The following is a 55,866-nucleotide window of genomic DNA, read 5'->3' as shown; positions in this document are numbered from 1 at the left end:
CCCTTGCAGACGAAGGGCTTCTTCGTGTTCCACGATGCCTATGGCCATTTTGTTGAGCATTATGGGTTGAATCAACTGGGTTACTTCACTGTTGATCCTGCGCGTCAGCCTGGTGCGCGTCATCTGGCACAGATTCGCCAGCAACTCGATGATGGCAAGGCTGTGTGTGTCTTTAGCGAACCCCAGTTTACCAGTGCGGTGGTGAATACCATTACCCGTGGGCTGGATGTCCGCCAGGGTGTGCTGGATCCGCTGGCGCGTGATATTGAGCTTTCTTCGACAGGTTATCTCGCCTATTTGCAACAGTTGGCCGATTCTTTCGCAGGTTGTTTGCAGGAATAAATCTTTTTTTGATACAGGGGCTTCACAAGCCCCTGTAGGGTCGATATAATGCGGCCCACTTTTGACGCAGATGTGGTGGAATTGGTAGACACGCTAGCTTCAGGTGCTAGTGCCTTCACGGGCGTGGGAGTTCGAGTCTCCCCATCTGCACCATCTTAAGATGGTGTTGGATTTGAGCGTTAAAAGTGTCATATGCAGATGTGGTGGAATTGGTAGACACGCTAGCTTCAGGTGCTAGTGCCTTCACGGGCGTGGGAGTTCGAGTCTCCCCATCTGCACCAATCCGGTTTTATTTCCCAGACAGAATTCTTCTCGTTATCGCTTCTTCAGGCGTTTGATGAGCCTTTTTCGATCCTCGCTATTCCTTAATGCTTACTCCCTAATGCTATTGCCGTTCAACGCTTTGTCACAAAACCCATAATATAACCAAAAAAAAGCCCACTCAGGGAGTCTGAGCAGGCTGCTGCATAAACTGATGGGTGAGTGAGGTGCTTGCCAACCGGGAGATGGATTGGCTACTGCAGCGCAAGAAAGCTGTGCATCCTTAGAGTGCCAGTACTCCAATCTGAAAGGCCAGTGGCAGGATCGCTACAAGAAAGGCAGCGACAATCAGTACAACTGAAGGCACCAGCCCAAAGGTTTCATAACTTTCATCGGATGTATGACTCATGACAGACTCCAGTATCCTGTTGATAGGTTACTGGAGTTATAGCAATTCAGGTGCCAATTGGCTTTATAAGGTGAATTTCATTCTTAACCAATTGATATAAAATAAATTATATTTTTTGTTTCTGGCGTGCGGCGCTAGGGCCGAGTACGCTCTGTTGGTGTTCACATGTCATTATTGACACCTGGCTTTCAGGTGTCATGACGCCGGTGTCAGCCTAGTTCAGCTCAGGGAAATCCTGCTGACGCAGGGCTTCATAGACCATCACAGCAACCGTATTGGAGAGGTTCAGGCTCCGGCTCCCGGCACGCATCGGCAGTCGCAGTACCTGTTCAGCAGGCAAGTTTTGTAACAGTTCTGTAGGAAGGCCCCGTGTTTCCGGACCAAACATCAGGCAGTCATTATCCTGAAATCGAACCTTGTGGTAATGCTCTCTGCCTCGGGTGGAGAGCGCAAACAGCCGGCCTGGATTGACCTGCTGCTGAAAGGTTTCCAGATCAGGCCAGACCTGTACCTGGGCGAACTCATGGTAGTCCAGCCCTGCGCGGCGCAATGACTTTTCTTCCATCGAGAAACCGAGCGGTTCAATCAAGTGCAACTGACAGCCGGTATTGGCGGCCAAGCGAATAATATTGCCGGTATTGGGCGGAATTTCGGGTTGAAACAGCAGTATATGTATCATAAAAATTGCTGGGTAAAGGCTTCCAGAGTGATAGGACGGCTAAACAGATAGCCCTGGTAGGCGAAGCAGCCAAAGTGTTCCAGCATGCGTCGCTGTTCTTCTGTTTCCACACCTTCAGCGATGACCGCCAGTTCCATGCTACGTGCCAATGAGACGATTGTGCGCGCGATATCGGCGTGGTGTTTGTCATGCAGCATGTCGGAAACAAACGATTTATCGATCTTCAGTTGATCCAGAGGCAGGCGTTTCAGGTAGGACAAAGAGGAGTAGCCGGTGCCAAAGTCATCCAGTGAGAAGCTGATGCCACGTGCTTTCAATTGATCCATCTTGGCGATGGTGTCGTCAATATCTTCCAGCAGCATGCTTTCGGTAATTTCCAGCTTCAGCCCAGAAGGCAGACACTGGTGTTTGTCGATACAGGCCAGTACCTGCTCAACAAAGTTCGGTTGCTGAAACTGTTTGGGGCTGATATTCACTGCCAGCACCAGATGGCGGTGTTGCGTTGTCTGTTGCCAGCGAGCAAGCTGCTGACAGGCCTCTTCCAGTACCCATTGACCAATAGGCAGAATTAGCCCGGTTTCCTCGGCCACAGGAATAAACTCGACCGGAGAAACCTGCCCGCGTTCGGGATGCTGCCAGCGCAACAGTACTTCAGCCCCAAACACCTGCCCTTGATGGGTAATCTGGGGCTGATATACCAGGTGAAAGGCGCGCTGCTGAATGCCCTGGCGTATATCTCTGGCCAGGGTGGCATGTTCGGTCACCTTGATCTGCATGGCAGGATCAAAGAAGCGGAAGGTATTGCGTCCGGCAGCTTTTGCCTGATACATGGCCAGGTCTGCCTGTTTGAGTAACTCATCAACACTCTCATTGGTTCCCCTGAAAAGTGCAACACCGATACTGAGAGTGCTGAAGTGTTCCAGTGAATCAAATTGATAAGGTTGGCAGAGGCTGTGAAGAATTTTCTGGCAGAGGTTTTCTACCAGTACAGCGGCATGTTGGCGCTCATTGCCCAGGTCTTCCAGCAGGATAATAAACTCATCGCCTCCCAGGCGGGCAACCGTATCAACGCGCCGTACGCAAGCTGACAGGCGTTCGGCCACTTTTTTCAGCAGCTGATCTCCGGCATGATGCCCGCGGGTATCATTCAGAGTTTTAAAATCATCCAGATCCAGATACAGAATGGCCCCTATATTCTGGTGACGTGCGCTGTTCTCGAGGGCATGATCCAGGCGCTCCATCAGCAGCTGCCGGTTAGGCAGGAGGGTGAGCTGATCATAAAATGCCAGCTGCCGTATGCGGATCTCGGCTTCTTTACGGTCAGTGACGTCCAGCAGTGTGACGACATAGTTGATGATTGAGCCGTCATAATCGTTGAATACTGCAGAGATGCTGGTCCACTGCAGGAAACCATCCCCGCACTTGCGCATACTCCACAGCTCATCCTGCCAGACGCCTTGTTTGGCCAGAGCTTCGTTAATCGCATCAAACTCGATGCTGTCGTCCTTGATCTTGATGTAGTTGAGACTTTTTCCGGTAACTTCTTCAGGCTCATAGCCGGTAATGCGGGTAAAAGCCTGATTAACGCGAAGGATGGTGCGATGTTGGTCAGTGACAATCATCCCCTCTCCTGACTCAAATACGGTTGCAGCGATATTCAGGTCATCGACCATGTGTTGCATGGCCTGGCCGACACGGTTGTACTCGTCGATACCGGTAATTTCAAACTGGCTGCCCTTAATGCCCTTCTGTGTGGCATCAATAAACGCAAGTAAGCGGGAAATTGCACGGCTGTGGCTAAGGTGCAACAGCCAGCCTGCCAGAATCAGCAAGCCCAGAAAGCCAACGGATAACAGAATAAATGAACGGGCAAAGTGTTCGGCACGACCCAAAAACCGGTCAGAGGACAGGGCAACTGAAATATACAGTTCGGTTGGCTCACCAAACAGTATTAATGGACGCACAGCAACATGTGCATTAGGATCTTCAAGCTGTGAAAAATCCAGCAAGGCCGCATCCTGAAATTGGCGAGTTTGTGTGGCACTGACCAGCACATTGTCCTGAGAGTCCTGTATCGCAATATGGTCGAGGTCAGCACTTTGTAACAGGTGTTGAATGAAGTAGCGATTTTGCCCCAGTGCCAAACCGGTCACCATGTATCCTCGAAGTTGAATGGTAGAGGGGTCGAAGATGGGAGTGGATCGGATCAGGGCAGCCCGATTGTCTGCTCCTACCTGTCGCCATTGTGTGCTGTATACGATAGGAGAGTCCATGCGCTGGATAATACGTGGCGTATTGTAAAGCGGCATGCCTGCATCAAAAATCAGTTGTCCGTCGGGAGAGAGCAGGAAGAACAGATCCAGAATAACGGCGCGTTCCGAGTCCTGGAACATCAGAATCATGTCATCTGCCAGGTTATCAAAGCCGGCATCCTGATTGAGCAGTGCAGAAAAAATATGATTGGATGACGCAACATCCAGGTAGGCGTTCAGTACATCAAGGCGATTCTCAATCAGGGTTTGGACTGCGCGGTGGCGCTGGTCAAGTGTGCTGCTGATCTCTGCATGCAACTGTGCGTTGCTTGAGCGAACCGCATAAATGGATGCTACCAGGAGTGCGGTGAGTCCCAACAGGCCGAATATCAGCGAAATTCGGGTGGTAAAGGTGAGCGCCCAAGGCTTGACTGTCTTCATATACGACCTGACATCTGCATAACTGGAAACTGCTCACTGCTGTATGGCCTTAAGTCTAATGTCTTCATTATAGGCAGAAAAAAGACCTGACGTCACTCCGTATGCGTGTGTTCCAGCAGCTGTAGTTGGCGTTGGCGTTGCTGGTACAAAAACTGGTTTAGCTCTTCACCGTCTATAAACCGGATAGGCTGACGTATGACCTCCTGCGTGACTTGGATAAAACGTGGATCTTCAAGGGCTCGCCGGGTTGCCTGGATCAGCACCTCAACCTGGTATTCAGGTGTGTCTTTAGGCACAGCCAGCAGTCTGACTGACTGCATAATCAGCGGGTAACCCAGCTCTTCCAGCGTAGGTATGTCCGGGTAGTGTTCCAGACGCCGTTGTCCCGTCGCTGCCAGGACGCGCATTTCTCCTGTGTCAGAGTAACGGCTGTGGGTTCCGCCACTGAATGCCAGATCGACGTCTCCAGACAGTACCAGCGGTGCCATACCGGCTCCACCGGATACCGGAATGATTCGGACTTCAAAACCTTCCTTTTCCGCAATCGTTTGTATCAGATGACGATCTGTCATGTTTTGTGAAACATAACTGATCTCACCCTGTTGGCGGGCATACTGCAAAAACTCCGCCCAGGTGTTAAAGGGTGCAAAACGACTGGTAACCAGCGCGTGCTGATCTTCGGATACAGCACCTATGTAACGGAAATCGTCGATGCTGTAGGAAGCCTGAACATTTGGTGGATAGTCGGTAATCGGAAACGAAGGTGTAAACAGCACAATGTAGCCTTCGCTCTTGCTGCTTGCCAGCATGGCCGCGGCGATACCGCCGCCAAGACCGGATTTACGCTGCAGACTGACGGGTTGACCCAGATTATCTGCCAGCACCTCGGCCAGGACTTCCGCTTGTGTATAGGCTGTACCGCCACGTTCAAAGCCGATCAGCAGGGTCACAGGACGGTTGGGATAATCCGCTGCATTCAGCGACAGAGCGCTGCACATCAGTAGCATCAGGATGCTGTACTTGAGCCATTTCATCGGACATGCCTCGTCAAGGGTGAACATCTATATGATTGATCAATACATTCAGTTGACCAGTCCATAACCCTTTGGACGGGTAAAGCTCAGTCTAGTCCTGTTTCAGGCATTTCGCTAACCAGCTGCCAATTTGCCGGATTTGCTCCAGGCAAACGGCGTGAGGCATGGCAAAGCGAGCATACTCGACAGTATAGCCATGGTTTTGTAGCTTCTCCTGTGCCTTGAGGCCGAGGCTTTCCGGAACAATATCATCTTCACTGCCATGCATGATCAGAATGGGTAAGGACTGATTGGCCGGATGATGGTTGAGCGTATCTGCAGTCGCAAAGTAGGTCGAAAGCGCCAACAGGCCGCCCAGTCGCTGTGGATAACTCAGGGCAGCCTGGTACGCAACGGCACCACCCTGAGAAAAGCCTGCAATAATGATACGTTCAGCGGGAATGCCCTGTGCAATCTGTTGTTCTACCAACTCGATCACCTGTTCAGCCGATGTTTGTAGCTGCCGGGTATCGATTTTTCGTTCCAGTTGCATTTCCAGTATGTCATACCAGGCAGGCATGACCATACCACCATTAATGGTGACGGGGATTGCCGGTGCATGGGGGAAAATAAACCGGGTAGCCAGACTTTCGGGTAATCCCAGTTCTGGCACGATTGGTGCGAAGTCGTGACCGTCTGCTCCCAGTCCGTGTAACCAGATCACGCAGCTGTCGGCGGTACGTTTTGGATCAAGGGTCAGGCAGGGTAACATATCGAACAGCTCCATTACGTTAAGTGGCAGCACAGCTTAGCAGGTTGATCTGGTCGGGCAAGTCTGTACCGGTTGGCAATTTTATTTGTTTCTGAATAGGTCAAACACCTCCTGCCCGGTCATTTTGTGGGTTTTATTCTTCAGCTCGTAGTAGTCTGGCTTCTCATCGATAAAGATTTCGCTGGCCAGATGAAATGCCTGATCCTGAAACAGCCCAGCCGGTAAAATGTACTCATTGTTGGGTAACAGATGGTAGAACAAATGGGTACCGCAGCTCGGACAAAAGCCCCGCTCGGCCCAATCTGATGAACGATAGGTCGAAGGCGTTACGCCGCTGAACTGTACATCTGACCCGCAGTGAACCGCAAACATCGGCCCACCCGACCAGCGTCTGCAGATGGAACAGTGGCAGAGACTCACTTCTTCGTGCTTCGGTGCGATCACTTCGATTGAGCCGCAAAGACATTTGGCTTTCATCGTGCTTCTCCTTGTGTATCGGTCATGTAGCTGACGTTTAGTGTAGTTGGAATGCTGCCCTCTGGCGAAAACTATCGGCTATGAGGCGATGTTGATGGGTGTTATTGTAACGGTTCAGGATTTTTCAATCAGGAGGGTGGTTTATGACCTTGGAAGTCGTTGTTGCTTTTTCTGTTGTGGCGGGGCTTGCCATTCTCAGTCCGGGCCCTGCAATCCTATTGGCGATTCGAAATGGCATTTCATTGGGTGTTGCGGCTGTGATTTGGTCATCACTGGGCAATATAGCCGGTATCTTTTGCTTATCCGCAGCCGCCATGCTGGGATTAGGATTACTGCTGAAGTCCTCAGCGTTGCTGTTTGGTATAGTCAAAATACTGGGTGCTTTATACCTGTTCTATGTGGGGCTTCGGCATGTGTTTGGCCGGACGAAAATCGAAATCAGTCCAAGTGTTAATATCAGCGCCTACAAACCGTATCGACTGTGTCGTGAAGGCTTTTTCATGGCGACTATCAATCCGAAGCCTATTCTGTTTTTCACTGCACTCTTTCCTCAGTTCATCAATGCGGAAGTTTCCTTATTGCCGCAGTTTTTGATGCTGACCAGTATTTTCATGCTGCTATCCTTCGTTACCCTGATTTGCTACGCGATGCTTGCTACACGAGCACGAGCGGCATTGTTGCAACCCCGTATCGCGAAGTGGATCAACCGTATGGTTGGAACCGTGTTTATTTCATTCGGGGCCGCATTGCTCGCACTGCGCCGCCCGGTGGCTTGATATCACGACTTCTGGTCGCCAACAGGATTTAATCCATTCAGTCGTTTGCTTAGATCTGACCACCAGCGGTTATTTGTGCTCATGCTCCGGTGCTTCATCGGATGTCCCATCTCGTTCAGCTTCAGCATGCTCCACAGCCCACACACCTGCAGCCTCCACTGCCACGGGTGAGGCGGTGGGAAGGACACCCAGATAGCTCTCGGTTTCTGCCAGTGGAATGCTGGCGCGTTGTGTCATGCGATACACCGCAAAGAGTGCTATCGCAATAAAGGTGGCCCCTAAGACCGGCCAGAAGGCAAACGCGCCAAAGTGCTGCATCCCCCAGCCGGTGATTAACGGGCCGGTGATAGCGCCAAGACCGAAGGTGAAAACCAGCCCGCCTGATGCCGCGGGCATGTCTTCGACTGACAGCGCATCGTTCGTGTAGGCGAGAAATAAAGCGTAGAGTGGTGTTGTCATGCCGCCAGCTAAAAAGGCTGCGATCATTAACTGTTGCAGATTGCCTTCGGAGAGCCATCCTAGTGTGCAGGAGCTGGTGCCCATCAGGGCGATAAGGAATATCAGCTTGCGTCGATCCATCCTGTCAGACAGCCAGCCGATGGGGTATTGCAACACCAGTGCTCCGGCAAATAGCATGGCGATGAAGAGCGCAATCTGCCCTGTGGTGAGTTCTGCTTGAGTGCCAAACACTGCTCCCATACCGGCTTGCGTTGCGTAGATGCTACCCAGCAGAAAAATACCGACAGTACCGAGCGGCGATGTTGCAAGAAGTTCTCGCAAGCGCATGGGGCGTGCCATTTCGACGACGGGGGCCGGGGTTACTGACAGCAGAATCGGTGCAAAGGAAACGGAGACGAGAATGGATGCGACAATGAACAGCGCCGATGTACCTGCATCCCCCAGCGTCAGCAGCCCTTGAGCGCCGATAATCCCCAGTGTTTGGGCAATCATGTAAGCCGACAGGACTTTGCCGCGCGTATTGTTGGTTGCAGAATAGTTGAGCCAGCTTTCTGCGGTGACATAGATGCCTGACATGCAGAAGCCGATCAGAATTCGCAAGAGGGTCCAGACCCAGGGATCGGTCAGCAGCGGAAAGGTGATCAGCCCTGCCGACATAAAACTGCCCAGCGCGGCAAAAACACGTACGTGCCCTACCCGTTTGATCATGATCGGTGTCAGGCGTGCACCTGACAGAAAGCCGACAAAGTATCCGGAGGTGACGATGGCCAGTGATGCTGCGGAAAAACCTTCGATGCCGCCACGCAAGCCGATCAGGGTGAAATGCATGCCATTGCCCAGCATGATGAGCAGGATACCGAGCAATAAGGGCCACACCCCGGACAGGACTTTTGTCATTAAGTGTATCTCGCAATCAGGCGCTTGAATAAACCTGAGCGTCGCATGGGCAGGCGGATGGCATCATCGCCGCAGCGTCGAAAAGATATGTATTTACGACAGTGCTGAAACTCAGTGTTCAGACTAAGAGAAATATGCTGCGTGTATAGGTGTTTAGCAGGATTTTTGTAACACGAAGAGAGTTTTACAGTTGAAGCAGGCACACATTTGAAAATGGTGCCCGGAGGCTAACCCTTTCCGCCGTCTCATGGCGTCCTAATAAATCGCTCAAGCCCTTATTATTAATGGCTTTCAGGGTTTTTGCTTGTTTTATCCTGTCTCATGCTCTATCATCCAATTAAGTCATTTATGTTGGGTTGGATGTGGGATGCCTAAGAAAGCCAAAGAATTAAGCGCGGTCGAAGTCAAACGCTTGGACGCTCCCGGCCTTCATGCCGTTGGTGGAGTTGCTGGGCTTCAAATGCAGATCAGCCCGACAGGATCTAAAAGCTGGGTGCTGAGAACAAAGGTCGGAGAGAGACGCCGTGATTTTGGATTGGGTGGATATCCAGATGTAAGTCTTGCTCAGGCCAGAGATCGAGCGCGGGAATATAAAGACAAGATCCTGAACGGTATCGACCCGGTAGCAGAGCGACAGGCTAACCGATCCAAGTTGATATCAGATAAAGCCAAGTCTGTGACCTTTGAAGAGCTGGCGCAGGGGTATATCAAAAAACAGTCTGCCGAGTACAAGACAGCCAAACAAGCGCAAAAGCTAATCAGTCATCTGGAAACTTATGTGTTTCCGCATATCGGGAAGATGGCAGCCGCTGATATACAGATGCCGCATATTGTGGCGATGCTTGAACCTATTTGGGAAACCAAGACCGAGACAGCCACCCGTGTGCGTCAGCACGTTGAAAAGATCCTGAGCATTGCCATAGCCAACAAGATCCGCACAGATGAGAACCCGGCAAGATGGCGCGGAATGTTGGAGCATAGCACTTTGCCCAAAGCCACTAAGGTTTCAAAGGTTCAGCACCTGGCCGCTCTCCCGGTTGATGATATGCCGGAGTTTTGGACGCAGCTCAAAGCCTCACAAGGTATGGGCGCTATGGCGCTGCAATTCATCGTCCTGACCGCTTGCCGATCCGGTGAGGCCAGAGGTGCTAAGTGGGAAGAAATCGACCTACAGCGCAAAATCTGGACTATTCCCGCCGATAGAATGAAAGCAGGCAAGGTGCATGAAGTACCTTTGACCGATGAGGCACTAGCTTTGCTCGCAGAGGTGCCGAGGTTGAGTGAATATGTTTTCACCAACAGCCGAGGCGGTCAGCTCACAGATGTTGCTGTTCAGAAGGCAGCCAAGAAGATCAGGGAAGGTATAACTCCACACGGTTTTCGATCCACCTTCAAGGACTGGGCTAGAAAGCACACAGCTTATGCTGATGAGGTTTCAGAGCTTCAGCTTGCACACGTCAACAACGACAGCACCCGCGCCGCCTATGCCCGTGATGGGCTGATAGATAAGCGCCGCCAGCTAATGACCGAATGGACGCGGTTCTGTGAGCAAGGCCATACCGTACACAAGAGCGCAACTGTTACAGCCATTGGGGGTGTGCGATGAGTTTGGATGACTACATGAAAAAACATCCGCTGACAATTCAGGCTGAAAATGCAACAGGTTTGAGCTATTCCGAATTGTGTGGCGTGAAGCTGGAGCTGGTTTCAGATGGATGGGTGCTGACTTGGCCAACTGGTCTGATAGATCCTGAGCATTGCACCAGCGTTGAACCATTCGCCGTGTTGCGTTGGTCTATGTCGTCCGATGCAGATAATCACCCGGATATTAAAGATCGTGCCAGTGATTACTTGCTGTCAGAGAGTCGGGGTGTACTTGCTGGGCAGCATTTACGCAAAGCGAAAAAAACGTCTGAGAGTAACGCAACGCGGCGCAAAGGAAAAAAAGCACCTGTTACAAAGATTATTGAGCGCATAGCAAGAAAACCTGGGAAACCGGCTGATCTTTGGAGTGATTTTTACGGGGAGCTTGACGCCCATAATATGGAACCGAAAGAAGAGGTTATAAATGGGGGGCTTGCATATACCTACCGCCCGAATGAAGAGAAAGACGAAAGGAAACAAATCACACACAAGGCTTTTTCCAATAGTCTTACTATAGCTAGGGAAAAGTCTTAGATAAAGAGCCGTTCCCGAAAACCACGGTTACAAGGAAGCCGCCTCTAGCATGTAATTGTCCTAATCAATTACAAGGCGGTTACCTATGACTCATTCAGAATCATACCTTTCCGATAAAGATATAGCCCAACGGTACAGCATTGGCCGCGCCACGGTTTGGCGCTGGATCACAACCCGAAAATTCCCATCCCCTGTGAAACTCTCTCCCGGTTGCACTCGCTGGAAAAACAGCGACGTTACCAAGTGGGAAGCCGAGCAGGAGGCGAAGGCATGAACCAAAAAAAAGCCCCGGCGGCAACCGAGGCATTTCCAATTCCCCCCGTCGTGATGACGCAGGAGTAAAAATATGACTGACACCTATCATAGCACAGATCTGAGTTTGACTGCACAGCGCAGCCGACTACTAAAGCATTTCGTAATTATTGGACACGTTAGCACCATTGAAGCGCGTGACGAGTTGAACATTATGCACCCCGCTGGCCGTGTGATGGAGCTTAGAGACGCTGGCTTTATCATCCCGATGGTGTGGGAATGGCAGGATGACCACAACGGTAGGCCGCACAAAATTGGCCGCTATCACTACTTCGGGGCGCGTGCCTGCTTGCGTAAGCGTTTGGCGGAGGTGTTGGCATGATCTTTTCAATAATCACCAGCGACAAGCCCGCCACCCTAACCAAGACTTTCAACCTGCTGAACGGTGAGCTTCAAAAAGGCACAACAGCGAACCTATATGAAGGCAGCGTTAGTAAGGTTGAGCTTGAAAGCCTGCACCAGTTTGCAGAGCTTTTGAAAGGGCTTGAGCATAATCAGGCGCTATGTTTCGGGGTGCCGTTGGTCGATGGCAAGCTATACAGCAAAAAGCGTTTTGAAGAGCTGGGCAAACCTGCTGGCGCTATAACGCGAACCGCTGATAAATTCAGATGGCCTGCTGGTGCTGGTTTCATGCTGCTGGATTATGACCCGGCAAAACAGCAACAAGCCCTTAATCGTGATGAGTTGCTCGCACAGATCCGAAAGGCTGCGCCTGACATAGCGGCAGCCGGTAAGGTCTGGTTTCCGTCTAGCAGCAGCCATATTCACCACGGTGAAGAGGACTTGACCGGCCTCAAGGGGCAGCGCCTATACCTATCAGTCAAAGATGCCAACGATATTCCCCGCGCCGGTGCAGTGCTGGTGCAGCGTTTATGGTTGCAGGGCTTTGGTTGGTATGAAGTTGGCGCAGCAGGTCAGCTCCTTGAACGCTGCACTGTAGACGCCAGCGTTTGGCAGACGAACCGTTTAGACTTCGCCGCCGGTGCGAAATGCACCCCGCCGCTTGAACAGAAGCGGGGCTTCCCAATTGTCACTGATGGTGAACCACTCGACACCCTGGCTGCATTACCGGATCTGACCCCTGAAGAGCTTGCCGAGCTTGCCAGCATTAAAGCTGCTGCGCGACGTGAAGCCGAACCCGAAGCGCAGGCAGCCCAACAGCTCTACATTGATGAAAAAGCAGCAGCTATGGTGCCGGATGATCTGCAAGGGGAAGAGTTTGAACAGGCACTAAGGATGGCCGAGCGCATAGTGATGAGGGCGCTAGAGCAGCAGGTGCTGACCGGTGATTTTCCTTTGATCTTGGAAGGCGGCGAATCGGTGACCGTGGGGGAAGTGCTGGACGACCCGGCAGAGTACCACGGCAAGTTAACCCTTGATCCTATCGAACCGGATTACCAAGGCGGGAAGGTCACCGGCAAGCTGTACCTGATTGGTAGCCGCCCGAACCTGTATAGCTTTGCCCACGGTGGCCGCAACTTCAAACTACTACGCCAGCCGCGTGAAATCGAGCTGATACCGGGGCGCAGACATGATGCTATTCAAACTGTGCTTTCAACTATGCGCGTCTTGCCTGATGTGTTTGATATGGGGGCGCAGATGGTTACGGTGGATCAGGGCAAGGCCGAGCCGCTAGACGAGCAGCGTTTCCTGTTCTGGTTAGGTGGCAGCTTCCAGTTTTACACTTGGAAAAAGCGAGGGGACTTGTTGGTTAAAGAGCTGATAGACCCACCGGCTGCGCTCGCAAAACAGATCCTTGCGTTAGGTGCTGGCCGCCGCCTGAAAGCCTTGGACGCGGTGATAACTGCCCCAGTCATGCGCCCTGATGGTTCAATACTGAGCAAGCCCGGTTACGATAGCAAAACAAGGTTATTGTTAGACACCGCAGAGGTTTTGCCACACGTTCCGAATGATCCCGACCCGGAAGCAGTACGCAATGCGCTGGAGCGCCTGATGATGCCGTTTAACAGCTTTCCCTTTGCTGCCGCTCAAGATAAAGGGATTATGCTTGCTGCACTGCTAACCGCCGTCATGCGCCCGGTACTGCCCACCGCGCCGGGTTTTGGCTTTGACGCGCCGGTAATGGGATCAGGCAAGACACTGCTTGCTGAGTGCATGGGCATCTTGGCAACAGGTGACGCACCCACGGTATGGCCGCACACGTCCGGCAGGGATGATGAAGAAACGCGCAAACGAATCTTAACCGCCCTGAGATCCGGCAGCCGCGCTCTGATATGGGATAACGTAACCGGGATTTTTGACAGCGCAGCCCTTGCCGCCCTGCTGACAAGCTCCAGCTTTACCGACCGTGTGCTAGGTCAGAGCATGGAGATAACGGTGCCTAATCGTTCGGTGCTGGTGCTGACTGGTAATAACTTGACCCTTGCAGGCGATATGCCGCGCCGGGTGCTCAAGTGCCGCATTGATCCACAGACTGAACGCCCCTATGCACGGAAGTTTGATCTTGATCCTAAAGAGTACGTCAGAGCGAACCGGATGGACATGGTTTGTGCTGCGCTGACCATAATCAAAGGATGGTTGCAAAGCCCTGAGAGTATGTTCGGAGCTGGAGCACCGGGCAGAATGGCAAGTTTTGAAGTGTGGGACGACCTTGTTAGGCAGCCCGTGGCATGGGTTGCTCAGGCGATTGCGCCCGGTGAATATGCCGATCCTATGGACGTAGTAGACCAGAACCAGCAAAGTGACCCGGAACAAGAGGCGCTGTTTGATACCCTATCAGAGATTCATCAAGCGTTTGGTGCTGCTACGTTCACTTCAAAAGATCTGCACAAGAAGGCTTATGGCGGTGATGGTTTCAGCATGGGGGTTGATAGCTTGAAAGAGGCACTAGAGGATCTGGCAAGCAAAACGCACCTGACCACCAAAGGGATAGGCCGCGTTTTGACTTTCAGGGCTGATAGGATGGTTCAGGGTTTGGCGTTGGTCAAAGCTGGGCAGGATGGCCACACAAAACAGCAGCGTTGGAAAATCAGGCAGCACTGAGCAAACAGCCCCGTAACAGGGGCTTTTTTATGTCATTGATTTATATAGGTTTGCGGTATTTAGCGGTATTTAGCGGTATTTAATTCAAGTCGGGAGATTTTGAACTTTTACCTTTCTACAAATATTAAGGGCTGGGAATAAACCCCGCCAAACTCCGCCAAACTCCGCATTTTTATTTTTCCGGGTTCTGAAACCAAGATCTAACGCCTGAGCATTGCAGGGCAACACCAACACCATGAACAAATATACCGCCCTTCTACTGCCCCGCTGAGTCCTGACAGGGGCAGCGACACCCGTTGCCATGTGGGTTATGTAGTGGCTCTATTCCTTTCAACCCAACATTAGACCCAACAACTACACACCTGATAACCACGCCAATAGCACGTTTAGTTATAAATAGCTGTGTTTTTATGCAATAACAGGTTGCAATCCTCTTATAACAGGATAGAATAAGAATATAACAGGTTATAACTTTATGCAGGATGGGAATATGACAGCAACAGCACACCAGCGCCTTGAATCACTGACACAGCAGCTCAGTGATATTGCGCAGCGATATGATGAACTAACCGAGCAGCGCGACCATGCGGTTATGGTCGGTGACGATGCGCAGGCCGATCTGATTGCGGATCAGCTCGAACAGTTGGAGCGCGACCGTAAACGACTGGCGGCAAAAGTGGCACCTTTGACAGATGCGGCCGAGAAAGAGAGTCAGGCCGCTTTGACAAAGGAAGGGCAAAAGCTGGCGAAAAATGCAGATGCCATGCTTGCCGAGATCCAGAGTGTGTTTGATGAATGTCAGGGTTATGCGGAGAAACTGGCCGCCGCCGCTGACAAGCTGAATATGCACAGCGCGATTCATTGGATGATCGTTGCTAAAGATGCCCGTCAGAAAGGTGGCAAACCACAGTTTGCAACGCCTCGCTTCAACCCGGTGACGCTCGAAAGAATGGCTAATATCCGCAATCTGCTGGACTACCTGAATGGAGATCTTTCGGCAAAATCAGTACAGGCACGGAGTAACGACTAATGACAGCACCAAAGCGAGATCCGTCAGGCAAGTGGCTGCCGGGGCAGTCACCTAACCCGAAAGGCAGACCGACAACAGCCACGGCAGAACTGAAGCGCCAGCTATCAAAGCATGGTGAAGCGGTTGTGCAGACCGTTCTTGATGCCGCCCTTGCCGGTGATCTGACAGCCTGCAAGCTGGTATTGGATCGACTCAGCCCACCATTGAAAGCGGTAGCCGCGCTGGTATCGGTGTCACTGCCTGATGATGCAGGGCTGGCAGGTACGGCGCGTGCATTTGTCGATGCCGCCGCCAGTGGGAAGATACCGCCAGACGTTGCCGGTCAGCTTGTAACCGCCGTTGCCAGTCTTGCGCGTATCGTTGAAATAGACGAGTTGACGCGCCGCATTGAGGCGCTGGAGGCTGCTAAATGAATCGTTTAGCCCTAACCGCTCGAATTGAGGCGCTGGAGCTGCAAACGGGGTGCGGTGGTGGCGATGCCTTGCATATCTACAAGGCGTGTCAGGCGCTCGATCTGGCCGCCCCTGAGCCGTTGGCTTCCGAGTCGGTGGCGGATTACTTGAAACGTCTTTCAACGGAAACCCTGGCCGATCTGGTGAGCGCCCATGACTAAGCAGCTATGTGAGCGCATAGAGCGGCTGGAATCAATGGCACAGGCTGAGGACGTAACCATAACGCGTATCATCATTGAGGCAGACGGTACACCCGGCTTTGTGATGGAGCGCCAGCCGGATGGCAGTTGGTTGCAACTATCAGGAGGTGAAGATGCAGCTTTATAAACAGACAGGTTATCGAGCCAAAGAACGCGAGATCAACCAGCAGCGCAAATTTATGGCGCAGTATCACAAACGTAAGCAGCGAGATGCTGCGAAGCAACAGGAGTCAGGCAAATGATCGTTACACCAGAAAGCCAGCGCAAGCAGGTACAGCGTACACCAGAGCAGAAGCAGCGCGATGCTCAACTAGACCGGATGAGGGCGCAGAATGACCATGTTCGGGATGTGATGCGCGATGCGTGGAAACAGAAGAAATAACCAAAGGGGCGCAAGCCTCTTTTTTTCTGCCCTATTTTCAGAAAATGGGAAAATTCAGTGCAGCAGGAGATTTAAGCGTTTTTGCAATGTAGGGCAGTATGTTGGGTTGCTTTTTTAAAGCTCGCTAACTTACTGTTTTTTAAAGGCAAATGGTGCCCGGAGGCGGAATCGAACCACCGACACGAGGATTTTCAATCCTCTGCTCTACCGACTGAGCTATCCGGGCTAACCGAGGCGCGTATTAAAATAAATTTAAGCGCTTACGTCAATACCTTTATTAAAATTCTTCTGTTTTTTGTCAGCTAGCCTGGATCAGGCTGGCTGTTGTTGGGTGATGCAATGGATGTTGCCGCCTCCCAGCAAAATCTCGCGACCGGGAACCTGAATTACCCGATGTTGAGGGCAGAGTTCGGCCACCAGTTTGCGTGCAACCTCATCCATCGGGTCGTCAAAGGCGGGCATGACAATGCCGCCATTGCAGAACAGAAAGTTAATGTAGCTGGCCGCAAGCCGGTTACCTGCCTGGCGAGGCTGAGTGGCGTCAATGGGATCAACGCCTGCGGCTTCTTCGGCCGTCATATACAGGGGACCCGGAACAGGCAGTTTATGTATTGTCAGAGAGCGTCCTTTGGCATCCGTTTGCTGGCTCAGGTATTCCAGTGCGGCTTGTGAGTGAGCGTATTGCGGGTCCTGAGTATCATCGGTCCAGGCGAGCAGCACTTCAGCCGGGCCAATAAAGCAGGCCATGTTGTCGATGTGCTCATCGGTTTCATCGTCCACGATGCCACGTGGCAGCCAGAGAACCTTTTCAATGCCTAAATACTCACGCATGGCCATTTCGATGGCTTCACGGTCCATGTGAGGGTTGCGGTTCGGGTTAAGCAGACAGGCTTCCGTCGTTAGCAGTGTGCCCTCCCCATCCACATGAATAGCGCCGCCTTCCAGTACGAAACTGCTTCGATAGCGAGGCAGGTTCTCGATTTGCAGCACTTTACGTGCGACCTGATCATCCTTGTCCCAGGGGAAATAAAGCCCGCCCTGCAAGCCACCCCAGGCGTTGAATATCCAGTCAACGCCCCTGATTTCGCCCTGGGCGTTACGTACAAAGGTAGGGCCGGTATCTCGCATCCAGGCATCGTTGTTGCTCAGCTCGACAAGCCGAATGTCGGGCTCTCCAGCCAGTTGGGCGGCGGCATTGTCATACTGGGCAGCAGAGACGCCCAGGGTGACAGGTTCAAATTGGGCAATCGCACGTGCAACAGCAGCAAAGGCGTGCTGGGCCGGTTTGCCACCCAGGCGCCAGTTATCCGGGCGCTCTGGCCAGATCATCCAGGTTTGACGGTGTGGCTGCCATTCGGCAGGCATACTGAAGCCGTCTGCGAGTGGTGTGCTGGTGAGTGTGGGGCTGGCCATTACCAGGTTTCTCCATCTTTGCTAAGCAGTACGGGGAACAGATCGGTACGCCGATCACGGAAGACACCCCAGCTATGGCGTTTGTGTGCAATGCTATCCAGATCAAAAGTGTGCAGTATCACGCCTGTTGAGTCGCGGTCCAGTTCGGCAACTTTTTTGCCGGTTTCATCGGCGATAAAGGAGGAACCATAGAAGGTAATTGCCGATTCACCTTCTGTTTCCCGTCCGGTACGGTTGCTGGCAATCAGGGGGACTAGGTTGGCGCCTGCATGACCGCATTGAACCGTTTGCCAGTGGTCGCGGGAATCCAGCGATGTGTCCTGAGGCTCGCTGCCGATGGCAGTGGGGTAAAACAGCAGTTCAGCACCCATGAGTGCCATGGCGCGTGCGCATTCGGGATACCATTGATCCCAGCAGATACCGACACCGATACGTGCATAGGCGGTATCCCAGACTTCAAAGCCGGTATCACCCGGCGTGAAGTAGAATTTCTCTGAATAGCCCGGGCCATCGGGTATGTGGCTCTTCCGATAAATACCCAGCAGGCTGCCATCTGCATCGATGATAGCGATGCTGTTGTAGTAAGCGTTATTGCAGCGTTCATAAAAGCTGATCGGCAGTACGACCTTGAGTTCAGCTGCCAGGCGGCTGAAATGCGCAATGGCCGGGTTCTCGTCGATCGGGGTCGCAAACTTGAGGTAATCATAGATCTGTTTCTGGCAGAAATAGCAGCGCTCAAACAGCTCTTGCAACAGGATAATCTGAGCACCTTTGGCATGGGCTTCCCGGACCAGCGCTTCAGCCGCAGCGATGTTTTCATTCACATCCCAGCCACAGGGCATTTGGGTAGCAGCAACCGTCACATGACGCATAGTGAACTCCTCAGTTTAGATGCCCAAGCGGTCGCGCAGGCTGTAATACAAAGCACCCATCGCAGTGAAGGGCACACGGAACAGGCGACCACCGGGGAAGGGGTAATGTGGCAGACTGGCAAAGGCATCCAGGCGCTCAGCCTGACCCTGAATCGCCAGAGCCAGCGCTTTACCGGCGACATGGGTAAAGGTAACGCCGTGTCCGGAACATCCCTGCGAGTAATAGATATTGTCTCCGATGCGGCCCATCTGAGGCAGGCGTGACAAGGTCAGCAGGAAGTTGCCTGTCCAGGTATATTCGATTTTAACATCGGCCAGTTCGGGGAAAGTTTTCAGCATTTTGGGCCGGATAATCCGTTCAATATCCTCGGGATCGCGGGCACCGTAGATAACCCCGCCACCGTAGATCAGGCGTTTGTCGCCGGAGAGGCGGTAATAGTCCAGCAAATAATTGCAGTCCTCAACACAGTAGTCCTGAGGTAACAGGCGTTGTGCCAGTTCCGGGCTGAGAGGTTCGGTGGTAATCACCTGGGTGCCGCAAGGCATGGACTTGGACGCCAGTTGTGGCAGCAGGTCGCCCAGATAGGCATTACCGGCAACAACCGCAAAGCGGGCTTTCACCGAACCCTGTGCCGTGATCAGTTCGACCGGATCGCCCGGTATGACCTGGCTGACGGCGGAGTGTTCATGAATACGGCCACCGAGAGATTCCAGTGCTGCCGCTTCTCCGAGTGCCAGATTGAGCGGATGGATATGGCCGCCGCGATGGTCCAGCGCGCCACCGACATAACGCTCGGTATCGACCACTGAGCGTATGCCCTGGCTGTCCAGCAGTTCCAGTTGGTCATAGCCAAAGCGCCGCCACAAGGCTTGTTGAGACTCCAGGTGTTTCATCTGCTGCCCGGTAATGGCGGCAAACACACCACCGTCTTTCAGGTCACACTGAATGTCATACTGAGCGACTCGATCGCGAATAATCTGTCCGCCCTCAAATGCCATGCTGGCGAGATGTTGCAGATGGGTGGCCGAGGTTTGTTTTTCGATACTGTCCAGATCACGGCTATAGCTGTTGACGATCTGTCCGCCATTGCGTCCGGAAGCGCCCCAGCCAACCGTGGCGGCTTCCAGTACAACCACTTTGTAACCGGCTTCAGCAAGAAAGAGAGCTGTCGAGAGACCTGTGTAGCCTGCGCCAATCACACAGACATCCGCTTCAACAGGGTCTTGTAATGGCGGCCTTGCAGGCACGGCATTGGCCGAGGCGGCGTAGTAGGATGGAACCGGTTCGAATGTTGTCATCACAACCTCTCTGTCGGGAAATAGCTGTCAGTCTATGTCAGAAAAACCTATCTTTAAAGCAGGTTACAGCCAGAATTTACCTGCTATGATAGTTGCATATCTTCAGCTGACGAGGTTCTTATGTCCACTGTAAAAACGCGTGACGCCTGGGAAGCCATGGCGGCTTCGATGACTTTTAACGGGCAGGCATTTATTAACGGTCGTTACTGCCCGGCTGTTTCCGGGGAAACCTTTGCATCGATCAGTCCATTGGACGGTCAGGTACTGACACAGGTGGCTTCCTGCGACCAGGCTGATGTTGAACTGGCTGTGAGTGCAGCACGTGCCAGCTTTGAGTCCGGGGTATGGCGTGATGTTGCTCCGGCGAAACGCAAGAAAGTGCTGCTGCGCTTTGCCGAATTGGTACTGGAGCATCGTGAAGAGTTGGCGTTACTGGAAACGCTGGATATGGGAAAACCCATCAGTCATGCCCTGAAAGGTGATGTGCCAGCGACGGCGCGTGCATTGAGCTGGACGGCAGAAGCGATTGATAAGGTGTATGACGAGTTGGCGCCTACCCCTGTCAATCAGATAGGTATGGTTACTCGTGAACCGATAGGTGTAGTTGCCGCGATCGTGCCCTGGAATTTTCCGCTGATCATGGCGGCCTGGAAGCTGGCACCTGCGTTGGCAACCGGCAACTCGGTGATTCTCAAGCCCTCGGAAAAATCGCCGCTGAGTGCGATTCGTCTGGCTGGACTGGCTCAGCAAGCCGGTATCCCGGATGGTGTCTTTAACGTTCTGCCAGGCTATGGCCATACCGCGGGTAAAGCACTGTCCTTGCATATGGATGTCGACTGCCTGGTCTTTACGGGTTCAACCGGGGTCGCCAAGCAGCTGATGATCTATGCTGGTGAGTCCAATATGAAGCGCGTCTGGCTGGAAGCGGGCGGTAAAAGCCCGAATATCGTATTTGCCGATGCACCAGATCTGGATCGTGCAGCAGCTGAAGCCGCGTCTGCGATCGCCTACAATCAGGGTGAGGTATGTACTGCAGGCACACGTCTGCTGGTAGAAGCCAGCATCAAGGATGACTTTGTCGCCCGCGTGGTGGCAGCATTGAAGCAGTGGCAGCCAGGCCACCCGCTTGACCCGGCCACGACCTGTGGTGCGATTGTCGATCAGGCTCAACTGGAACGCATTATTGGCTATATCGAATCCGGTAAACAGGAAGGCGCGCGCCTTGCCACGGGCGGTCAACAGGTGTTCCAGGAGACTGGCGGCTGCTTTGTTGAGCCCACCGTGTTTGATGATGTCTCCAATCAGATGAAGATTGCGGCAGAAGAAATTTTTGGACCGGTGCTGTCTGTTATTCCCTTTACTACCGCAGAGGAAGCGATCCAGATTGCAAATGACACCATTTATGGGCTGGCGGCTGCGGTATGGACGGCAGATATTAACAAGGCACATAAAACTGCCAAGGCATTACGTGCCGGCAGCGTGTGGATCAATCATTACGATGGTGGTGATATGACCGCACCCTTTGGCGGCTTCAAGCAATCCGGCAATGGGCGAGACAAATCGCTGCACGCATTTGACAAGTACACTGAGTTGAAAGCCACCTGGATTGAGCTTTCTTGATAGTAGGTGTTCACTTCAGATGAGTAGCCAGATGCACTGTGACTGGAAAACCCAGCTCTATACCCTGCTGGCCGCGTTGCCTGCAGATCGAGTGGTCAGTTATGGTGGTCTGGCGCGTCAGCTGGATGGTGTGAATGCTCGCATGGTGGCGCGGGCTATGGCCAGCTTGCCGGAGGGTACGAGCCTCCCCTGGCATCGTGTGATCCGCAGTGATGGACATTTGCCAGATCATGCCGGTAGTGCTGAACAGCGGGCGCGCCTGCTGGCGGATGGTATTCTGTTAGAGGGTAATCGTGTGCCCCGGCAGTATTTTTTGTAACCGGGTGGCAGCAGAAATCAGGGGTGGCCGAAGCCACGCCCTGATTGATGCTGTGTCTTAACTCGCCTGACTGGGCAGCAGTGACGGCAGAATCAGTGTGTTCAGGCAGCGACTCTGCAACAGCTCAATTGCTGCCTGGATATCCGGAGCGAAGAAACGGTCCTGATCGTAATAGGTGACCTGCTGGCGCAGCCATTGGCGTGCCTGCTCCAGTGCCGCTGTACTTTTCAGTCCCTTACGGAAGTCCAGTCCCTGGCAGGCTGCCAGCCACTCAATGGCCAGTACACCACGGGTGTTCTCAGCCATCTCCCATAAGCGCTTACCGGCATTGGGTGCCATGGATACATGGTCTTCCTGATTGGCTGAAGTGGGCAGACTATCGACGCTGTGTGGATGTGCCAGCGCCTTGTTATCACTGGCCAGTGCAGCAGCCGTCACCTGGGCGATCATAAAGCCGGAATTGACACCGCCATTCTCAACCAGGAAGGGCGGCAGCTGTGACATGTGTTTGTCCATCATCAGTGAAATGCGTCGTTCAGTCAGTGAGCCGATCTCTGCAATGGCCAGTGCCAGATTGTCTGCTGCCATTGCCACGGGTTCTGCATGAAAGTTGCCGCCTGAAATAATGTCGCCGGAATCGGCAAATACCAGGGGGTTGTCTGACACCGCATTGGCTTCGGTCAACAGGACGGTGGCGGCCTGGCGTATCTGTGTCAGGCAGGCGCCCATGACCTGTGGCTGGCAACGCAGTGAGTAAGGGTCCTGAACCTTGTCACAATCACTATGTGAATCACTGACCTCGCTCCTGTCTTGCAACAAGTGACGATAAGCCGAGGCTGCGTCGATCTGCCCTTGCTGACCCCGGATCGCATGGATGCGGGCATCGAAGGGGCTGCGTGAGCTGAGGGTGGCTTCAACGGTCAGTGCGCCACACACAAGGGCTGCGGCAAACAGGTCTTCTGCTTCAAACAGGCCGCGTAATGCGTAGGCCGTGGAAACCTGGGTGCCGTTCAGTAGTGCCAGTCCTTCTTTAGGCGCCAGCGACAGGGGCGATAACCCGGCAATTTCCAGTGCCTGCCTGGCGCTGATCCATTCACCACGGTAACGCGCCTTTCCTTCGCCCAACAGTACGGCACTCATGTGTGCCAGCGGTGCCAGGTCGCCTGAGGCGCCAACAGAACCACGCAACGGAATCTGTGGATAGATCTCCAGGTTGATCAGTTGGATCAGGGCATCCAGCACCTGACGACGGATACCGGAATAGCCTCGTGCCAGACTGTTGACCTTGAGGACCATGATCAGGCGCACCAGATCGTCTGATATCGCCTCTCCAAGGCCTGTGGCATGTGACAGCACCAGTGAGCGCTGCAGGCTTTCCAGGTCTTCATGTTTGATGCGGGTCTGGGCCAGCAGGCCAAAGCCGGTGTTAATACCGTATACGGTGCGGTCTTCGGCAACCACCTGATTGACGCAGGCTACTGAGGCTTCAATCGCAGCGTTGGCAGTGTCTGGCAGTTCAATCTTGACCGCCTGACTATACACTTCACGCAGTTGCTGCAGCGTCATCTGCCCCGGTTGAATACTGAGTGATTTCATTGAGCATCTCCTGGTGTGGTGATCATCGGCAGATCCAGGCCATTTTCTTTGGCGCAATCGATCGCAATATCATAGCCTGCATCCGCATGGCGCATCACACCGGTACCCGGATCATTGCGTAACACCCGGCCCAGTCGTGCATGGGCGGCATCCGTTCCATCGGCGACAATAACGACACCTGAATGTTGCGAGAAGCCCATGCCGACACCGCCGCCATGGTGCAGCGAAACCCAGGTGGCGCCGCCTGCAGTGTTCAGCAGTGCGTTCAGCAACGGCCAGTCGGAGACCGCATCCGAGCCATCACGCATACTTTCGGTTTCACGGTTCGGGCTGGCGACTGAACCGGAGTCCAGATGATCACGGCCGATCACAATCGGTGCTTTCAACTCGCCATTTTTCACCATTTCGTTGAATGCCTGACCCAGACGCACACGATCTTTCAGGCCGACCCAGCAGATACGTGCGGGCAGTCCCTGGAAGCTGATGCGCTCACGTGCCATATCCAGCCAGTTGTGCAGGTGCGGGTTATCCGGGATCAATTCCTTGACCTTGGCATCGGTTTTGTAAATGTCTTCAGGATCTCCCGACAGGGCAGCCCAGCGGAAGGGACCGATTCCCTGGCAGAAGAGTGGACGGATATAGGCCGGTACAAAGCCAGGGAAGTCGAACGCATTACTCACACCTTCTTCCTTGGCCATCTGGCGGATATTGTTGCCATAGTCGAAGGTTGGAATCCCCTGCTGCTGGAATGCCAGCATCGCTTGCACATGCACTGCCATCGACTGTTTGGCTGCCTTGACCACAACGTCAGGTTCGTGTTTGCCACGTGCAACATACTCGTCCCAGCTCCAGCCTGCTGGCAGGTAGCCATGCAGTGGATCATGCGCGCTGGTCTGATCAGTGACCATGTCCGGACGTATGCCGCGGCGGACCAGTTCAGGCAGAATGTCGGCTGCGTTGCCACACAAGCCAATTGAGACGGCTTCACCGGCTTCGGTATAGCGCTGGATGCGTGCCAGAGCATCATCGAGATCCTGTGCCTGCTCATCCAGATAGCGGGTGCGCAAGCGGAAATCGATACTGCTCTGCTGACATTCAATATTCAGCGAGCAGGCACCCGCCAGTGTCGCAGCCAGTGGTTGAGCACCGCCCATGCCACCCAGACCGGCAGTCAGAATCCAGCGTCCCTTCAGACTGCCACCGTAATGCTGGCGTCCGGCTTCAACGAAGGTTTCATAGGTGCCCTGCACGATTCCCTGGGAACCGATATAGATCCAGGAACCGGCCGTCATCTGGCCGTACATCATCAGGCCTTTGCGATCCAGTTCGTTAAAATGCTCCCAGTTGGCCCAGTGAGGCACCAGGTTAGAGTTGGCGATCAGGACCCGTGGCGCATCAGCATGTGTTTTGAAAACACCCACCGGCTTGCCGGATTGCACCAGCAGCGTTTCATCCATCTCCAGGCGCTTGAGTACCTCAACAATTTTGTCGAAACACTGCCAGTCACGTGCAGCACGACCGATACCACCATAGACCACCAGGTCTTCTGGGCGCTCGGCAACATCCGGGTGCAGGTTGTTCATCAGCATGCGCATGGCGGCTTCAGTCAGCCAGTTTTTGCAGTTCAGTGCGCTGCCAGTGGGGGCGTGGATAACCCGGCTTGTATCGTGGCGCAGGTCAGGGTGTGCTTGAGGGGCGTTCATGGGTGATTCCTCTTTATTGTTGTGTCAGGGTCATTTGGTGAATAAGACGCGCCGCCAGACGGGCGGTATGTGCATCGATATCCAGTTCGGGATTCAGTTCGGCCAGATCCATCAGGCGCAGTTTTCCGCTGTTGCGGATCTGTATCAGCAGAGGCTCAATCACTTCCAGGCTGACACCGCGTGCAGCGGGTGCGCTGACCCCCGGTGCCTGACTGGCTGGAAAGACATCCAGATCGATGGTCAGGTAGAGGTGATCACAGGCCTGCATAAAGTGATCCAGGCGTTGTTGTAACAGGTTGAGTTGTGGCACTGTCATCTGCAGGTCTTCGGCATAGCAGACACCGAGTGCGTCAGCGCGGTTGAACAGTGCCGGCGTATTGCTCATGCGGCTGACGCCAAAACACGCATAGTGGAACATCCAGTGTTTGTGAGCACATACTTCGGCTATTTGTGCGAATGGGGTGCCGGATGAAGCGGCCTGGCATTGAGGGTCGCGCAGATCAAAGTGCGCATCGAAATTGATGATCCCGATGCGCGGCTGGGACTCTGCAGCCGCCAGGTGCTGTGCCAGGCCAGACCAGCTGGCAAAAGCGATTTCGTGACCGCCACCCAGTACAATGGGTTGATGACCCGCCTGGAGCTGCGCAGCGATATGAGAGGCCAATTGTTGTTGAGCCGTTTCCAGATCACCATCGTCACAGACAATATCGCCGCACTCATACAGGGGAGCGGTTTGCAGCCAGGGCAAATTGGCAAGCTGCTTGCGTAGCGCTTGAGGTCCGTGAATGGCGCCAGGGCGTCCGTGGTTGCGTTGTACGCCTGTATCACAGGCAAAACCGATCAAAGCCACGCCAGCCGGGCTACCTGCTTGCACGGGTTGGATTTTCTGGTGCCAGCGCCAGCTGTCAGTTTCCGGGTCGGTCCGGCCTGTCCAGTTCTGGATGAGCGCCTCGGCAGTGTTTATTTTCATTGGCTCACCTCGCCATTAAATACACGCTGTTTCAGCCGACCCGGCTGGATGGCATAGGCCAGTTCAGCCGGGCTGTGGATATCCCAGACACAAAAATCGGCCGCATAACCCGGTGCCAGTAAGCCGATCTGGTCCGCCATGCCCAGGGCTTTCGCAGCATGCCGTGTGACACCCTGTAATGCCTCGGTCGGCGTCAAACGAAACAGGGTGCAGGCCATATTCAGCATCAGGCTCAGCTGAAAAATGGGAGAAGTGCCGGGGTTGGCATCTGTCGCCAGTGCCATGGGAACCTGATACTGGCGCAGCAGCTCAATGGGCGGGACTTGCGTATCTCTCAGGGTGTAGAAGGCACCAGGCAAGAGGGTCGCAACAGTGCCAGCCGCCGCCATCGCCTGGATGCCAGCTTCATCAAGCCACTCAATATGGTCAGCCGAGAGCGCCTGATAGCGCGCTGCCAGCGCTGATCCACCCAGGTTGGACAGCTGCTCTGCATGGGCTTTGACCGGAATGCCTGCGGCCTGGGCTGCCTGGAACACACGTTCACACTGCGCAACACTGAAGCCAATGCCTTCACAGAACACATCTACCGCATCGGCCAGTTGTTCGGTCGCTGCAGCCGGGATGATCTCCCGGCAGATCAAATCAATGTAACCATCAGCATCCTGTGCATATTCCGGTGGCAAGGCGTGTGCGGCCAGTAACGTAGTTGTCACCCGTACCGGTAACTCACGGCCGATACGGCGTGCGACGCGTAACATTTTCAGTTCATCGGCCAGTGTCAGACCATAGCCGGACTTGATTTCCACACAGGTAACACCGTCCTGGATCAGCGCCTGAATGCGCGGCAGGCTCGCCTCGTACAGGGTCTGTTCGGATGCCTGGCGGGTTGCACGTACGGTGCTGAGTATCCCGCCACCCTGACGTGCAATCTCGGCATAGCTGGCCCCTTCCAGTCGCTGTTCAAATTCGTCTGCCCGCGACCCGGCGAAGACCAGGTGCGTATGGCAGTCAATCAGCCCCGGTGTAATGACACCGCCCTGGTGGATCAGTCTTGCATGGTTTTCAATATCTGCTGGCAGGGATGCCATCGGGTAGATACTGTCAATCCGGGTATCCCGGGTTACCACGGCGTAGAGCCCTTCAAGCAGGCGTTCACCGTCGAACAGCGTCGCATCGCGCCACAGAGACAGGTTGTTGTGATTGTCGGCCATAGAGGTTTTCCGTTAAGTTCTTATTTGTATATACAATTAACGACTCGCCTGTTTTTGTCAAGTCATACGGATAATTTTGTGAACCGGTTTGTGGGACTTAATTGGCTTGAAATAAGCGTTTCTGTTGGTTTTTCAGGCAGGTAACGGATGAATTTATGTTTCACGGCCCGGTGCCGCCTGATTGACTCTCTGATCCTGTTTATTGTATATACATTTATATAGCCCTGACCAGCGAGTCCTTGCCAGGGCAGATCATGTCAAAAAATAACAAGTAAGGATCTTCTGATGTCACACGACCCGAATGCCATGTCTGCTCATGGCTTGTCTGCACCGCGCTGGCGGCAGGCGTTCAAGATGCTGATACCCAGTGCCTTGGGTATTTTCATTTTCTTTATTCCCGTAACCCTGAACGGGCGTACCACCATCCCGCTGGATCACATGGTGAACCTGTTACGCGAAGCTCTTGGTAGCGCCAGCACAGCCTATGCGTTATGTCTGATCCTGGCGGGTGCTGCCTATCCGCTCCTGACCGGGAGCTGGCGCAACAGTCTGACAGACCGTATTTTCACGCTGCTAAAAGCCATGGGGCTGGTAGCAGCAATACTGGCGGTAACCGGTTGGGGACCCGGATGGCTGCATACCCCGAACATGTTGCCGTTTCTGTTCAATACTCTGGTCATTTCAGTGGGACTGATCGTGCCGATTGGCGCGATTTTTCTGGCACTGTTAATTGGTTATGGTTTATTGGAGTTTATCGGTGTGCTGTTCCAGCCGTTAATGCGACCCTTATTCAAGACACCGGGACGTTCGGCAATAGATGCAGTGGCTTCTTTTGTAGGCAGTTATTCAATCGGTCTGCTGATTACCAATCGTGTGTATCAGGCACGGCAGTATTCTGCAAAAGAGGCGGCGATCATTGCGACCGGGTTTTCCACAGTATCTGCGACCTTTATGCTGGTGGTAGCACGTACACTGGACCTAATGAGTCTGTGGAATCTCTATTTTTGGCTGACCTTGCTGATTACCTTTCTGGTGACTGCCATAACGGTCAGGCTGCCACCCCTGCGTTCAATGGATAATGACTGCGAGCGTGTGGATGAAGAGATGGCGATTCGCGAGCGCCTGCCTTCTGCCTGGAAAGCGGGCCTGCAGGCAGCAGCGATTGCGCCTCGACTGCACCAGGGTGTCTGGATGAACCTGCGTGATGGTCTGTTGATGGCGATCAGTATTCTGCCTTCGATCATGTCGGTAGGTTTGTTGGGATTGCTGGTGGCGAATCATACGCCGGTATTTGATTGGCTGGGATGGCTGTTCTACCCCTTCGTTGCAGTTTGGGGCTTACCTGAGGCCTTGGAAATATCCCGTGCGGCCGCGACCGGTCTGGCAGAAATGTTCCTGCCGGCACTGTTGATGCGAGAGGCTGAACTGGTCGCCCGATTTGTAATCGCGATTGTGTCAGTGTCTTCGATCCTGTTTTTTTCAGCATCGATTCCGTGCATCTTGTCGACCAGCATCCCCCTGTCCGTCTCCAGAATTGTCATGATCTGGTTTATCCGGGTGGCACTGAGCCTGTTCTTTGCGGTACCGGCAGCCTGGCTGGCGATCAGTTTAAGTAGCTGACTAGTGGCGCAGTGATGAGCGCAGCTTATAGCGATCACCTGGATGCAGCAGGCGGGCATAGCTGATCAGGTGATCTCCTGACCAGGTTCTGCGGATCATACTGAGGCAGGGCTGGTGGCTGGCGATATCCAGCCACTGAGCTGATTCAGGGTCTGGAAGCACGGCCTCGACCACATGTTCAAGGTCTGTAATCGGACAGGCCGCCACCAGCACCTCGTTGGGAGTCTGGTGGCTGAAATCCGAACTCAGGTAATTGGGTACCCAGCGTGGATTGACGTAGCGGTTTTCCAGTTGAATCGGAATAGCGTTTTCACGGTGTACAATGATGCTGTGGAACACCCTGCTGCCGACCCGAACACCAAGACGCAATGCGATTTCATCATCTGCGCTCACCTCTTCACACAGCAGTACCCGGCTGCTGTACTGGTGGCCGCGCAAGCGTACTTCCTCAGCAATGTTATTGACTTCTGCCAGAGGGGATTCGGATTTTCTGTCGGTAACAAACGTGCCCAGGCCCGCCTGGCGGACCAGATAGCCCTCCTGAACCAGATCGCGAATGGCTTTGTTGGCGGTCATGCGGCTCACGCCGAAGTCGCGTGCCAGCTGCTCTTCTGGCGGGATTTTATGATGCACGGCAAACTCACCCGTCTGGATAGCATCCAGCAGGTATTGCTTGATCTGTAAAAATCGCGGTGTCGGGTTACTCACGTCCGTTCCTGTTGTCAGAACAGTTCCTTAAAGCGATGCCAGAGCATGCCTGCCACCAGCAGGGGTGCACGCAGACGACGACCACCAGGGAAGGTCAGATGGCTGACCTGGGTGAACAGCTGGTAGCGCTCATCGGTTTCGCCGCTGATTGTTTCCGCCAGCAACTTCGCCGCCAGGTGGGTTGCATTGACTCCGTGTCCGGCATACGCCTGTGCATAATAAATTGACGGGCAGTCCGGCAGCTGGCCTATCTGCGGTAGTCGATTGGCACCAATACCCAGCATCCCTCCCCACTGATACTCAATATTGACCCTTCCCAGTTGCGGAAATACCTTGGCAATATTGGGACGCAAGGCAGCGGCAATGTCCTTGGGATCTTTACCATTATACGTGCACAAGCCACCAAAAATCAGCCGGTTATCCTGGCTGATGCGGTAGTAATCCAGAGCAGTACGCATATCGGCAACGGCTTTTCGTCCGGGCATCAACTGTTCACACTGCGCATCGGTGAGCGGCTCTGTTGCCACGATGTAGCTGCCCGCCGGGAGGATCTTTCCACCCAGCCAGGGATCCAGGTCCGGATTGAGGTAACCATTGCACCCCAGAACGAGCCGGTCGCAGTGCACCTGGCCCTGGGCGGTATATACAACCGGACGTTCGCCCTTGCTGACTCGAAGCACTTCGGTCTGTTCAAAAATCGTGACCCCCAGCTGCTCGGCAACCTGGGCTTCACCGAGCAGCAGGTTGAGTGGATGCAGGTGCCCGCTTCCTTCATCGACCAGTGCGCCGGTATAAAAATCCGAGTTGACGACTTGTTGCTTCAGTTCATCCGGTTCCAGCAGTCTGAGAGGATGTGGATAGTTGATGGCTTGCAGTGCCTGAAGCTCTTGCTCCAGTTGCGGGCGGTGCTTTTGCGTCGTACCGAGATCGGCATAGCCCAACACCAGATCACATGCAATCTGGTGGGTTTCAATACGCTGCTTCACCAGCTCCAGAGCTTCTGTACCCATCTGCTTTAACGCCAGTACACCGGCATCGCCAAGGGTGTTGCGAAACTGGTCGAGATCATGACCAATTCCGCGGATCAGTTCACCACCATTGCGACCCGATGCACCCCAGCCCACTCTCCTGGCCTCCAGCAGGGCAACACGAAAGCCCCTTTGTGCCAGTTCCAGTGCGGTGTTGACGCCGGTAAAGCCTGCGCCGACTACGCAGACATCAACATCCAGTGAACCCTGCAGGCTGGGCCAGACCGGCTGCTGGTTGCGGGTGGCGGCATACCAGGAATGGGTGTGTTCTGTGGCGCTCATCAAGCGATCCTTGTCCAGGTTTTTGTCAGACGGTATGGAGATACCAAAGATACTCCAGATCTGAAATGGTGTGCTCAAACTCCGTTAGTTCATGCTCTTTGCAGGCGACAAAGATTTTCAGGAACTTGTAGCCCAGGTATTCCAGCATGACGGGTGAGTCTTCCAGTTCTCTCAAGGCGTCACGGAGGTTGTTGATCAGCGTTGCTTCGTGCTGTTCATGGGCATTGCCCACGGTCATGTCAGGGGGTTCAATCTTGTGAGTGATACCAAAGTGAATGCCAGCCAGTACGGCGGCCATCAGCAGGTAGGGATTGGCATCCGCTCCGGCTATACGATGCTCAATACGCAGAGCCTCCGGATCGCCACCCGGAAGTCTTAATGCTGTGGTGCGGTTATCCAAACCCCAGGTCGGGGCGCTGGGTACATAGTACTCCGGGCTGAAACGACGGTAAGAGTTAATATTCGGGCAGAGCAGCGCCATGGCATCGTTCATGGTGGCCAGCAAACCACCCACGGCCCAGCGCAGCATGTCATTCGGCGCTTCCGGATCGCCAGCGAAAATGTTCTTGCCCTGCTCGTCAATCAGGCTGATATGCAGGTGCATACCGCTGCCAGACTGGTCATGATAGGGTTTGGCCATGAAAGTGGTGTCCATTTCATGGTCATAAGCCATATTTTTGATCAGTCGCTTCAGCAGTGTTGCGTGATCACAGGCCTTGATGGGGTCATCGACATGGTGCAGGTTGACTTCGAACTGACCGGGAGCGGACTCGGCGACCAATGCGTCTGCGGGAATGCCCTGCTCATGGGCAGCATCCAGCACATCGGCAAGGAAGTCTGCGTATTCATCCAGATCATCAATGGAGTAGACCTGTACACTGGCCGGGCGCTTGCCTGAAATCGGTGATTTGGGTGGCTGAGGCCGCCCGGAGATGTTTTCCTGATCAATCAGGTAAAACTCCAGCTCGAAGGCGGTAACGGGTTTAAGCCCCAGCTCGCTGAAGCGATCAACAACTTTCTGTAATACCACACGAGGATCGGCAAAGAACGGCGTTTCACGATCCAGCTCATACATGCTCATCAGCAGCTGGGCGGTCGGACGCTTTTGCCAGGGTTCCATACTCAGTGTGTCTGGCACAGGCAGACAGATGCGGTCGGCTTCCCCGATATCGAGACCGAGTCCGGTTTCTTCAACAGTGGTGCCCTGAATGTTGAGGGCAAAGATAGAGGCAGGCAATGCCACGCCTTTTTCGTAGACTTTCAGTAGTGCGCCAGGATCAACACGTTTGCCTCGCACGATGCCGTTCATATCGGCGATCAGTAGATCGATGAATTGCAGCTCTGGATGTTCCTGCAGGAATTGACTGGCGTGATCTGTACCCGAACCCATAAGGGAAACCTTTTGTTTAACTATTCTCGTTATATTGTGACGTAGTAGCGTCATCAGGGGGAAATGGAAGCCTGAACTCACTGGCAAATAAGCCGCGGTAATCAGTCTCCCTGAGTGAGTTAATTCTAATAATCAAACGCTGTCAATAACTGAATCGGTTGCTCTGACCTGCATTTGAGTTCAGCTGGCTGGTTAGAAAAAATAATCAGTCTTTCACCCTCATCCCCCTTGATAAGCGCCCGGAGTCGCGCTACAAGGTTAATGCAGAGGGCTGATTCAGCCTTGTTAATTATCTTGTCTTACAGGAATTTTATGTCATCCGATTTACCCCTCAGCTGTGCCACTTTACCGCTGATTGGCGTCAATGCCTGCAGTCAGCGTCTACCTGAGAAACATCCTTTCTTCATTGTCGGCGAAAAGTATGTGCGTGCCGTCTCTGAAGGCGCTGGCGGTATGCCGCTGGTGATTCCTGCACTGGGCGATCAGATCCCCCTGCCCCAGCTGGTCGCTCAACTGGATGGTCTGTTACTGACAGGTTCACCATCAAATATTGAACCCCATCATTACGATGGAGAGCCCAGTGCGCCTGATTCCGAGCATGATCCCAGCCGTGATGCCACAACCTTGCCACTGGTCCGTGCAGCCGTTGCGGCCGGTGTTCCGGTTCTGGGTATTTGCCGGGGATTTCAGGAAATGAATGTGGCGCTGGGCGGAACCCTGCACCAGAAAGTGCATGAGGTACCAGGGTATCGCGATCATCGGGAAGACAAAACCACATCCATCAATGATCAGTACAACACGCTGGCCCACCCTGTCACTTTGCAGCCAGGAGGCCTGTTAGCCAGTATCTGGCCGCATGAGGCTGATGTGATGGTGAATTCCCTGCATGGCCAGGGCGTACGTGATCTGGCACCCGGACTGCAGGTTGAGGCGATTGCGGATGATGGTCTGATTGAGGCCTTCTCGGTACAACAGGCAAAGCGGTTTGCTCTGGCAGTGCAATGGCATCCGGAGTGGCAGTGGCATCCAGACAAAGGGGTGGGTGAGTTCCCCTTTTATCGTGCAATTCTGAAAGCGTTTGGTGATGCGTGTCGTGAACGTCATGCCCAGCGCCTGGCAACTCAGCAATCCGGCAAACAGACAACAGTAGGCATGCTATGAAAAAGCTCGAAACCTGGATGAAAGAAAACCAGATCACCGAAATTGAATGTGTGGTCAGCGATATCAATGGTATTGCCCGTGGCAAGATTACCCCGGTATCCAAGTTCATTGCCGAAAAGGGTATGCGGTTGCCGGAAAGTATTCTGCTGCAGACCGTGACAGGGGATTATGTTGAAGATGATATTTACTATGATCTGCTCGATCCCGCTGATATCGATATGATTTGTCACCCGGACCCGGATGCGATTTTCCTGATTCCCTGGGCGCTGGAGCCAACAGCTCAGGTAATTCATGACTGCTATGATCGTAATGGCCTGCCGATCCATCTGTCGCCACGTAACCTGCTGAAGAAAGTGCTGCGCTTGTATGAGGAGCAGGGCTGGAAACCTATCGTATCGCCTGAAATGGAGTTCTATCTGACCCGCCGTTGCGAAGATCCTGATCTGCCATTGCAGCCGCCGATCGGACGCTCAGGTCGTCAGGAAACAGGACGCCAGTCGTTTTCGATAGATGCTGCGAATGAGTTTGACCCGTTGTTTGAAGACATGTACGACTGGTGTGAGCTGCAAGGGCTGGATATCGATACGCTGATTCATGAGGAAGGCACGGCCCAGATGGAGATCAACTTCCGTCATGGCGACCCGTTACAGCTGGCTGATCAAGTGTTTGTCTTCAAGCGCACCATGCGTGAGGCGGCGCTGAAACATGATGTCACTGCGACCTTTATGGCCAAGCCTGTCAGTAATGAACCCGGCAGCGCGATGCACCTGCATCAGAGCGTTGTCGATATAGAAACCGGCGAATCGGTGTTTTCGGATGCTCAGGGCAAAATGAGTGAGCTCTTCCTGCACCACATAGGTGGCTTGCAAAAATATATCCCGGAAATTCTGCCGCTGCTGGCGCCGAATGTGAATTCTTTCCGGCGTTTCCTGCCAGATACGTCTGCGCCGGTGAACGTGGAATGGGGTCTGGAAAACCGTACCTGCGGTTTACGCGTACCGGATTCAGATCCACAGAATCGTCGCGTGGAGAACCGCCTGCCGGGTGCTGATGCCAATGTGTATCTGGCGATTGCTGGCAGTTTGCTGTGTGGTTACCTGGGGATGATGAAAAAAATCAACCCGTCAGCACCAGTGCAGGGGCGTGCCTATGAACGTCGTAATCTGCGTTTGCCACTGACCCTGGAAGCGGCGCTGGAGCGTATGGAGCATTCCAAGGTGATTCGTGAGTACCTGGGGCCTGAGTTTGTTAAAGGTTACATTGCGGTGAAGCGCGTCGAGCATGAGAACTTCAAGCAAGTGATCAGCTCCTGGGAGCGTGAATTTTTGCTGTTATCAGTCTGATAAGAAAAAACGGGTTAAAAATTTTCCGTTTTTTTTCAGTCAGACTATGTTAAATATGTTTAAAAGCGTTGAAAATGCGCCGCCGTTTTCAACCTCCTTACCCAAGTATGAGGTGTACCGATGATCAGAACTTTCAAAAGAGCGTTGCTTGCGACATCCGTTGCATTGGCGTTTGGCTCTACCCTGGCCAGCGCCAATGAAGTCAGAGTGTACAACTGGTCCGACTACATAGCCGAAGACACCCTGGAAAAATTCACTGCCGAAACCGGTATTCGTGTGATCTATGATGTGTTCGACAGCAATGAGGTCCTGGAGGCGGCACTTTTGTCTGGCCGCTCTGGTTATGATCTGGTGGTACCATCGAATCATTATCTGACCAAACAGATCAGTGCCGGTGCTTTTGTTGAGCTGGATCACAGCAAACTGAGCAACCTGGGTAACCTGAATCCAGACCTGATGCTCATCCTGGAAGATGTTGATCCCGGTAGTCGTTTCTCTGTGCCTTATCTGTGGGGTACAAACGGCTATGGCTATAACGAAGGGCGTATCCTGGAAATTCTCGGCGATGATGCGCCGGTGGATTCCTGGGCCCTGATGTTTGATCCGGAAATTACGGCTCAGCTGGCTGCTGCCGGTTGCGGTATCAGTATGCTGGACTCCGGCGATGAAATGCTGCCAGCGGCAATGGCTTACCTGGGTCTGAATCCTCACAGTAATGAAGCGGATGACTTTGCCAAGGCTGCTGAAGTGATCAGTGCGGTTCAGCCACATGTGACTTATTTCCATTCCTCGCGCTATATCTCTGATCTGGCGAATGGCGAAATTTGCGTGGCAGCCGGTTATTCCGGAGATGTGCTGCAAGCTGCAGAGCGTGCCGAAGAAGCGGATAATGGTAACGTTATTATCTATACCATCCCGAAGGAAGGTGCTGCTCTGTGGTTTGATATGCTGGCCATTCCTGATGGTGCCCGCAACGTCGACAATGCGCATAAGTTGATCGACTTCCTGCTGCGTCCGGAGATTATTGCCGATATCACCAACTATGTCTGGTATGCCAACCCGAATGCTGCGGCTGATGAGTTTGTCGATCCGGATATCCTGAGTGACGAGTCGATCTATCCGACCGCCGAAGTCAAGGAGCACCTGTATATTGCCAAAGAGCGTCCACTGGATACTCAGCGCATCATTACCCGTACCTGGAACCGGGTAAAATCAGGCCGTTAATACTCTCTGGAGCCGCCTGCTTTGCAGGCGGCTGTTTTCTTATTCTGTGACCTCAGGAGGGCGGGTGAATGCCGGGTGTCTCGGGAGCCTTGAAGACCACAGCTGTGACTGATTCGGCGCCAGAAGTGCTGCTTCAGATTCAGAATGTGAGTAAGCAATTTGATGATGTGCTGGCGGTTGATAACGTCAGTATCAACATCCATCGTGGTGAAATCTTTGCGTTGCTGGGCGGCTCCGGCTCGGGTAAATCGACTCTCCTGCGCATGCTGGCAGGGTTTGAAAAGCCTGGTGAAGGGCGCATTCTGCTGGATGGTAAAGATATTACCGATCTGCCCCCTTATGAGCGTCCTATCAATATGATGTTTCAGTCCTATGCACTGTTTCCGCATATGACGGTGGAGCAGAATATTGCGTTTGGTTTAAAGCAGGACAAGATTCCCAAGGCTGAGATTCAGCAGCGTGTTGCTGAAATGCTGCGTCTGGTGAAAATGGAAAAATATGCCAAGCGTCGGCCGTCACAGCTGTCTGGCGGACAGCGACAGCGTGTTGCATTGGCTCGCTCACTGGCGAAACGTCCCAAGTTGCTGTTACTGGACGAGCCAATGGGTGCCCTGGACAAGAAGTTGCGCACCGAAATGCAGCTGGAAGTGGTCGATATTCTGGAAAAAGTGGGTGTGACCTGTGTTCTGGTGACACACGATCAGGAAGAAGCGATGACCATGGCAAACCGTATCGCCATCATGTCAGAAGGCTGGATTGCCCAGATCGGTTCGCCCATCGATATCTATGAGAGTCCGAACAGTCGGATGATTGCCGAATTCATCGGTTCGGTGAATATTTTTGAGTGCCGTATTCTGGAGGATGAGGCTGACAGTCTGACGCTGGAGTCTGCAGACCTCGATCGTCCTGTCTATATCGGACATGGTGTCAGTACGCGCGCTGAAAGTGAATCTGCGATGGTAGCGCTGCGTCCGGAAAAAACGCTGATCAGTCGTGAACAGCCGGAGGGTGAGTTCAACTGGTGCGCGGGCAAGGTGCATGATATTGCCTATCTGGGTGGTACCTCGGTGTATTACGTCAAATTGACGTCTGGCCGGATTATACAGGCCAGTATTGCCAATACCGAACGGCGTGGTGATCGCCCCACTTGGGATGATCCTGTGTTTGTCAGCTGGGACGACTCCGCCCCAGTGGTTTTGTGGGACTGAGCCATGATGGGTCAAGGTGGTATACTGGCCAGACTGCGACGCTGGCTTCCAAATGGTCGTGTGCTGGTCTTTGGAATTCCCTTTATCTGGCTGCTGCTGTTCTTTCTGTTACCCTTCGCTCTGGTACTGAAAATCAGTTTTTCTTCCGCAGTCATTTCAATACCGCCGTATCAGCCGGTCTTCAGCTATGTGAATGAGACGCTGTCGATCGTTCTGAATATGGGCAATTACCTGTTTCTGGCATCTGACAGCCTGTATGTTGCTGCCTATATAGGCTCGTTACAAATCGCCCTGATTTCCACCCTGCTGTGTTTGTTGCTCGGATATCCGATGGCCTATGCCATGGCGCGTGCGCCGCTGCATTGGCAGCTGGTGTTATTGCTGCTGATCATGTTGCCATCCTGGACGTCGTTTCTGATCCGTGTGTATGCCTGGATGGGGATTTTAAGTAACCAGGGACTGTTGAATAACCTGCTGCTCTGGCTGGGCGTTATCAAAGAACCCTTGCGATTGATGAACACCAATATTGCTGTTGTTATCGGTATTGTGTATGCCTATTTGCCGTTCATGATTCTGCCTTTGTATGCGAACCTGGTGAAAATGGATCCCAGCTTGCTGGAGGCTGCCTCTGATCTGGGCTCTCGAAAAGTGAATACCTTCTGGCGTATCACCCTGCCCTTGTCGCGTGGCGGCATTATTGCTGGCTCCATGCTGGTGTTTATTCCGGCTGTCGGCGAGTTTGTTATCCCTGAACTTTTGGGTGGGCCGAATACGCTGATGATCGGTAAAGTGCTCTGGGAAGAGTTCTTCAATAACCGTGACTGGCCGGTGGCATCGGCGTTGGCGGTGATCATGCTGGCCTTGTTGATTGTGCCGATCATACTCTTCCACCGTTCGCAGGCGAAGGAGATGGAAAAGAATGGCTAGATTGAGAAACGTCAGTTTTTCCACCGTCATGCTGGTGATCGGATTGCTGTTTTTATACATTCCGATGGCTATATTGATGTTCTATTCGTTCAACTCATCCCGTCTGGTGACGGTCTGGGCGGGTTTTTCGACACGTTGGTATGTTGAGCTTTTCCGTGACCAGCAGTTGTTGTCTGCGGTATGGATGAGTTTGCGGATAGCCTTTTTCTCCGCCACGATGGCGGTCTGTATCGGTACGTTAGCCGCTTTTGTGATGACGCGCTTTCGGCGTTTCCGTGGTCGGACCATGTTATCCAGCATGATTACGGCACCTTTGGTTATGCCAGAGGTGATCACAGGTTTATCGCTGCTGCTGTTGTTTGTGCATATGGCGCAGATAATCGGTTGGCCAGCGGATCGAGGCATGGTGACCATCTGGATTGCACATACCACCTTCTGTAGTGCTTATGTGGCAGTGGTAGTTTCATCCCGGCTCAGAGAGCTGGATTTGTCGATTGAAGAAGCAGCAATGGATCTGGGTGCCACTCCCTTCAAGACCTTTTTTCTGATCACCATTCCGGTCATTACTCCGGCGCTGGTAGCTGGCTGGCTACTGGCGTTCACCCTGTCTCTGGATGATCTGGTAATCGCCAGCTTTGTCTCCGGGCCAGGGGCATCGACGCTGCCTATGGTAGTGTTTTCGTCCGTGCGCCTGGGTGTATCACCCAAGATAAACGCTCTGGCAACACTGATCATACTGGCGGTTTCGCTAATAGCCTTTATTGCCTGGTATCTGATGCGTCGTGCAGAAGAAAAAAGACGGCGTCCGTTACCTGATACTGAATAGCGGTTTAGCTGCCTGCCCGGCGTGATCCGGGCAGGCGACAGGTTCAGCTGTTGCTTGGGGGAACGTAGCCCTCTGCCTGTTCAAAATCCTCGCCAGACAGAAACTTCTCCATTTGCTGTTGCAGAAACTGTCGGCTTGCCGGATCCATCATATTGAGATGCTTTTCATTAATCAGCATCGTCTGATGGTCTGTCCATTCCTGCCAGGCTTTTTTGGATACGTTCTCATAGATTTTTTGGCCTACTGGGCCCGGGTAAGGTGGCTTTTCCAGGCCCTCAAGGGTTTGCTGGTATTTTTGACAGAATACGGTACGGCTCATGAGTGACTCCTGAGTCATCTGGAAGATGATCTGTGTTGCGAAAATTGTTGTAGCAGTTTCTTGATCGGGGCTGCTAACCCCACGGCCTGCTGCGGTTGGTCAACGTTATACCAGAGACCTTCTGCCGTATCCATGACGCAATGCAGATCGTTTGGCAGGCGGTAGCGTTCAACAGTGATCTGTAGCTGGAAATGACTGAAGGTGTGTTTCAGTGGTGGTAGCGTTTCCGTGGGTTGCTGTGCCGACAGGTCAAATGCGATCGGGTCATCGATTTCAGGCAGGCTCCAAAGTCCACCCCAGATGCCACTGGGCGGTCGTTGTTGCAGCCAGATTTCACCCTGATTATTTTGCAGTAATGCCAGTGTTACAGTACGTTCTGGAAGTGTTTTTCGGGGACGGGGGCGCGGCAGAGTGTCCGTTAATCCCTGTAACCAGGCCTGGCAGTTGGGTTGCAGTGGGCAGATCAGGCAACTGGGCTTGCTGCGACGACAGAGTGTGGCGCCCAGATCCATGATCGCTTGTGTATAGTCCCCTGTACGCTGTTTTGGAGTGTGAAATTCAGCCAGCTGCCACAGGTGTTTCTGCACCTGGGTATCCCCGGTCCATTCCTGAATGGCATGATAGCGCGCCAGTACCCGTTTTACATTGCCATCAAGAATCGCCGTTGGCTGGTTCTGGGTAATGGACAGTATTGCACCTGCAGTTGAGCGGCCAATGCCGGGGAGTGCCTGCAGTGCGTCGAGAGAGGCTGGGAAAATGCCCTGGTACTGTTCGACAATCAGTTGTGCAGTTTTATGCAGATTGCGCGCACGGGCGTAATAACCCAGACCGGTCCAAAGGTGCAGTACCTGATCAATTGGGGCATTTGCCAGCGCCTCGACGGTCGGGAAAGTGTCGATAAACCGCTGGTAGTACGGAATGACGGTGCTGACCTGGGTTTGTTGCAGCATGATTTCCGACACCCATACCGGGTAGGGCGATTTGTCTTGCTGCCAGGGCAGGTCATGACGCCCATGCTGGTCAAACCAGTCCAGCAGGACGTCACTGATGGGGGTGTTCAGGGAACTCATTTAGCGCAGCAGACCTCGGATCAGGTCACGCGCCCGCTCATCCCCGCCGACACGCTCCCGAATTTGCTCTTCAACACTGCCACCAATACGCTCTTCGATTTTGCGTTGTACTTCCTGACGCAACAGTTGGGTGAAAACGCTGGTGTCTGGGCGACACATCTGCAGAGGTGGCGTGTCAAACTGACCTTTGCAGTCGATCGGCAGCTCCAGTCCTTCAAGTCGGTTGTTGACCGAACAGGTTTGCTGGAACAGATTCTCCTGCAGGGTAAAGCCCAGGCGATAATCTATGGATTGTGTTGGCAGATTCACCTGGCCCTGGCCGCGTAAACGCATGGCGTCCAACAGCGCCTCCAGATCATTATTGTCGATGACGCCATTGCGGATTCGGAAGTTGCCGGACAGGTCAGCAAAAGGCGTGGAGCGATCTACCTGCTGAGGGTTGACCCCCAGAGCGGTCACGGTCTGAATGCCCTGACAAACCGTTTGTGCCATATCGATGCCACGCAAGACGCCATCTTTCATCTGAATACGGGCTTGTCCATTCAGGCTGCGGATCATCGCATCCATTGAGTTGCCGCGCATTGTCAGGTCAGTGTCTGCAGAAAAGAGCCCGCTAAGCTGATCTGTGTCTGCGAGCTCTTGCAGTAACTGGCCTATCTGAATATTGCTGATCTGGGCTTTCACTGCGGTCTGCGGGGTGCTTTCACGTACGTCCAGACTGCCGTTGGCGTTCAGTTGGCCAGCGTAGAGCTGTGTGGTCAGGCGCTCCAGTTGCACCAGTCCCTGTTTTGCAGACAGTGTGATACCCGGCTGATCAAAGTGACGCTGCTGAAAGGTTAAACGTTCCAGGTCTAATGTAACTGACAGGTTCAAAGTCTGTAACAGTTCGACCGGCAGTAAAGGTTCCTCAGACCAGCCGCTGCTGGCGGAACTGGAGGCGGATGCTTCGGCGCTGCTCGACTGTCCGGTGGTGTTGGTCTCGTGTGGCAGATAGCGGTCAAGGTTAAACTGGTTACCATTCAGCACCAGAGTCAGGTGGCCTGATTCAAGATCTGCCTGGGCCTGGCCCGTCAGTGTGGTGTCATCCAGCGACAGGTTCAGTCGTTCCAGCGACAGGTGCTTCAGATCACCCTGAAGATGGCTGTTAAAGGCGACACGTTCCAGTGCATTGGGGTCTTGCAGTGTGGGTGCTGTCTGACCCAGGTCGGCCAGGAGAGCCTTGAGATTGAATGGAGACGCTTCCAGAACGCCGTTGAATTGTGGCTCGCTGAAGCCGGACAGGGTCAGGTTACCCTGCATCCTGAGTGATCCTATGTTCAGTTGCAAAGCCTGAAGCGCGACTGTTTCATCTGTCAGGTCGAAGCTTAGCTGTGTACGCAGCTGGCTGCGGAGCTCAAAAAGGCTGTCTGCACCTTCAAACTGACGCAGTTTGAAGTCCAGCTCTACCGGCAGCACCTCTCCGGGAAGAACTCTGCCAGTCGTCAGTGACAGGTCGCTTAATTCGATACGGCTGTTTTCTGTCAGGTCTGTGTATTCGATCCTGGCCTGACGCAGATTGATGGACGCAATGTCGAGTTCAGGCAGTGCACGTGGATCGCTGGTGCTGCCTGTTGAGGATGCGGTTTCTGCAGCCGGGCTGTCTGTAGCCTCCTCTGACGATGGTGCCCAGTTTACATTGCCATCGGTATCTTTAATCAGGCTGAGCACCATTCCCTCAAGGATGATGTCGCTCATCTCTACCCGACCCGAGAAAAGTGGTATCAGCTGCAGTGAAACCTGTGCCGATTCCAGTCTGGCCAGCTCGGGCTTATCCGGATAAGCCACACGAATCACTCCGGTTTGCATCCCCAGCCAGGGATAGAGTGACCAACTGATATCGCCTTCAATGTTGAGCACCAGTCCGGCCTGTTGCAATGCCAGTTGCTCTATTCGCGGCTTGTAGTCATTTGGGTCCATTACAGATGTAATGTAAAACAGGCCAATGGCCAGAACTAAAAGCAGCAGTGCAATAGTGGCTGCAAGTACTTTGACAAGACGTTTCATCCGTGGCTCTCTCAGGTCAGAAAAGATGGAAAACGCTGATCTGGTGCAATTTCCACCAGTCAGACAGGCATCGGGCCTGCCGTTAGCGACATCTATACCGTATAATAGCAGGATTTAGTAAATTGTTTGCGGAGAAAATCATGACGCAGCGTACCGCCAGAGTGACTCGAAACACGCTGGAAACCCAGATCACTGTGGCTGTTAACCTGGATGGCAGCGGTAAGTTTGAAGCAGATACAGGGGTTCCGTTTCTGGATCACATGATGGATCAGATCTCCCGCCATGGTCTTATTGACCTGGAAGTTAATGCGATTGGCGATTTGCATATCGATGATCACCACACGGTCGAGGATATCGGTATTACCCTGGGTCAGGCGTTTGCGCAGGCCGTAGGCGACAAGACCGGCATTCGTCGTTACGGCCATGCCTATGTGCCGCTGGATGAAGCTTTGTCACGTGTAGTGATCGACTTTTCCGGGCGTCCCGGTTTGGAGATGCATGTCGATTTTACTCGGGGTCGTATCGGCAGTTTTGATGTCGATCTGTTCAGCGAGTTTTTCCATGGTTTCGTCAATCATGCCAAAGTGACGCTGCATATCGATAATCTGCGCGGAAAAAATAGCCACCATCAGGCTGAGACCATCTTTAAGGCGTTTGGTCGCGCACTGCGTATGGCGCTTGAAGAAGATCCACGAGCTGTCGGTATGATGCCATCAACGAAAGGGTGCCTGTAACCATGAGCAGTATTGCCGTCATCGATTATGGCATGGGTAACCTGCATTCTGTGGCGAAAGCACTTGAGCATGTTCAGCCAGGTGTCGAGGTCCGTGTGACCGCTGATCCTCAACAGGTACGTGATGCTGACCGGGTGTTGTTGCCAGGGGTTGGCGCTATTCGTGACTGTATGGCAGAAATTCGACGCCTGGGCGTGGATGCCGAAGTGGCTGAAGCCATTCGCTCCGGCAAGCCGTTTCTAGGGATCTGTGTCGGCTTTCAGGCACTGATGGACAGCTCGGAAGAGAATGGCGGTGTTGACTGTCTGGCCGAGTTTCCCGGGCAAGTGAAGTTTTTCGGGGAAGACTTGCAGGATCAGCAGGGCCAATCACTCAAGGTGCCGCATATGGGCTGGAACCAGGTCAAACAGGCCTGCCAGCACCCTTTATGGGATGGTATTGCTGATCTGAGCCGCTTCTATTTTGTGCACAGTTATTATGTCCGTCTGGCTCAGGCTGGACAGGTGGCTGCAACCTGCGAATATGGTGTGCCATTTGATGTGGCCCTGGCACACAAGAATGTCTTTGCCGTACAGTTTCACCCGGAAAAAAGCCAGCAGGCAGGGTTGAAGCTGCTGCAGAATTTCCTCAACTGGGATGGCCAGCTTTAATACTGCCAACCGGTCGATAATCGATTTTGATGAACTGGAAACCGATATGCTGATTATTCCTGCAATAGATCTGAAAGATGGTAAATGTGTCCGTTTGCGTCAGGGACGCATGGATGACTCCACAGTGTTTTCCGATAGCCCTGTCGAGATGGCCGCCAAGTGGGTAGAGGCAGGTTGTCGGCGTCTGCATCTGGTGGATCTGAATGGTGCGTTTGCCGGAGAACCTGTGAATGGCGAGATTGTGAAGGCGATCGCCAAGGCCTTTCCGGAGCTGCCGATCCAGATCGGTGGAGGCATACGTTCGCCAGAAATTATCCAGGCGTATCTGGATGCCGGTGTTGATTATGTCATTATTGGTACCAAGGCAGTTAAAGAGCCGGAATTTGTGACCGAGATGTGCCAGCGTTTTCCTGGACATATTATTGTCGGGCTGGATGCACAGGACGGTTATGTGGCGACGGATGGCTGGGCGGAAGTGTCCACTGTCAAAGCGACTGATCTGGCCATACGTTTCCGTAATGACGGCGTTTCCTCGATTGTCTATACCGATATCAGCCGCGACGGCATGATGCAGGGTGTGAATGTTGAAGCGACTGTGGCTCTGGCGCAGGATGCCGGCATTCCGGTGATTGCGTCGGGCGGTGTCACCAATATCGAGGATATACGTCGTCTGGCTGCAGTGGCTGACCAGGGTATACTGGGTGCCATTACGGGCCGCGCCATCTATGAAGGCACGCTTGATGTAGCTGAAGCGCAAGCGCTCAGCGATCAGTTGTGTAAAGTCTAAGGAGTTGTCATGGGGCTGGCAAAGCGTATTATCCCCTGTCTGGATGTCGAAAATGGTCGTGTCGTCAAAGGGGTCAAGTTTCTGGATATCCGTGATGCCGGAGACCCTGTTGAGATAGCGCGCCGTTATGAGCAGCAGGGTGCGGATGAGATTACCTTCCTGGATATCACCGCCAGTCATGAGGGGCGTGATACCACTGTGCATACGGTTGAACGTATGGCTTCTGAAGTGTTTATCCCCTTGACTGTGGGCGGCGGCATCCGCACCTGCGATGATATTCGGCGGATGTTGAATGCCGGTGCGGACAAGGTTTCCATCAATACGGCTGCGGTATTTAATCCTGAGTTTGTACAGCAGGCAGCAGAGCGGTTTGGTTCGCAATGTATAGTGGTAGCCATTGACGCGAAAAAAGTGTCGGCTCCAGGTGAGCCTGAGCGCTGGGAAATTTTCACTCATGGTGGGCGTAAGCCGACCGGGTTGGATGCCGTGGTCTGGGCACAAAAAATGGTGAGTCTGGGGGCTGGTGAAATTCTGCTGACCTCGATGGATCAGGATGGCATGAAGTCAGGCTTTGATCTGGGCGTCACCCGTGCGATCAGTGAAGCGGTCCATGTACCGGTGATTGCCTCCGGTGGTGTTGGCACACTGGATCACCTGGTTGATGGCATTCTTGAAGGCAAGGCCGATGCGGTTCTGGCAGCCTCCATTTTTCATTTCAATGAGTATACGATTCCTGAAGCCAAGCTGTATATGCAGTCACGGGGTATTGAGGTGAGGCTTTAATTACGTTCATAGCGGACTTGAATGATGATAAAAACAATAAAAAAAACCTGTACTTTCCTGTTGTTCAGCCTGATAGGCAGTGTGTATGCAGCGCCGTTGATTGTCGCAACTGAGGGGGCTTATCCGCCTTTCAGCTATCTGGATGATCGAGGGCAGTTGGCTGGCTTTGATGTCGATATTGCCTTGGCGCTGTGCGAGGTTATGGAACGAGACTGTCAGGTGATAGCGGTTCCCTGGAACGACTTGCTGGATCGTCTCGAGGCAGGCGACTACCAGATGATTGTGGCAAGTATGGCAAAAACGTCTGAGCGTAGTGAGCGTGCATTATTCAGTGAGTATTATTACCGTAGCCACTCCGTCTTTGTCGGCGATCCGCGACGTTTTTCCTCCACCTCACCTGAGGCTTTGGTGGGTAAGCGTTTAGCAACGGGTGAAGGTACTGTCCAGGCAGCCTTTCTGCAGGCACGTTATCCTCATTCGGAAATACATCTGACACTGGATCAGGAAGAGGCTTTGCAGCTGCTGGTTCAGTCAGAGGTGGATCTGGTGTTGTCTGACAGTATTAACCTGTTGAGCTTTCTGCAATCAGATGCCGGGCAATCCTTTGATTTTATATCAGAACCGCTGATCGACCGACTGCTTAAAACGGATGCACATATTGCTGTTTCGAAAAGCGAGCCAGTATTGGTTGAAGCGGTTAATCAGGCATTGATGACGCTACGCCTGAATGGCACCTATGAGCGCATCAATCGTCGCTATATGCCGTTCAGTATCTATTGATATGAGCAAAATCGCCTGGCGACCACAGTTGAAAATGTCGGTGACGTTGCTGGTTGTCGTATTGGGTATGCTGCTGGTATTCAGTTTGGCATTGGTACTTTCCCTGGGCCTGTTGCGCGATATATCAGCACAAACGCGGGCCACAGCTGAGGAGTATTTACCGGAGCTGGTCCGTACCCAGCAGGACGCCCTGAAGGTTGAAAAAATCAGCAGTTATCTGGATGCCGCCTACCGTGTGCAAAACGCGGCTGAAGAGCGTCAGTATCGTTTGTTGTCTCAAGTGTTAATTCACAGCTTTATGCTGGAACAGGATGATTACCTGATCGCTGAGGCGAACAATATCATGTTTGATATTCGCGAGCTGTTGAGTATTCGTCATACGCAGCGGCAGCTACAGCAAGAGATGCTGGATATCCTCAATGATGCTGGTAATGGTAGTCTGGATTACTATCGGGGACTGCTTGCCGGACTGCCCGTTCAGTCGATACGTGAGCCTTTTATCAGTGAACCCTTGCAACAACTTCAGGCGCTCTTGCCCGTAGAGGCCTATGGTGAATTGCTTTACCGGGTACGCTTTGTTGTTGATTTGAATCTGCAACTGGATTGGCTGGTAGAGGATACGCATCAGCGTATTGAGCATTTATCAGCCTATCTGAGTACGGATGCTGCACTGAAGGCGCGTCAGATTACCACTGAAGTCGGTAAAGATGCCTTAATGGTGAGCAATTATTTTCTGATACTGATTGCGCTGCTGATTATCTTCTCGGTGGTTATCCTGCTTTCATTTCAACGCCTGATCCTGAGTCCGGTTCAGGAGTTGGTACATGGCCTGCATTCGATTGAAAATCAGGGTGGACAACCGATTACTTTGCGCCGCGTCTGCTTTCATGAGCTGGATGTGATACGCCAGGCGATTGAAGGTTATTCCCAGCTGATGCACCGGCTACAGCAGGCGAATGCAGAACTGGAGCGTCTGTCCCAGCAGGACGGCCTGACTGGATTGGCAAATCGTCGCAGCCTTGATCAGGTGATAGATGTTGAGGTGGGAAGAGCATTGCGTTATCACCACCCCTTGTCGGTATTGATGATCGATATCGATCACTTCAAGCTGCTCAATGACCGTTATGGACATCAGATCGGTGATGAAAGTCTGAAAGCCTTGGCCGAAGTGTTGGTGGGTTTTGCACAGCGTCCAGGTGAGTTGGCCGCCCGTTTTGGCGGGGAGGAGTTCATTCTGGTGTTGCCCGAGACGACGGCTGATGCAGCCATGCGTATTGCTGAGCTCTTGCGGGAGCGGTGTCAGCAGATACGGATGTTGCCAGATGGTTCGCTGAATTTGTCTGTCAGTATCGGGGTGGCCAGTTTCAGGCAGGGCGTGACTGATAGCGCAGCGTTGCTGTTACGTCATGCTGATCAGGCGCTGTACAAGGCAAAAGCGGCCGGTCGTAACTGTTGTCGTTTGTATCAGTGATTTTTTGCGCTTCTGGACTAGTCTTAGAGAGATCAATGCAGGCTGGGAGCCTGTCGCTCTGACGCAAGACTGGATCAGGAGAATCGTATGAATCCTCTGGAATTTGTTGAATTGCTCTGCCCCTACTGCAGTGAGCCTATTTCGCTGACAGTGGATTGTACCGAAGGTGATCAGGAATATACTGAGGATTGCCCGGTCTGTTGTGCGCCCATTTCAATCCGTTTGGTTATCGGCAATAATCTCGAGGTGTTCGCTGAACGAGAGAGTGATTAAGCCGTGCTGAAATATCGAGTCATCCCTGTTACCCCTTTTCAACAGAATGCCACCCTGCTCTGGTGTGATGAAACGCGAGAGGCGGCTATTGTTGATCCGGGTGGTGATCTGCAAAAAATTCTGTCCGCTGCCGAGGCAGAGGGCGTTAATCTGACCCAGATATTGTTAACCCATGGACATATCGATCATGTTGGTGGCACGGCGGAGTTGGCTGAATCCTTGAAGCTGCCGATACAGGGGCCGCATCAGGACGATCAGTTTTGGATTGATGGCCTGGATCAGCAAAGCCGTATGTTTGGCTTTGCCTCGGTAAAACGCTTCAGTCCCTCACGCTGGTTGCAGGATGGTGATCAGGTGCAGGTGGGGCTGGAAACACTGGATGTGTTGCATTGCCCTGGGCATACTCCGGGACATGTGGTGTTTTACCATGCCGCGTCAGGCTTGGCTCAGGTAGGTGATGTGCTGTTTCATGGGTCTATTGGCCGCACAGACTTTCCCAAAGGGAATCATGCGGACCTGATTCACTCTATTCGCCATAAACTGTTTCCGTTGGGCGATGAAGTGCGCTTTATCCCCGGGCATGGACCCATGTCCAGCTTCGGAGATGAGCGTCAGCATAATCCCTTTGTATCGGATCATCGCGGTTAACACAACGATACAAGTATTACTTGTGCAACTGTAGCGCGATTTTCAGTAATTCTGGATCCAGTCCTTTTCGATAACGTATCAGGTCATCCAGTGGTACATCAACAACACAGCCATTACTGACACCCACCATAATGTCGCTATAGCCTGCCAATAGGTAGTCTACTGCAACGGCTCCAAGGCAGGACGCGAGTACCCTGTCATGGCCACTGGGGCGCCCGCCTCTCTGGATATGCCCGAGTATGGAAATATGTGGTGTCAAACCCTGCTGCTGAAGCTGTTGTGCGATACCGGCGGTCAAGTTGGGTTCGTTGCCTTCTGCGACGACGATAATACCGCTGGAGCCGGTTCCGGCTCGGTGGCTGGCCGCCAGTTGCAGCGCAATCTCTTCAATATTAATGGCATACTCGGGCACCAGGATCATCTCGGCACCGGCGGCAATACCCACGTGAGTAGCAAGAAAACCGGAGTTTCGTCCCATGACCTCCACCAGGAAGTGGCGTTCGTGTGAATCTGCTGTGTCACGAATCCGGTCAATCGCATCCAGGGCCGTATTCATGGCGGTATCAAAGCCGATCGTATCTTCAGTGCCGAAAATATCATTATCAATAGTGCCTGGCAGGCCGATCACAGGAATGCCGGTTTCCTCTTCAAACAGATGAGCACCAGACAGAGAGCCATCCCCGCCAATCACGATCAAGGCATCTATGTTGCGCTGTTTGAGAAGCTCCGCAGCCCTGCGGCGGTTGTCTGAATCATGAAACTCCGGGCAGCGTGCGCTTTTCAGAAAGGTTCCGCCACGCTGGACAATGTTGGATACGGAGGCGGAATTCAGCGGGATCATATCATTCTGAAGCAGGCCGCTATAGCCTCGACGGATGCCATAAACCTCAATCCCCTGGCTCAGCGCAGAGCGTACCACGCCGCGAATGGCTGCATTCATGCCGGGAGCATCGCCACCACTGGTTAACACAGCGAGAGATGAGATTGAACGCGTGGCTTCCAATGAAGGTAAGGTATACATCCGTCAAGACTCCTGAAAACTGAATTATTCATTGTGTATAGACTATACTCTGTTTGTGATCTTGGCACCTGTATCGGACGTAGTGTCATAGGGGTGTTGGCAGATTGTCAGACATCAGTAGTTATGGTTTGGCTCCGGAGTAGCGGGTTATATGGATTTGAAAAATTGTGCCATCTATAGAGTTTTTAAAGGGATGTTTGTGTCGAGCTTGGTGTGCCTGGCTTTTTCCGCATCTGCAGAAATGCAGACACCGGCTATGACCACTGTCACTATTGGCACTGGTGGAGTGACCGGTGTGTATTATCCGGCAGGTGGCGCAGTATGCCGGCTGGTGAACCGGCAACGTTCCGAGCATGGTATTCGTTGTGCGGTCAGAGCAACAGGTGGCACGATTTTTAACTTACAGTCACTACGCAGTGGTGATCTCGATTTGGGGCTGGCGCAGTCAGATTGGCATTTCCATGCCGTGCAGGGTACATCGAGCAGCTTCTCCGATGTGGGCCCGGATACAGGGTTAAGATCCGTGTTTTCATTGCACTCAGAAGCATTTACTGTGCTGGCGCGTGCAGACTCGGATATTCACTCACTGGATGATCTGAGTGGCAAGCGTGTCAATATCGGCAATCCGGGTTCGGGCCAGTATGCCACCATGCAGATGCTGATGGCCTTGAAGGGTTGGGGGCTGGACGAGTTTAGCGAGGTCAATACACTGGGCGCTGTTGAGCAGGCGAGCGCACTCTGTGATAACCGTATTGATGCAACTGTGTATACCGTGGGGCATCCGAGTGGCGTTGTTCAGGAAGCAACGACCACCTGTGATGTACGCATTATCCAAGTTACTGGAGAGGTGGTTGAAACGCTTTTGGCTGAGCATCCTTACTACCGTCTGACTCGCATACCCGGAGGGCTGTACCGTGGTAATGATAGGCCTGTTGATACCTTCGGACTGGTGGCAACTCTGGTAACGCATGAGTTGGTACCTGAACCGGTGATATACACGCTGGTACAGTCCGTTTTTGATGATATCGATGCATTTCGTGCGCTACACCCAGCATTTTCGGAGCTTGATCCTGCAGAAATGGTGCAGGATGCTTTAACCGCGCCGCTCCACCCTGGTGCCTTGCGCTACTATGAGGAACAGGGCCTGATTCCTGATCAGGATGGATAAAACTTTGATAATTTTGGTTTAATGGGCTATTTTTAGACTTTAGTTATAGCTCTGTGTCAGTTTGGGGCAGGTCATCGTGAATCTGTTACCTGTGGCAGCTTGGATTTTGCTGTCCGGGGCTGATCAGAATGTAATCTGTAATACAAAAATTAAAAACCTGATGAGGTAAGTTATATGAAACGTCTTTCGCTTGCAGCTGCCGTGGCTGGTGTCGTTCTGGGCGCTACCGCCTTCTCAAGCCAGGCTGTTGCCGATCAGAAGTTCATCACTATTGGTACGGGTGGCCAGACAGGTGTTTACTATGTCGTTGGTCAGTCCGTTTGCCGTATGGTGAACCGTAACAGTGATGAGCATGGTGTTCGTTGTAATGCACCATCTACAGGCGGTTCCGTTGCCAACGTTAACGGCATGAAGAGCGGTGAGCTGGATATGGGCGTTGTTCAATCAGACGTTCATTTCCGTGCCTATAATGGTGAAGGCAACTTTGCAGACGATGGTGCCTGGGGTGATATGCGCTCACTCTTTACCATGCATGGCGAGCCGCTGACCGTTGTAGCGCGCGCAAGTGCAGGTATCAATGAGTTTGCTGATCTGAAAGGTAAGCGTGTCAATATTGGTAACCCGGGTTCAGGCCAGCGTAACACCATGGATGTTGTCATGAATGCGATGGGCTGGAGTGTCAGTGACTTTGCGTTGGCATCTCAGCTGGATGCTGCCGAGCAGGCTTCAGCATTGGCAGATAACAATATCGATGCGATGGTGTATGTTGTCGGTCATCCGAATGGCTCTATCCAGGAAGCGACGACTACTGTAGATGCCAGACTGGTACCTGTAACCGGCGATGCAATTGATGAACTGGTGGCTACCTATCCGTACTATACGCGTTCCGTAATCCCTGGCGGTCTTTATCGTGGCAATGACAATGACGTTGAAACCTTTGGTGTAGCTGCAACCTTTGTCAGTCATGCAGGTGTTGATGATGACACCGTCTACCATACAGTGAAGGCGGTATTTGATAACTTTGACCGCTTCAAGCGTCTGCATCCGGCGTTTGCTAACCTGACTGAGGCTGACATGATCTCTGACGGTCTGACAGCACCTCTGCACGAAGGCGCCAAGCGTTACTACGTTGAGCGTGGCTGGATTCAGGAGTAATCCAGGTACCTGGTGAAGATAAATGCGCGCCCTAACCGTCGCGCATTTTTTTATGTACAGGAAGTACGGGCAGAAAACCGCTCCTGTGTTTTCTGCATACACGCCGTCCTTGGCGTTATATGCCGCGGGCGCAAGGATGCGCAGGAGCGGCGCATGTACAAGGACGTACGTGGCTTAGGCAGGGATGTGGCCAAGAGCATTAGCGTTTTCCAGATAACAGGCATAACCTATGACCACAGACACGCAGAAACCTGCAACTTCAACTGTAGACCTTGATGAAATGGTAGCGGCATCCGATACGGGTGCAAGGTCACCGGTCGGATTTCAAGGTAAACTATTGGTATCAATTGCTGCCGCCTGGTCGCTGTTTCAACTCTGGATAGCGTCTCCTCTGCCCTTTTTGGTTGGCTTTGGGGTATTTAATTCGACCGAAGCACGCTCGATCCATCTAACATTTGCGCTAACCTTGGCGTTTATGGCGTACCCTGCCTTCAAGCGCTCGCCGCGCAACCGTATTCCTCTACCCGATTGGGCGATAGGTTTGGTGGCTGCTTTCTGTGCAGCGTATATCTATATTTTTTATACCCAGCTGTCAGCACGTCCTGGTGCACCGATTCTACAGGACGTTATTGTTGGCGTGATGGGTCTGATTTTGTTGCTGGAAGCGACGCGGCGTGCGTTGGGACCTCCTTTGGTTATTGTGGCATCTGTGTTTTTGGCTTACAGCTTGTTGGGTCCTCATATGCCAGGCATTCTTGCTCATCGGGGTGTCAGCGTTAACGGGTTGATTAACCATCAATGGCTGACAGCTCAGGGTGTGTTTGGTATCGCGCTAGGCGTCTCAACGAGCTTTGTGTTCTTGTTTGTGCTGTTTGGCGCGCTGCTCGATAAAGCTGGCGCGGGTAATTACTTTATTAAAGTTGCATTTTCCATGCTGGGGCATTTGCGCGGTGGCCCTGCGAAGGCTGCAGTTGTTGCATCAGGTATGACCGGTCTGATTTCAGGATCATCGATTGCGAATACGGTGACTACCGGTACCTTTACCATCCCAATGATGAAACGGGTTGGGTTCAGCTCTGAAAAAGCCGGTGCAGTAGAAGTGTCATCATCGGTAAATGGTCAGATTATGCCGCCCGTGATGGGTGCTGCTGCCTTCCTGATGGTTGAATACGTGGGTATCTCCTATGTAGAAGTCATCAAGCATGCTTTCTTACCAGCGGTCATTTCCTATATTGCGTTGATCTATATCGTGCATCTGGAAGCGCTCAAGGCGAATATGAAAGGCCTTCCTTCCAATAATCCTGTACGTCCGTTGTTGAATAAAGTCATCGGCTTTATGACCGGTATTGTGCTGTTGATGCTATTGTCTTTTGCAGTGTATTACGGTCTGGGCTGGTTAAAACCGGTTTTGGGTGACGCGACCCCCTGGGTTGTCTCGCTGGCCTTGGCAGCTGTCTATGTCCTGTTGCTCAAGGTCGGTTCAGCCTACCCTGAGCTGGAGTTGGATGATCCTAACTCGGCAGTGATCTCTTTGCCTCAGACCCGTCCTACCGTGATGGTGGGCCTGCACTATATTTTGCCGGTCATCGTACTGGTCTGGTGTCTGATGGTTGAACGCCTTTCTCCGGGGCTGTCAGCCTTCTGGGCAACTGTATTCATGATTTTCATCATGCTTACTCAGCGACCCTTGATTGCCTTGTTCCGGAATCGTAGTCAGCCAGTGGCTGACATTCGTGAAGGAATTCAGGATTTGTGGAACGGGCTGGTAACCGGCGCACGGAACATGATTGGTATAGGTATCGCGACGGCGACTGCCGGTATCGTTGTCGGTGCTGTTTCTCAGACAGGTGTCGGACTGGTATTGGCAGATGTGGTTGAGATCCTGGCGATGGGTAACCTGATGCTGATCCTGTTGCTGACGGCGTTACTCAGTCTGATTCTGGGAATGGGCTTGCCAACCACGGCCAACTACATTGTGGTATCAGCCTTGATGGCACCTGTTGTGGTGATGCTGGGGCAGCAGAATGGTTTGCTGGTGCCGCTTATTGCGGTCCATCTGTTCGTCTTTTATTTCGGTATTATGGCTGACGTAACCCCGCCTGTAGGGCTGGCATCCTTTGCGGCAGCCGCCGTATCGGGTGGTGACCCCTTGAGGACCGGTTTTCAGGCATTTTATTACAGCCTGCGAACAGCTGCGTTGCCGTTCCTGTTTATTTTTAATACCGACCTGTTATTGATCAACGTCAGCTTTATGCAGGGGATCATGATCTTTATAGTGGCGACGATCGCCATGTTGATCTTTGCTGCGGCGACTCAGGGATATATGCTGACGCGCAGTCGTTGGTATGAAACACTGTTGCTATTGCTGATCGCCTTTACCCTCTTCCGCCCGGGATATTGGATGGACAAGATACACGACCCCTACCAGTTGGTTCCGCCAGCTGAGTTCAGCGAAGCGCTGGGTCGAGTGGAGCAAGGCAGCTATCTGCGTGTGCAGATAGCCGGGGAGGATGATTTTGGTGATCCCATGATGACATATCGCCTGGTACCTGTACCGTCAGGTAACACGGCAGAAGAACGTATGGATAATCTGGGTCTGGAACTGTTTGTCGAGGGCGATCGTGCTTTCGTTGATATGGTTGCATTTGGCAGTCTGGCATCTGATCTTGGATTTGACTTTGATCAGGAAATTGTTGAAGTCAGTGCGCCGGTTGATCGCTGGGCCAAAGAGTGGATCTGGATTCCTGGATTTCTGTTATTCGGTCTGGTTTATTGGTTGCAAAAGCGCCGTCGTGACCGGCAGGCTGAACCTGCTCAGTCTGCTATGGCCTAGGAGAGACTATGTATAACAAAATACTCATGCCGGTCGTACTGAGTGAGCCGAATTCATGGAAGCGAGCCTTGCCTGTCGCATTGAATCTGTGCCGGACCTATAACGCATCCTTGCATATACTGACAGTATTGCCTGATTTTGCCATGCCGATGGTGGGTTCTTTCTTTCCTAAGGACTTTTCCACTAAAGCGCATACCCTGCTGAAGGAAGAGCTTAAGAAGTTCGTTCAGGATAATATTCCGGAGGATATCAAAGTTCAGCGCATCGTTGCCGACGGTTCACCCTGGGAAACGATTGTTAATATCGCCAAGGATATAGATGCTGACTTGATCGTGATGGCTGCACATAACAAGCGCAAGCTGGCAGATTATGTGTTGGGGCCTAATTCGGCTCATGTGGTCAAACACAGTAATATATCAGTCATGGTTGTGCGGTGATGAAGCCTTTCGGTCTAGTGTGGCGGGCGAGCTGGAAATGAGTATCAAGATTATATTGCCGCTTGATCTTCAGGATCGTGACTCTGCAATTGCCGGACTGGTAAGGGCGAAAACCTATTTGGGGGATCGCCCTGTCGAGATGTACTTCATGTCCATACTGCCTAAACCTGTGCCTCTCCTTGGGGCTTATTTGCCCAAGGAGGAGATTGCCAGTGCCCTTCGAGTTCTGGAAGATGAGATGCGTTTGCTGGTCAAACAAGTCATGCCAGAAATCGGTCCGTTTTTCACGAAGGCAACTGAAGGTGTTATCTTCAAGGAAATCCTGAAATATGCACGGGAAGTGCAACCTGATCTGATCATGTTGCCGAGTCACAGCCACTCAAAGGTGGAAAATATTTTGATTGGTTCTGTGACGTCCAAGGTAGTTGAACGTGCAGACTGCTCCGTTTTAGTCATCCGGTAAAATAATTACAAAAAAGCCGTTGACCTTCCTGATTTTGATCTATACTATACGCACCTCGCTTGAGACAACAGCCCAGCGCATCGGGCTTCACTGAGATCTCAAGCCGCTCTTTAACAAATTAATCAGGTAATGCGTGTGGGCGCTTGTTCAGGTTGAGCATTAAAGCTTAATCGAGA

The 55,866-nt window shown here is 52.9% G+C and carries 56 protein-coding genes and 3 tRNA genes (1 of these 59 only partly in view); 37 read left to right on the top strand and 22 right to left on the bottom strand.

Going from position 1 to position 55,866, the window contains the following annotated elements; all coding sequences use genetic code 11:
- The 3 genes from znuA to ADINL_RS00260 all read left to right on the top strand — a co-directional run.
- Positions 1-342: the end of a zinc ABC transporter substrate-binding protein ZnuA gene (znuA, locus tag ADINL_RS00270; protein ID WP_036542320.1), read on the top strand. 636 nt of this gene lie to the left of the window's left edge; 342 of the gene's 978 nt are visible here — the last part of the coding sequence; its start codon lies off the left edge, out of view; its stop codon occupies positions 340-342.
- A 66-nt stretch (positions 343-408) separates the two neighbouring features.
- Positions 409-495, top strand: a tRNA-Leu gene (locus ADINL_RS00265).
- A 41-nt stretch (positions 496-536) separates the two neighbouring features.
- Positions 537-623, top strand: a tRNA-Leu gene (locus tag ADINL_RS00260).
- Between the two features lie 263 nt (positions 624-886).
- On the opposite strand, the gene ADINL_RS16735 is transcribed toward ADINL_RS00260, so the two are convergent.
- The 6 genes from ADINL_RS16735 to ADINL_RS00235 all read right to left on the bottom strand — a co-directional run bounded on the left by ADINL_RS16735 (position 887) and on the right by ADINL_RS00235 (position 6,646).
- Positions 887-1,012: a hypothetical protein gene (locus tag ADINL_RS16735; protein ID WP_275574396.1), complete on the bottom strand. Its 126-nt coding sequence runs from the start codon at positions 1,010-1,012 to the stop codon at positions 887-889.
- A 214-nt stretch (positions 1,013-1,226) separates the two neighbouring features.
- Positions 1,227-1,691 (bottom strand): tRNA (uridine(34)/cytosine(34)/5-carboxymethylaminomethyluridine(34)-2'-O)-methyltransferase TrmL, encoded by a 465-nt coding sequence (trmL, locus tag ADINL_RS00255; RefSeq protein WP_036542318.1) that lies wholly within the window; start codon positions 1,689-1,691, stop codon positions 1,227-1,229.
- Positions 1,688-4,384, bottom strand: a complete 2,697-nt coding sequence (locus ADINL_RS15765; protein ID WP_051632424.1) for an EAL domain-containing protein — start codon at positions 4,382-4,384, stop codon at positions 1,688-1,690. Before ADINL_RS15765 ends, trmL begins: the two co-directional genes overlap by 4 nt.
- A 92-nt stretch (positions 4,385-4,476) precedes the next feature.
- Positions 4,477-5,418, bottom strand: coding sequence for a tripartite tricarboxylate transporter substrate binding protein (locus ADINL_RS00245; protein ID WP_036542317.1), 942 nt, complete (start codon positions 5,416-5,418; stop codon positions 4,477-4,479).
- Between the two features lie 91 nt (positions 5,419-5,509).
- On the bottom strand, positions 5,510-6,169 hold the full coding sequence (locus ADINL_RS00240; RefSeq protein ID WP_084154326.1) for an alpha/beta hydrolase: 660 nt from the start codon (positions 6,167-6,169) through the stop codon (positions 5,510-5,512).
- Between the two features lie 81 nt (positions 6,170-6,250).
- On the bottom strand, positions 6,251-6,646 hold the full coding sequence (locus ADINL_RS00235; protein WP_036542315.1) for a GFA family protein: 396 nt from the start codon (positions 6,644-6,646) through the stop codon (positions 6,251-6,253).
- A 143-nt stretch (positions 6,647-6,789) separates the two neighbouring features.
- Here ADINL_RS00235 and ADINL_RS00230 point away from each other — a divergent pair, with 143 nt between their 5' ends.
- A complete protein-coding gene (locus ADINL_RS00230) occupies positions 6,790-7,422 on the top strand; it encodes a LysE family translocator (protein WP_036542314.1) in 633 nt (210 codons plus the stop codon).
- A 69-nt stretch (positions 7,423-7,491) separates the two neighbouring features.
- Here ADINL_RS00230 and ADINL_RS00225 read toward each other — a convergent pair whose 3' ends face one another.
- The gene (locus ADINL_RS00225; RefSeq protein WP_036542313.1) at positions 7,492-8,778 is read right to left on the bottom strand and encodes an MFS transporter; all 1,287 of its coding nucleotides are present in this window, start codon (positions 8,776-8,778) and stop codon (positions 7,492-7,494) included.
- 367 nt (positions 8,779-9,145) lie between these two features.
- On the opposite strand from ADINL_RS00225, the gene ADINL_RS00220 reads away from it, so the two are divergent.
- From ADINL_RS00220 to ADINL_RS16405, 11 genes are all read left to right on the top strand, one after another.
- Positions 9,146-10,384 carry a tyrosine-type recombinase/integrase gene (locus ADINL_RS00220; protein ID WP_036542312.1) on the top strand — a complete coding sequence of 413 codons (1,239 nt, stop codon included), beginning with the start codon at positions 9,146-9,148 and terminating at the stop codon, positions 10,382-10,384.
- Complete coding sequence (locus tag ADINL_RS00215) at positions 10,381-10,956, top strand: hypothetical protein (protein ID WP_036542311.1); 576 nt, start codon at positions 10,381-10,383, stop codon at positions 10,954-10,956. Before ADINL_RS00220 ends, ADINL_RS00215 begins: the two co-directional genes overlap by 4 nt.
- Before the next feature lie 85 nt (positions 10,957-11,041).
- Positions 11,042-11,230, top strand: coding sequence for a helix-turn-helix transcriptional regulator (locus tag ADINL_RS16830; RefSeq protein WP_084154318.1), 189 nt, complete (start codon positions 11,042-11,044; stop codon positions 11,228-11,230).
- Between the two features lie 72 nt (positions 11,231-11,302).
- Positions 11,303-11,590 carry a helix-turn-helix domain-containing protein gene (locus ADINL_RS00210; protein WP_051632423.1) on the top strand — a complete coding sequence of 96 codons (288 nt, stop codon included), beginning with the start codon at positions 11,303-11,305 and terminating at the stop codon, positions 11,588-11,590.
- On the top strand, positions 11,587-14,271 hold the full coding sequence (locus ADINL_RS00205) for a hypothetical protein (RefSeq protein WP_051632422.1): 2,685 nt from the start codon (positions 11,587-11,589) through the stop codon (positions 14,269-14,271). Before ADINL_RS00210 ends, ADINL_RS00205 begins: the two co-directional genes overlap by 4 nt.
- A gap of 490 nt (positions 14,272-14,761) precedes the next feature.
- Entirely contained in the window at positions 14,762-15,301 is a 540-nt protein-coding gene (locus ADINL_RS00200) for a hypothetical protein (protein WP_036542308.1), read from the top strand.
- Entirely contained in the window at positions 15,301-15,714 is a 414-nt protein-coding gene (locus tag ADINL_RS00195; RefSeq protein ID WP_036542305.1) for a DUF5681 domain-containing protein, read from the top strand. Before ADINL_RS00200 ends, ADINL_RS00195 begins: the two co-directional genes overlap by 1 nt.
- Complete coding sequence (locus ADINL_RS00190; protein WP_036542302.1) at positions 15,711-15,914, top strand: hypothetical protein; 204 nt, start codon at positions 15,711-15,713, stop codon at positions 15,912-15,914. Before ADINL_RS00195 ends, ADINL_RS00190 begins: the two co-directional genes overlap by 4 nt.
- On the top strand, positions 15,907-16,080 hold the full coding sequence (locus tag ADINL_RS16410; protein ID WP_161667712.1) for a hypothetical protein: 174 nt from the start codon (positions 15,907-15,909) through the stop codon (positions 16,078-16,080). The genes ADINL_RS00190 and ADINL_RS16410 overlap by 8 nt, the downstream gene beginning before the upstream one ends.
- Positions 16,067-16,195 (top strand): hypothetical protein, encoded by a 129-nt coding sequence (locus ADINL_RS16730; RefSeq protein ID WP_275574395.1) that lies wholly within the window; start codon positions 16,067-16,069, stop codon positions 16,193-16,195. Before ADINL_RS16410 ends, ADINL_RS16730 begins: the two co-directional genes overlap by 14 nt.
- Entirely contained in the window at positions 16,192-16,335 is a 144-nt protein-coding gene (locus ADINL_RS16405) for a hypothetical protein (RefSeq protein WP_161667711.1), read from the top strand. Before ADINL_RS16730 ends, ADINL_RS16405 begins: the two co-directional genes overlap by 4 nt.
- 150 nt (positions 16,336-16,485) lie before the next feature.
- Here the strand turns inward: ADINL_RS16405 and ADINL_RS00185 are convergent.
- The 4 genes from ADINL_RS00185 to ADINL_RS00170 all read right to left on the bottom strand — a co-directional run bounded on the left by ADINL_RS00185 (position 16,486) and on the right by ADINL_RS00170 (position 19,919).
- Positions 16,486-16,561, bottom strand: a tRNA-Phe gene (locus tag ADINL_RS00185).
- Between the two features lie 86 nt (positions 16,562-16,647).
- Positions 16,648-17,748, bottom strand: a complete 1,101-nt coding sequence (aguA, locus tag ADINL_RS00180) for an agmatine deiminase (protein WP_036542299.1) — start codon at positions 17,746-17,748, stop codon at positions 16,648-16,650.
- Complete coding sequence (gene aguB / locus ADINL_RS00175) at positions 17,748-18,620, bottom strand: N-carbamoylputrescine amidase (protein ID WP_036542297.1); 873 nt, start codon at positions 18,618-18,620, stop codon at positions 17,748-17,750. Before aguB ends, aguA begins: the two co-directional genes overlap by 1 nt.
- A gap of 15 nt (positions 18,621-18,635) precedes the next feature.
- Positions 18,636-19,919 (bottom strand): NAD(P)/FAD-dependent oxidoreductase, encoded by a 1,284-nt coding sequence (locus tag ADINL_RS00170; RefSeq protein ID WP_036542295.1) that lies wholly within the window; start codon positions 19,917-19,919, stop codon positions 18,636-18,638.
- Positions 19,920-20,039: 120 nt separating this feature from the next.
- Here ADINL_RS00170 and ADINL_RS00165 point away from each other — a divergent pair, with 120 nt between their 5' ends.
- Together ADINL_RS00165 and ADINL_RS00160 are read left to right on the top strand one after the other, a co-directional pair.
- Positions 20,040-21,539, top strand: a complete 1,500-nt coding sequence (locus ADINL_RS00165) for an aldehyde dehydrogenase (RefSeq protein WP_036542292.1) — start codon at positions 20,040-20,042, stop codon at positions 21,537-21,539.
- Positions 21,540-21,558: 19 nt separating this feature from the next.
- Positions 21,559-21,858, top strand: coding sequence for an MGMT family protein (locus ADINL_RS00160; protein WP_084154317.1), 300 nt, complete (start codon positions 21,559-21,561; stop codon positions 21,856-21,858).
- Between the two features lie 57 nt (positions 21,859-21,915).
- Here ADINL_RS00160 and hutH read toward each other — a convergent pair whose 3' ends face one another.
- Genes hutH through hutI form a run of 4 tightly spaced genes read right to left on the bottom strand, consistent with a single transcriptional unit; the run spans position 21,916 to position 27,338 of the window.
- Entirely contained in the window at positions 21,916-23,454 is a 1,539-nt protein-coding gene (gene hutH / locus ADINL_RS00155; RefSeq protein WP_036542289.1) for a histidine ammonia-lyase, read from the bottom strand.
- Positions 23,451-25,157, bottom strand: coding sequence for a urocanate hydratase (hutU, locus tag ADINL_RS00150; protein WP_036542286.1), 1,707 nt, complete (start codon positions 25,155-25,157; stop codon positions 23,451-23,453). The genes hutH and hutU overlap by 4 nt, the downstream gene beginning before the upstream one ends.
- A 13-nt stretch (positions 25,158-25,170) precedes the next feature.
- Complete coding sequence (gene hutG / locus ADINL_RS00145) at positions 25,171-26,127, bottom strand: formimidoylglutamase (protein WP_051632421.1); 957 nt, start codon at positions 26,125-26,127, stop codon at positions 25,171-25,173.
- The gene (hutI, locus tag ADINL_RS00140; RefSeq protein WP_036542283.1) at positions 26,124-27,338 is read right to left on the bottom strand and encodes an imidazolonepropionase; all 1,215 of its coding nucleotides are present in this window, start codon (positions 27,336-27,338) and stop codon (positions 26,124-26,126) included. Before hutI ends, hutG begins: the two co-directional genes overlap by 4 nt.
- A gap of 285 nt (positions 27,339-27,623) precedes the next feature.
- Between hutI and ADINL_RS00135 the strand changes: the two genes are divergently transcribed.
- Entirely contained in the window at positions 27,624-28,958 is a 1,335-nt protein-coding gene (locus ADINL_RS00135; RefSeq protein ID WP_084154316.1) for a YjiH family protein, read from the top strand.
- Here ADINL_RS00135 and hutC read toward each other — a convergent pair whose 3' ends face one another.
- From hutC to ADINL_RS00120, 3 genes are read right to left on the bottom strand one after another with little or no spacing between them, the layout of a single operon-like run.
- Positions 28,959-29,666 carry a histidine utilization repressor gene (gene hutC / locus ADINL_RS00130; RefSeq protein WP_036542280.1) on the bottom strand — a complete coding sequence of 236 codons (708 nt, stop codon included), beginning with the start codon at positions 29,664-29,666 and terminating at the stop codon, positions 28,959-28,961.
- A 14-nt stretch (positions 29,667-29,680) separates the two neighbouring features.
- Positions 29,681-30,976 carry an NAD(P)/FAD-dependent oxidoreductase gene (locus ADINL_RS00125; protein WP_036542277.1) on the bottom strand — a complete coding sequence of 432 codons (1,296 nt, stop codon included), beginning with the start codon at positions 30,974-30,976 and terminating at the stop codon, positions 29,681-29,683.
- A 25-nt stretch (positions 30,977-31,001) separates the two neighbouring features.
- Complete coding sequence (locus tag ADINL_RS00120; RefSeq protein ID WP_036542274.1) at positions 31,002-32,366, bottom strand: glutamine synthetase family protein; 1,365 nt, start codon at positions 32,364-32,366, stop codon at positions 31,002-31,004.
- A gap of 312 nt (positions 32,367-32,678) precedes the next feature.
- On the opposite strand from ADINL_RS00120, the gene ADINL_RS00115 reads away from it, so the two are divergent.
- The 6 genes from ADINL_RS00115 (at position 32,679) to ADINL_RS00090 (ending at position 39,055) form a co-directional block, all read left to right on the top strand.
- Positions 32,679-33,527, top strand: coding sequence for a gamma-glutamyl-gamma-aminobutyrate hydrolase family protein (locus ADINL_RS00115; RefSeq protein ID WP_051632420.1), 849 nt, complete (start codon positions 32,679-32,681; stop codon positions 33,525-33,527).
- Positions 33,524-34,870: a glutamine synthetase family protein gene (locus ADINL_RS00110; protein WP_036542271.1), complete on the top strand. Its 1,347-nt coding sequence runs from the start codon at positions 33,524-33,526 to the stop codon at positions 34,868-34,870. Before ADINL_RS00115 ends, ADINL_RS00110 begins: the two co-directional genes overlap by 4 nt.
- A gap of 120 nt (positions 34,871-34,990) precedes the next feature.
- On the top strand, positions 34,991-36,094 hold the full coding sequence (locus tag ADINL_RS00105; RefSeq protein WP_036542266.1) for a polyamine ABC transporter substrate-binding protein: 1,104 nt from the start codon (positions 34,991-34,993) through the stop codon (positions 36,092-36,094).
- 68 nt (positions 36,095-36,162) lie between these two features.
- Positions 36,163-37,302: a polyamine ABC transporter ATP-binding protein gene (potA, locus tag ADINL_RS00100; RefSeq protein ID WP_036542263.1), complete on the top strand. Its 1,140-nt coding sequence runs from the start codon at positions 36,163-36,165 to the stop codon at positions 37,300-37,302.
- A gap of 3 nt (positions 37,303-37,305) precedes the next feature.
- The gene (locus ADINL_RS00095; protein WP_152547581.1) at positions 37,306-38,229 is read left to right on the top strand and encodes an ABC transporter permease subunit; all 924 of its coding nucleotides are present in this window, start codon (positions 37,306-37,308) and stop codon (positions 38,227-38,229) included.
- A complete protein-coding gene (locus ADINL_RS00090; protein ID WP_036542257.1) occupies positions 38,222-39,055 on the top strand; it encodes an ABC transporter permease subunit in 834 nt (277 codons plus the stop codon). The genes ADINL_RS00095 and ADINL_RS00090 overlap by 8 nt, the downstream gene beginning before the upstream one ends.
- A 43-nt stretch (positions 39,056-39,098) precedes the next feature.
- On the opposite strand, the gene ADINL_RS00085 is transcribed toward ADINL_RS00090, so the two are convergent.
- The 3 genes from ADINL_RS00085 to ADINL_RS00075 are packed head-to-tail and all read right to left on the bottom strand — an operon-like array spanning position 39,099 to position 42,487.
- On the bottom strand, positions 39,099-39,374 hold the full coding sequence (locus tag ADINL_RS00085) for an oxidative damage protection protein (protein WP_036542254.1): 276 nt from the start codon (positions 39,372-39,374) through the stop codon (positions 39,099-39,101).
- A gap of 14 nt (positions 39,375-39,388) precedes the next feature.
- A complete protein-coding gene (gene mutY / locus ADINL_RS00080; protein ID WP_036542251.1) occupies positions 39,389-40,444 on the bottom strand; it encodes an A/G-specific adenine glycosylase in 1,056 nt (351 codons plus the stop codon).
- Positions 40,445-42,487: an AsmA family protein gene (locus ADINL_RS00075; RefSeq protein ID WP_036542248.1), complete on the bottom strand. Its 2,043-nt coding sequence runs from the start codon at positions 42,485-42,487 to the stop codon at positions 40,445-40,447.
- Positions 42,488-42,627: 140 nt separating this feature from the next.
- Here ADINL_RS00075 and hisB point away from each other — a divergent pair, with 140 nt between their 5' ends.
- The 8 genes from hisB (at position 42,628) to ADINL_RS00035 (ending at position 48,613) form a co-directional block, all read left to right on the top strand.
- Entirely contained in the window at positions 42,628-43,221 is a 594-nt protein-coding gene (gene hisB, locus ADINL_RS00070) for an imidazoleglycerol-phosphate dehydratase HisB (RefSeq protein WP_036542570.1), read from the top strand.
- A gap of 2 nt (positions 43,222-43,223) precedes the next feature.
- The gene (gene hisH, locus ADINL_RS00065; protein ID WP_036542245.1) at positions 43,224-43,871 is read left to right on the top strand and encodes an imidazole glycerol phosphate synthase subunit HisH; all 648 of its coding nucleotides are present in this window, start codon (positions 43,224-43,226) and stop codon (positions 43,869-43,871) included.
- A 46-nt stretch (positions 43,872-43,917) separates the two neighbouring features.
- Positions 43,918-44,658 carry a 1-(5-phosphoribosyl)-5-[(5-phosphoribosylamino)methylideneamino]imidazole-4-carboxamide isomerase gene (gene hisA / locus ADINL_RS00060; RefSeq protein WP_036542569.1) on the top strand — a complete coding sequence of 247 codons (741 nt, stop codon included), beginning with the start codon at positions 43,918-43,920 and terminating at the stop codon, positions 44,656-44,658.
- 9 nt (positions 44,659-44,667) lie between these two features.
- On the top strand, positions 44,668-45,441 hold the full coding sequence (hisF, locus tag ADINL_RS00055; RefSeq protein ID WP_036542242.1) for an imidazole glycerol phosphate synthase subunit HisF: 774 nt from the start codon (positions 44,668-44,670) through the stop codon (positions 45,439-45,441).
- A 24-nt stretch (positions 45,442-45,465) separates the two neighbouring features.
- Complete coding sequence (locus ADINL_RS00050; RefSeq protein ID WP_036542566.1) at positions 45,466-46,221, top strand: transporter substrate-binding domain-containing protein; 756 nt, start codon at positions 45,466-45,468, stop codon at positions 46,219-46,221.
- A 1-nt stretch (position 46,222) separates the two neighbouring features.
- The gene (locus ADINL_RS15760) at positions 46,223-47,692 is read left to right on the top strand and encodes a GGDEF domain-containing protein (RefSeq protein WP_051632418.1); all 1,470 of its coding nucleotides are present in this window, start codon (positions 46,223-46,225) and stop codon (positions 47,690-47,692) included.
- An 87-nt stretch (positions 47,693-47,779) separates the two neighbouring features.
- Positions 47,780-47,965 carry a CPXCG motif-containing cysteine-rich protein gene (locus ADINL_RS00040; protein WP_036542239.1) on the top strand — a complete coding sequence of 62 codons (186 nt, stop codon included), beginning with the start codon at positions 47,780-47,782 and terminating at the stop codon, positions 47,963-47,965.
- Positions 47,966-47,971: 6 nt separating this feature from the next.
- Positions 47,972-48,613, top strand: a complete 642-nt coding sequence (locus ADINL_RS00035; RefSeq protein WP_036542563.1) for an MBL fold metallo-hydrolase — start codon at positions 47,972-47,974, stop codon at positions 48,611-48,613.
- A 16-nt stretch (positions 48,614-48,629) separates the two neighbouring features.
- On the opposite strand, the gene pfkA is transcribed toward ADINL_RS00035, so the two are convergent.
- Complete coding sequence (gene pfkA / locus ADINL_RS00030; protein ID WP_051632417.1) at positions 48,630-49,634, bottom strand: 6-phosphofructokinase; 1,005 nt, start codon at positions 49,632-49,634, stop codon at positions 48,630-48,632.
- 193 nt (positions 49,635-49,827) lie between these two features.
- Between pfkA and ADINL_RS00025 the strand changes: the two genes are divergently transcribed.
- The 5 genes from ADINL_RS00025 (at position 49,828) to ADINL_RS00005 (ending at position 55,690) form a co-directional block, all read left to right on the top strand.
- Positions 49,828-50,802: a TAXI family TRAP transporter solute-binding subunit gene (locus tag ADINL_RS00025; RefSeq protein WP_036542556.1), complete on the top strand. Its 975-nt coding sequence runs from the start codon at positions 49,828-49,830 to the stop codon at positions 50,800-50,802.
- Positions 50,803-50,976: 174 nt separating this feature from the next.
- On the top strand, positions 50,977-51,957 hold the full coding sequence (locus ADINL_RS00020; RefSeq protein ID WP_036542237.1) for a TAXI family TRAP transporter solute-binding subunit: 981 nt from the start codon (positions 50,977-50,979) through the stop codon (positions 51,955-51,957).
- Positions 51,958-52,186: 229 nt separating this feature from the next.
- Positions 52,187-54,790, top strand: coding sequence for a TRAP transporter permease (locus ADINL_RS00015; RefSeq protein ID WP_036542233.1), 2,604 nt, complete (start codon positions 52,187-52,189; stop codon positions 54,788-54,790).
- A gap of 8 nt (positions 54,791-54,798) precedes the next feature.
- The gene (locus ADINL_RS00010) at positions 54,799-55,227 is read left to right on the top strand and encodes a universal stress protein (RefSeq protein ID WP_036542230.1); all 429 of its coding nucleotides are present in this window, start codon (positions 54,799-54,801) and stop codon (positions 55,225-55,227) included.
- Between the two features lie 37 nt (positions 55,228-55,264).
- On the top strand, positions 55,265-55,690 hold the full coding sequence (locus ADINL_RS00005; protein ID WP_036542227.1) for a universal stress protein: 426 nt from the start codon (positions 55,265-55,267) through the stop codon (positions 55,688-55,690).
- The last annotated feature ends 176 nt before the right edge of the window (positions 55,691-55,866 follow it).

It is taken from the genome of Nitrincola lacisaponensis, from assembly GCF_000691225.1.
GTDB lineage: Bacteria > Pseudomonadota > Gammaproteobacteria > Pseudomonadales > Balneatricaceae > Nitrincola > Nitrincola lacisaponensis.
Note: the sequence above shows the minus strand (reverse complement) of the source record. Positions and strands in the feature narration are given on the sequence as shown.

What these genes read in the sequence shown, in the direction of transcription:
- ADINL_RS16735 (WP_275574396.1), bottom strand. Translation starts at nt 1,012, where the DNA reads ATGAGTCATACATCCGATGAAAGTTATGAAACCTTTGGGCTGGTGCCT.
- trmL (WP_036542318.1), bottom strand. Translation starts at nt 1,691, where the DNA reads ATGATACATATACTGCTGTTTCAACCCGAAATTCCGCCCAATACCGGC.
- ADINL_RS15765 (WP_051632424.1), bottom strand. Translation starts at nt 4,384, where the DNA reads ATGAAGACAGTCAAGCCTTGGGCGCTCACCTTTACCACCCGAATTTCG.
- ADINL_RS00245 (WP_036542317.1), bottom strand. Translation starts at nt 5,418, where the DNA reads ATGAAATGGCTCAAGTACAGCATCCTGATGCTACTGATGTGCAGCGCT.
- ADINL_RS00240 (WP_084154326.1), bottom strand. Translation starts at nt 6,169, where the DNA reads ATGTTACCCTGCCTGACCCTTGATCCAAAACGTACCGCCGACAGCTGC.
- ADINL_RS00235 (WP_036542315.1), bottom strand. Translation starts at nt 6,646, where the DNA reads ATGAAAGCCAAATGTCTTTGCGGCTCAATCGAAGTGATCGCACCGAAG.
- ADINL_RS00230 (WP_036542314.1), top strand. Translation starts at nt 6,790, where the DNA reads ATGACCTTGGAAGTCGTTGTTGCTTTTTCTGTTGTGGCGGGGCTTGCC.
- ADINL_RS00225 (WP_036542313.1), bottom strand. Translation starts at nt 8,778, where the DNA reads ATGACAAAAGTCCTGTCCGGGGTGTGGCCCTTATTGCTCGGTATCCTG.
- ADINL_RS00220 (WP_036542312.1), top strand. Translation starts at nt 9,146, where the DNA reads ATGCCTAAGAAAGCCAAAGAATTAAGCGCGGTCGAAGTCAAACGCTTG.
- ADINL_RS00215 (WP_036542311.1), top strand. Translation starts at nt 10,381, where the DNA reads ATGAGTTTGGATGACTACATGAAAAAACATCCGCTGACAATTCAGGCT.
- ADINL_RS16830 (WP_084154318.1), top strand. Translation starts at nt 11,042, where the DNA reads ATGACTCATTCAGAATCATACCTTTCCGATAAAGATATAGCCCAACGG.
- ADINL_RS00210 (WP_051632423.1), top strand. Translation starts at nt 11,303, where the DNA reads ATGACTGACACCTATCATAGCACAGATCTGAGTTTGACTGCACAGCGC.
- ADINL_RS00205 (WP_051632422.1), top strand. Translation starts at nt 11,587, where the DNA reads ATGATCTTTTCAATAATCACCAGCGACAAGCCCGCCACCCTAACCAAG.
- ADINL_RS00200 (WP_036542308.1), top strand. Translation starts at nt 14,762, where the DNA reads ATGACAGCAACAGCACACCAGCGCCTTGAATCACTGACACAGCAGCTC.
- ADINL_RS00195 (WP_036542305.1), top strand. Translation starts at nt 15,301, where the DNA reads ATGACAGCACCAAAGCGAGATCCGTCAGGCAAGTGGCTGCCGGGGCAG.
- ADINL_RS00190 (WP_036542302.1), top strand. Translation starts at nt 15,711, where the DNA reads ATGAATCGTTTAGCCCTAACCGCTCGAATTGAGGCGCTGGAGCTGCAA.
- ADINL_RS16410 (WP_161667712.1), top strand. Translation starts at nt 15,907, where the DNA reads ATGACTAAGCAGCTATGTGAGCGCATAGAGCGGCTGGAATCAATGGCA.
- ADINL_RS16730 (WP_275574395.1), top strand. Translation starts at nt 16,067, where the DNA reads ATGCAGCTTTATAAACAGACAGGTTATCGAGCCAAAGAACGCGAGATC.
- ADINL_RS16405 (WP_161667711.1), top strand. Translation starts at nt 16,192, where the DNA reads ATGATCGTTACACCAGAAAGCCAGCGCAAGCAGGTACAGCGTACACCA.
- aguA (WP_036542299.1), bottom strand. Translation starts at nt 17,748, where the DNA reads ATGGCCAGCCCCACACTCACCAGCACACCACTCGCAGACGGCTTCAGT.
- aguB (WP_036542297.1), bottom strand. Translation starts at nt 18,620, where the DNA reads ATGCGTCATGTGACGGTTGCTGCTACCCAAATGCCCTGTGGCTGGGAT.
- ADINL_RS00170 (WP_036542295.1), bottom strand. Translation starts at nt 19,919, where the DNA reads ATGACAACATTCGAACCGGTTCCATCCTACTACGCCGCCTCGGCCAAT.
- ADINL_RS00165 (WP_036542292.1), top strand. Translation starts at nt 20,040, where the DNA reads ATGTCCACTGTAAAAACGCGTGACGCCTGGGAAGCCATGGCGGCTTCG.
- ADINL_RS00160 (WP_084154317.1), top strand. Translation starts at nt 21,559, where the DNA reads ATGAGTAGCCAGATGCACTGTGACTGGAAAACCCAGCTCTATACCCTG.
- hutH (WP_036542289.1), bottom strand. Translation starts at nt 23,454, where the DNA reads ATGAAATCACTCAGTATTCAACCGGGGCAGATGACGCTGCAGCAACTG.
- hutU (WP_036542286.1), bottom strand. Translation starts at nt 25,157, where the DNA reads ATGAACGCCCCTCAAGCACACCCTGACCTGCGCCACGATACAAGCCGG.
- hutG (WP_051632421.1), bottom strand. Translation starts at nt 26,127, where the DNA reads ATGAAAATAAACACTGCCGAGGCGCTCATCCAGAACTGGACAGGCCGG.
- hutI (WP_036542283.1), bottom strand. Translation starts at nt 27,338, where the DNA reads ATGGCCGACAATCACAACAACCTGTCTCTGTGGCGCGATGCGACGCTG.
- ADINL_RS00135 (WP_084154316.1), top strand. Translation starts at nt 27,624, where the DNA reads ATGTCACACGACCCGAATGCCATGTCTGCTCATGGCTTGTCTGCACCG.
- ADINL_RS00125 (WP_036542277.1), bottom strand. Translation starts at nt 30,976, where the DNA reads ATGAGCGCCACAGAACACACCCATTCCTGGTATGCCGCCACCCGCAAC.
- ADINL_RS00120 (WP_036542274.1), bottom strand. Translation starts at nt 32,366, where the DNA reads ATGGGTTCGGGTACAGATCACGCCAGTCAATTCCTGCAGGAACATCCA.
- ADINL_RS00115 (WP_051632420.1), top strand. Translation starts at nt 32,679, where the DNA reads ATGTCATCCGATTTACCCCTCAGCTGTGCCACTTTACCGCTGATTGGC.
- ADINL_RS00110 (WP_036542271.1), top strand. Translation starts at nt 33,524, where the DNA reads ATGAAAAAGCTCGAAACCTGGATGAAAGAAAACCAGATCACCGAAATT.
- ADINL_RS00105 (WP_036542266.1), top strand. Translation starts at nt 34,991, where the DNA reads ATGATCAGAACTTTCAAAAGAGCGTTGCTTGCGACATCCGTTGCATTG.
- potA (WP_036542263.1), top strand. Translation starts at nt 36,163, where the DNA reads ATGCCGGGTGTCTCGGGAGCCTTGAAGACCACAGCTGTGACTGATTCG.
- ADINL_RS00095 (WP_152547581.1), top strand. Translation starts at nt 37,306, where the DNA reads ATGATGGGTCAAGGTGGTATACTGGCCAGACTGCGACGCTGGCTTCCA.
- ADINL_RS00090 (WP_036542257.1), top strand. Translation starts at nt 38,222, where the DNA reads ATGGCTAGATTGAGAAACGTCAGTTTTTCCACCGTCATGCTGGTGATC.
- ADINL_RS00085 (WP_036542254.1), bottom strand. Translation starts at nt 39,374, where the DNA reads ATGAGCCGTACCGTATTCTGTCAAAAATACCAGCAAACCCTTGAGGGC.
- mutY (WP_036542251.1), bottom strand. Translation starts at nt 40,444, where the DNA reads ATGAGTTCCCTGAACACCCCCATCAGTGACGTCCTGCTGGACTGGTTT.
- ADINL_RS00075 (WP_036542248.1), bottom strand. Translation starts at nt 42,487, where the DNA reads ATGAAACGTCTTGTCAAAGTACTTGCAGCCACTATTGCACTGCTGCTT.
- hisB (WP_036542570.1), top strand. Translation starts at nt 42,628, where the DNA reads ATGACGCAGCGTACCGCCAGAGTGACTCGAAACACGCTGGAAACCCAG.
- hisH (WP_036542245.1), top strand. Translation starts at nt 43,224, where the DNA reads ATGAGCAGTATTGCCGTCATCGATTATGGCATGGGTAACCTGCATTCT.
- hisA (WP_036542569.1), top strand. Translation starts at nt 43,918, where the DNA reads ATGCTGATTATTCCTGCAATAGATCTGAAAGATGGTAAATGTGTCCGT.
- hisF (WP_036542242.1), top strand. Translation starts at nt 44,668, where the DNA reads ATGGGGCTGGCAAAGCGTATTATCCCCTGTCTGGATGTCGAAAATGGT.
- ADINL_RS00050 (WP_036542566.1), top strand. Translation starts at nt 45,466, where the DNA reads ATGATAAAAACAATAAAAAAAACCTGTACTTTCCTGTTGTTCAGCCTG.
- ADINL_RS15760 (WP_051632418.1), top strand. Translation starts at nt 46,223, where the DNA reads ATGAGCAAAATCGCCTGGCGACCACAGTTGAAAATGTCGGTGACGTTG.
- ADINL_RS00040 (WP_036542239.1), top strand. Translation starts at nt 47,780, where the DNA reads ATGAATCCTCTGGAATTTGTTGAATTGCTCTGCCCCTACTGCAGTGAG.
- pfkA (WP_051632417.1), bottom strand. Translation starts at nt 49,634, where the DNA reads ATGTATACCTTACCTTCATTGGAAGCCACGCGTTCAATCTCATCTCTC.
- ADINL_RS00025 (WP_036542556.1), top strand. Translation starts at nt 49,828, where the DNA reads ATGTTTGTGTCGAGCTTGGTGTGCCTGGCTTTTTCCGCATCTGCAGAA.
- ADINL_RS00020 (WP_036542237.1), top strand. Translation starts at nt 50,977, where the DNA reads ATGAAACGTCTTTCGCTTGCAGCTGCCGTGGCTGGTGTCGTTCTGGGC.
- ADINL_RS00015 (WP_036542233.1), top strand. Translation starts at nt 52,187, where the DNA reads ATGACCACAGACACGCAGAAACCTGCAACTTCAACTGTAGACCTTGAT.
- ADINL_RS00010 (WP_036542230.1), top strand. Translation starts at nt 54,799, where the DNA reads ATGTATAACAAAATACTCATGCCGGTCGTACTGAGTGAGCCGAATTCA.
- ADINL_RS00005 (WP_036542227.1), top strand. Translation starts at nt 55,265, where the DNA reads ATGAGTATCAAGATTATATTGCCGCTTGATCTTCAGGATCGTGACTCT.